Genomic DNA, 56,364 nt, shown 5'->3' on the forward strand with positions numbered 1-56,364 from the left:
GGACGAGCTGCTGGAGCTGTGGGAGGGCACCGGCGCCTCCGTCGTCTTCGTCACCCACGATTTGGAGGAGTCCATCGCGCTGGCCGACAGGGTCGTCGTGATGACCGCCGGACCCGCCACCGTGAAGCAGGTCTTCGACATCGACCTGCCCCGTCCGCGGAAGGTCGAGTCGGTGCGTCTGGAGCCGCGGTTCATCGAGATCTACCGCGAGATCTGGGACTCCCTCGGCGAAGAGGTCCGCATCACCCGTGAGAGGGGTGCCGCCCATGTCGCCTGAGGTGCTCAGCACTCCGGTGGTCGACACCGTCAAGACACCCGGTCGCGCGCAGACCCGAGCCCAGGCCGCCCGCCGGCGCAAGGTCCTCGTCGGTGTCGCGCGCGTGGTGCTGCTCGTGGTCGTTCTCGGGTTGTGGGAGACGCTGTCGCGCGCCAAGGTCATCGATCCGTTCAACTTCTCGATGCCCTCGAAGATCTGGGACCAGATCTACACCTGGGTGGCCCACGGTACGGCGCTCGGCTCCCTGGGCGAGCAGATCTGGTACACGCTCCACGAGGCACTTCTCGGCTGGGTCATCGGTGTGGTCGCCGGCGTGCTCCTCGGTATCGCGCTCGGGCGGATCAGATTGCTCGCCGAGATTCTTGGTCCGTACATCAAGGTGCTCAACTCGATTCCCAGGATCGTGCTGGCGCCCATCTTCCTGATCTGGTTCGGCCTCGGCCCGTCCTCCAAGGTGGCCTCCGCCGTCGTCCTCGTCTTCTTCCCGGTGTTCTTCAACGCCTTCCAGGGCGCCCGAGAGGTGGACCGCAACCTCGTGGCCAACGCCCGGATCCTGGGCGCGAGCGACCGCAGGGTGACCCTCCAGGTGGTCATCCCGTCGGCCACCTCCTGGATCTTCACCAGCCTCCACGTCAGCTTCGGCTTCGCGCTCATCGGCGCCATCGTCGGCGAGTACATCGGCGCGACCAAGGGCATCGGCCTGCTCGTCGCGCAGTCGCAGAACACCTTCAACGCGGCCGGTGTGTACGCCGCGATGGTCATCCTCGCCGTCGTCGCCCTCGTCGCCGAAGGGCTGCTCACCTTCGCCGAGCGCCGCATCTTCCGCTGGAAGTCCAGCGGTTCCGACAGCTGACCGGCCCCCTCGCCACCCCCCGCCGCTTCCTCCCGCACCGCCCTCTCACAAGGACGTGAACCGCATGCGCAAGACCGCCGGATACGCCTCCCTCGCCGCCGCCGGACTGCTCGCCCTCTCCTCCCTCACCGCCTGCGCCAACGACGCGGCAAGCTCCACGGCCGACACCGGCAGCGGTGGTGGCGGCAAGGGCGAGAACGTCAAGATCATGGTCGGCGGCCTGGACAAGGTCATCTATCTGCCCGCGATGCTGACCCAGCGCCTCGGCTACTTCCAGGCCGAGGGCCTGAACGTCCAGCTCCTGAGCGAGCCCGCCGGGGTCCAGGCCGAGACCGCGCTCGTCTCCGGCCAGGTGCAGGGCGCGGTCGGCTTCTACGACCACACCCTCGACCTTCAGGTGAAGGGCAAGGCGGTGGAGTCGGTCGTGCAGTTCTCGCACGCTCCCGGCGAGGTCGAGGTGGTGTCCCGCAAGGCCGCCGGCGACCTCACCTCGCCCAAGGACTTCAAGGGCCGGAAACTGGGCGTGACCGGCCTCGGCTCCTCGACCGACTTCCTCACCAAGTACCTGGCGGTCAAGAACGGAGTGAAGATCAGCGAGTTCACGCCGGTCGCGGTGGGGGCGGGGCCGACGTTCATCGCGGCGCTCCAGAACGGCGCGATCGACGGCGGCATGACCACCGACCCGACCGTCGCGACGCTCCTGGACAAGAAGGCCGGGAAGATCCTCCTCGACATGCGCACCCCCGAGGGTTCGCAGGAGGCGCTCGGCGGCCCTTACCCCTCGTCGAGTCTGTACATGCAGACGGACTGGGTCAACGGACACAAGGACACCGTCCAGAAGTTGGCCAATGCATTCGTCAAGACGCTCAAGTGGATGTCCACGCACAGCGCCGACGAGATCGCCGCCAAGATGCCCGCGGACTACTCCCAGGGCGACAAGGGGCTGTACGCGCAGGCCATCAAGAGCACCCTGCCGATGTTCACCGACGACGGCGTGATGCCCCAGGGCGGTCCCGAGACCGTCGAGAAGGTGCTCAAGGCGTTCAACCCCAACATCAAGAACGCGAAGGTCGACTTGAGCAAGACGTACACGACGGAGTTCGTCAAGGCGGTCAAGTGACCGCTGCCTGAAGCGCGCTCAGGCGCGGGTCGCCCACACGTAACGGTGCTCCGGGCGGCCCGCGTCGCCGTACTTGAGGGTCAGCCGGGCCCGGCCGGTGCGCTCCAGCAGCTTCAGATACCGCTGGGCGGTCTGCCGGCTCACCCCCGTCCGCTCGGCGATCTCCTGGGCGGACAGCGGACGTTCCGCGCTCAGCAGCGCCTGGCGCACCAGCTCGGCCGTCGTGGGGGAGTGCCCCTTGGGCAGCCCGGGTTCCGAAGGGGCGGACAGGGCGCCGAAGATCCGGTCCACCTCCGCCTGCTCGGCCTCGCCGCCGCCGTCCAGGGTGCGCCGCAGCTCGGCGTACGCCTCCAGCTTCGCCCGCAGACCGGCGAACGCGAACGGCTTCACCAGGTACTGCAGCGCCCCCTGCCGCATGGCCGCCTGCACGGTCGACACGTCCCGCGCCGCCGTCACCATGATCACGTCGGTCTGGTGGCCGCGCCGGCGCATCTCCTGGACGACCGCGAGCCCCGTGTCGTCGGGCAGGTAGTGGTCCATCAGGACGAGGTCCAGCCGTGGCAGGGTCTCCACCTGGTGCAGCGCCTCGGCCGCGTTGTGCGCCTCGCCGGCCACGTGGAAACCGGGCACCTTCTCCACGTAGGCGGCGTTGACGCGGGCGACGCGGGTGTCGTCGTCCACGACCAGGACCTCGATCATTGCGCCTCCTCCTCGGCGACGGCGGCGGCCCCGACGGACTCCTGGGGCACCGTGGGTTCCGGTTCCGGTTCGGTCAGCGCCTCGGGCAGGATCACGGTGAACTCCGCGCCACCACCGGCCGCCGTACCCACGGTCGCGCTCCCGCCCTGCCGTTCGGCGAGCCGGCGCACCAGGGACAGCCCGATGCCCCGCTTGCCGTGCGCGGGCGGCTGCTTGGTGGACCACCCCTCCGTGAAGATCAACTCGCGTTGCTGCTCGGGGATTCCGGGGCCCGTGTCGTGCACCGTCAGGACGACCGTACGGCCCTCCGTGCGCAACTCGACCTCCACGCGCGCGTGGAGGGTGCCCGCGACCGCGTCGAGAGCGTTGTCCACGAGGTTGCCCACGACCGTGACCAGACCCCGGGGATCGATCAGCCGGTCCGGGAGCCGGGTGCGCTCCGACACCCACAGGGCGACTCCGCGCTCGGCCGCCACGGTCGCCTTGCCGACCAGCAGCGCGGCCAGCAGCGGGTCCTGGATCTTCTCCGTGACCTGCTCGGCGGTGGCCCGGTGGTCCCCGACCACCTCGCCGACGAACTCCACGGCGTCGTCGTACATCTCCAGCTCCAGCAGTCCCAGCAGGGTGTGCATGCGGTTGGCGTGCTCGTGGTCCTGCGCGCGCAGGGCGTCGATCAGACCGCGGGTGGAGTCGAGTTCGCGCCCCAGCTGCTCCAGTTCGGTGCGGTCGCGCAGGGTGGCCACGGCGCCCCCGTCGCCGGTGGGCATGCGGTTGGCGACCAGGACGCGCTGGCCGCGCACGGTGAGCAGGTCGGTGCCGGTCACCCGGCCGGCCAGCACGTCCGTCGTGCGGCCCGCGCCGAGCGCCTCGTCCGGGGTCCGCCCGACGGCCTCGTCACCGATGCCCAGCAGCCGCCGCGCCTCGTCGTTGAGCAGGCGGACCCGGCCGCCCCGGTCGAGCGCCACGACGCCCTCCCGGATGCCGTGCAGCATCGCCTCGCGCTCCGCGAGCAGCGCCGAGATGTCGGAGAAGGCCAGGTCCCGGGTCTGCCGCTGGACCCGGCGGGAGATCAGCCAGGCGGCCAGCGCGCCCACCGCGAGCGCGCCGCCGGCGTACGCGAACAGTCCTGGGATGGCGCTGATGAGCCGCGCCCGCACACTGTCGTAGGCGATGCCGACCGAGACCGCGCCGACGATGCGGTGGCGGGCGTCGTACAGCGGCACCTTGCCGCGCGCCGAGCGTCCGAGCGTGCCCTTGTCGATCTCCATGACCTCCTCGCCCCGCAGGGCGTCGGAGGGGTCGGTGGAGACGAGCCGGCCGATCTCCGAGGGCGTGGGGTGCGACCAGCGCACCCAGTTCCGGTCCAGCACCACGATGTACTCGGCGTGCGTGGCCCGGCGGATCCGCTCGGCCTCCCGCTGCACCGGACCGTTCCTGGTGGGCGGGGCGGTGAGGACCCCCTCGGCGATCTGCGGGTCCTGGGCGGTGGTCTCGGCGATGGCCAGCGCGCGCCGCATCGCCTCCTGGTCCAGCTGCTTGCTGAGCGGAGCCAGGAACAGCCCGGTCGCGAGCACCGCGACTCCCGCGGCGATCGCCACCTGCATCAGCAGCACCTGGGAGAACATCCGCCGGGGCAGTCCGAGGCGCAGACGGCGGACGGGGAGAGTGGGGCTCATGCCCACGACGGTACGTGGGACCGCCGGAAGCGCCCCAGGGGGTGTGGGGCGGATCGCTCGATCCACCCGTTGATCAATGGTTGACGGCATGGGTGACGGCATCCACGCGGCTAGCCGGCGAGCGCCGTCGGCCTCAGCTCGCGCACCTCGACCACGTCCATCCGCGCGGGCGTGCCGAGCACCGCCGCGCCACAGCTCTCCTGGCGGGGCGGCAGTGACGCCCCCTGCGCCACGGTGACCCGCCACCGGCGGCCGTCGGTGTGCGCGACGGTGACCTCCCAGCGCGGAGCCGCACCGGCCGTCCGTACGACGCTCAGCACACCCGCCCGGTACTCGTCCGCGGCCGACCGGACGGCCAGCTCCGCCGCCTGGCCGGGCCGTTCCCACGCGGAGCACCCCCGGCACCCCTCGACGACCACGCGCCCCTCCCGGACGCCGTGCAGGGCCTCCTTCACGGTGTGCGCCTCGGCGCGGCCGTAGGCGTAGCCGTACGGCAGGACGAGCACCGTGGGCGCGAACCGGTGTCCACCCAGATGGGTGACCTCCCAGACGCCCCGGACCCCGGAGGCGACCAGCTCCGTGGCGAGCGGACGGCCCAGGAGGGCGCAGCAGCGGTCGCGCTTGCCGTTGGTGCACACGAGCGCCAGCGGGTCACCGCGGTGCGGCTGCCCGGCGAGCACCGCGCCGAAGGAGCGGTGGTCACCGGCCCCGAGGCCGGCGAAGTCCAGGTCGAGCAGCCGCCGCGGATCGCGGGTGGTGGCACTGTGCAGCCATACGTTTCCCGGAACGGTGTGTGCGGAGTACACCCGCCGGATCGCGGGCGCACCGGTGTCGGCATGGCGTCCGGGGCGCCGGATCAGCGCGATGCGCACGCCGGTTCCGTCGGCGGCGGCCTCCAGCTCCCGGCCCAGCACGGGGTCCAGGTGACTGGAGGTGAGCGCCTTGACGCCCCACGGACCGGGCTGTTCCAGCAGCAGCCACGTCGTCGCCGTGGCAGCCGTACCGGAAACCGGCTCGTCGAGGCTCCGGGAGACGGTCGCACACCTAGTCACAGAGGTGAGCCTAACCTGACTCCCGCCGCGGGCCCTTCCGGCGGTGCCGTGCCCTACTCCGGGAGGGGCTGCGGCGGGCGCGGACCGACGTAGTGGCCGCTGGGGCGCATGCGCAGCGGGCGCTCGCCGTACTCCTCCAGGGCGTGGGCGATCCAGCCCGCCGTGCGGGCGACGGCGAAGATCGTCTCGCCGGCCGTGGCCGGCATGCCGCAGGACGCGGTGAACACCGCCAGGGCCAGGTCCACGTTGGCGTGCAGCGGGGTGTGCCGGGCGGTCGTCGCCACGATGTCGCGGGCCGCGAGCAGCGCGGACTCCGCGCGCGGGACCTGTTCGAGGAGGCCGAAGAGCACCCGCGCGCGGGGGTCCTCGCCCGCGTACAGCCGGTGGCCGAGGCCGGGGACGCGGCGGCCCTCGCGCAGTTCGGCGGCGATCACGGGGACCGCCGTGCCCTGGTCCAGCACGTCCAGCAGCATCCGGTGGGCCAGGCCGCTGGCGGCGCCGTGCAGCGGACCCTCCAGCACGCCGAGCCCGGCCGAGACGGCCGCGTACGCGTGCGCGCGGGCCGAGGCGGCGACCCGTACCGCGAGCGTCGACGCGGCCAGGTCGTGGTCGGCGAGCAGCGCCAGCGCGGTGTCCAGGACGCGCAGGGAGGCCTCGTCGGCCGGGCGGCCGGTCAGCCGGGTCCACAGGCGCTGGGCCAGCGGACCGTCGTCCTTGCGCTCGTACGCGGCCGGCGGCAGGGCGGCGACCAGGGTCGGGATGAGGATCCGCGCCGTACTCAGCACGGCCTCCTCGGACAGGTCGAAGCGCAGCGGGTCCTCGGCCGCGGCGGCGACCGCCGCCACCCGCAGCCGGTCGACGGGCGAGGCGTGCTCGGACAGGGCGTCCACCGCGCGGCGGGCGACCTCCACGGTGGTGTCGGGTGCGGAGAAGGCCGCCCCGGGGCTCATCCGGCCCGTCCAGAGCCACTCCGCGACCTCCTCGTAGGGGTGGCGGGCGGCCAGCTCGACGGCGTCCACGCCCCGGTAGAAGTACCGGTCCTGCTCGATCAGCGTGATCCGGGTGCGGACGGACAGGTCACCGCCCGAGCCCGGGGTTCCGGCCGCCTCGCGCCGGTTGCGGCGGGCGAGGGCCTCCACCTCCTTGGCCTCGAAGGTGCTGGCCCGGCCGCCGGGCTCGCGTCTGCTGCTGAGCAGGCCGCGGCTCACGTACGCGTAGACCGTCTCCGGCTTCACGCCGAGGAGTTCGGCCGTCTCCTTGGTGGTCAGCCGGTGCCCGGGGCGGTGGGGAACGGTGTCGTGATCGCGCATGGACGCCACCGTAGCCGTCTCTGCACAGGTTGATGGCTACATGTTGATTACATCAACGTTGACAGGATCTTCGTCAAGAGTAGACAGTCGGATCAAGTCGAGGGAGGAAAGAACCATGGCCGTCAACAGGACCAGCACCCCGCTCATCGACGCCCCGCGCGGCCTCGCGGGCGTCGTCGTCGCCGAGACCGAGATCGGTGACGTCCGGGGCCGGGAGGGCTTCTACCACTACCGCCAGTACTCCGCCGTCGACCTCGCCCGCACCCGCAGCTTCGAGGACGTGTGGCATCTCCTGGTCCACGGCGCGCTCCCGGACGCGCGGCGCGGCGCCGCCTTCGCCGCCGAGACCGCCGCCCTGCGGCGCCTGCCCGACGGCGTACGCACGGCCCTGCCCGCGATCGCCGGGGCCGGCCGGCTCTCCGGTCCGCTGGCCGGACTGCGCACGGCACTGTCCCTGCTGGGCGCCGCCCAGGGCTTCCGGCCGGTCTACGACACCGACCCGGACCAGCGGCGCGCCGACACCGTGGCCGTCTGCGCGGCCGTACCCACCCTGCTGACCGCGCTGTACCGGCTAGGCCGGGGCCTCGACCCCGTAGAGCCCCGCGAGGACCTCTCGTACGCGGCCAACTACCTGTACATGCTGACCGGTTGGGAACCGGATCCGCGTCGGGTCCGTGCGGTCGAGCAATACCTGATCTCAACCATTGATCACGGATTCAACGCGTCAACCTTCACCGCACGCGTCATCGCGTCCACCGGCGCCGACGTCACGGCCTGCCTGACCGGTGCCGTCGGCGCTCTTTCCGGCCCGCTGCACGGAGGCGCGCCCAGCCGGGCCCTGGACACGCTGGACGCCATCGGCACGCCCGACCGGATCGACGCCTGGATCCGCGCCCGGGTGCTCGCCGGCGACCGGATCATGGGCTTCGGCCACGCCGTCTACCGTACGGAGGACCCCCGTTCCCGGATGCTGCGCGAGATCGCCCTCGGCTTCGGCGGCCCCCGGGTCGACTTCGCGGTGGAGGTCGAGCGCCGGGTGGAGGCGATCCTCGCCGAGCTGAAGCCCGGCCGCGAACTCCACACGAACGTCGAGTTCTACGCCGGTGTGGTCATGGAACTGTGCGGCCTGCCCCGGGAGATGTTCACCCCCACCTTCGCGGCGGCACGCGTCGTCGGCTGGAGCGCCAACATCCTGGAACAGGCCACCGACCCGAAGATCATCCGCCCGGTGGCACGGTACGTGGGCCCGGAGCCCAGGGTGGCGGTGGCCTCCGGCCGCTGACGCGGACCGGCGACCCGCCGGTGACGCGGCGCCTCAAGCCGGCGGGCACAAGCACCGTTCCCCACCGCTCGTATCCTGGACGACCAGTCCACGCCCGTCCGTGCGCCGGGCCCGCGAGCCGGTGCGCGCTGGTACGTCAGAGAGGTCGCCCGTTGGGGAACAGCCCGGTAGACAGCGGAAGCCCGCAGCAGATCCCGGTCGTCGTGCTCGCCGGGTTCCTGGGCTCCGGGAAGACCACGCTCCTCAACCATCTGCTGCACCGCAGCGGAGGCAGCAGGATCGGGGCCATCGTCAACGACTTCGGGGCCATCGAGATCGACGCCATGGCCGTCGCCGGCGCCCTCGGCGACTCGACCGTCTCCCTCGGCAACGGCTGTCTGTGCTGTGCCGTCGACGCCGGCGAACTCGACCTCTACCTGGACCGGCTCGCCGCGCCCGCCACCGGCATCGACGTGATCGTCATCGAGGCCAGCGGGCTGGCGGAGCCGCAGGAACTGGTGCGGATGGTGCTCGCCAGCGAGCATCCCGGCATCGTCTACGGCGGTCTGGTCGAGGTGGTCGACGCCGCCGAGTTCGACGCCACGCGGGCCGGGCACCCCGAGATCGACCGGCACCTCGCCCTCGCCGACCTGGTCGTCGTCAACAAACTCGACCGCGCCGGCGACGCCGACCGGATCCTGGGGCTCGTGCGCTCGCTCACCGACCGGGCCGCCGTCGTCCCCGCCACCTACGGCCGTATCGATCCCGAGTTCCTCTTCGACTGCCGGCCCACCGAGGAGCGCGTCGGGCAGCTGTCCTTCGACGACCTGGACGACCACGGCGACGACAACCACACCGGCCACCTGCACACCGGCTACGACAGCCTCTCCTTCACCTCCGACGTGCCGCTGGAGCCCCGCCGGCTCATGCGGTTCCTGGACGGCCGGCCCGAGGGGCTGTACCGGATCAAGGGGTACGTCGACTTCGGGCCGTACGACCCGGTCAACCGGTACGCCGTGCACGCCGTCGGCCGGTTCCTGCGCTTCTACCCGGAGCCCTGGGCACCGGGGGAGGCCCGTCTCACCCAGCTCGTGCTGATCGGCTCCGGCATCGACGCGGACACCCTCGGCAAGGAACTCCAGGGGTGCAGGAACGACGCCCCGCACGCCGATGAGCACGGCATGTGGGGCGTCCTGCGCTACGTACAGGGCCCGGACGGACCGGACGGCGGGACGGAAGCGGACCTGGAGGATCCGCCCGCCTAGCTTCGCCCGCCTCGACCCGGGCCGCCCGCGTGGACCCGGGCCGCCCGGCTCAGAGCACCGGCCCCGCCACCACGGCCACCGTCTTCGGCAGCGAGGTGCCTGAGCCGTCCCGGCGCGGGTCCACCTCGGGCAGCTCCACCGGGGTGCCGTTCTTCTGCGCCGCGCGCGCGGGCAGCGGGCCCGCCCAGGCCAGCGACAGACAGTCCTCGCCCTTCAGGAAGCGCTGGCAGCGCACACCGCCCGTGGCCCGGCCCTTGCGCGGGTACTGGTCGAACGGGGTCAGCTTGGCCGTCGTCTGCACCGAGTCGTCCAGCGTGCCGCGCGAGCCCGCCACCGTGAACACCACCGCGTCGGCGGCCGGGTCGACCGCCGTGAAAAAGATGACCTTCGCGCCCTCGGTGAGCTTGATGCCCGCCATGCCGCCCGCCGGGCGGCCCTGCGGCCGGACGATCGAGGCCTGGAACCGCAGCAGCTGCGCGTCGTCCGTGACGAACACCAGGTCCTCCTCGCCGGTGCGCAGCTCCACCGCGCCGACGATCCGGTCGCCCTCCTTGAGCGTGATGACCTCCAACTCGTCCTTGTTGGACGGATAGTCGGGCACCACCCGCTTGACGACACCCTGCTCCGTGCCGAGCGCGAGACCCGGCGACGACTCGTCCAGCGTGGTCAGGCAGACCACCGTCTCGTCGTCCCCCAGGGAGACGAACTCCGCCAGCGGGGCCCCGCCGGAGAGGTGCGGCGCGGGCAGCGGCTCCGGCAGCTGCGGCAGGTCGACCACGTTGATCCGCAGCAGCCGGCCCGCCGAGGTCACCGCACCGATCACCCCGCGCGCGGTCGCCGGCACCGCCGAGACGATCACGTCGTGCTTGACGCGCTTGGCGCCCGCCGCCTGCGGGAACGGCTCCGCGGTCGCCGTACGGGCCAGCAGCCCCGTCGAGGACAGCAGCACCCGGCACGGGTCGTCGGCCACCTGCAGCGGCACCGTGGCCGCCGTGGCGCCCGCGGACTCCAGCAGGACCGTGCGCCGGTCAGTGCCGAACTTCTTGGCCACGGCGGCCAGCTCGGCCGAGACCAGCTTGCGCAGCTCCGCGTCCGACTCCAGGATCCGGGTCAGCTCCTCGATCTCCGCGGTGAGCTTGTCCTTCTCCGCCTCCAGCTCGATCCGGTCGTACTTGGTGAGCCGGCGCAGCGGCGTGTCGAGGATGTACTGCGTCTGCACCTCGCTCAGCGAGAAGCGCTCCATCAGGCGCTCCTTGGCCTGCGCGGAGTTCTCGCTGGACCGGATGATCCGGATGACCTCGTCGATGTCGGCCAGCGCGGTCAGCAGGCCCTCGACCAGGTGCAGCCGGTCGCGCTTCTTGCCGCGGCGGAACTCGCTGCGGCGCCGGACCACGTCGAAGCGGTGGTCCAGGTAGACCTCCAGCAGCTCCTTCAGGCCCAGGGTGAGCGGCTGGCCGTCGACCAGGGCGACGTTGTTGATGCCGAAGGACTCCTCCATCGGCGTCAGCTTGTACAGCTGCTCCAGGACGGCCTCCGGCACGAAGCCGTTCTTGATCTCGATGACCAGGCGCAGGCCGTGCTCGCGGTCGGTGAGGTCCTTGACGTCGGCGATGCCCTGGATCTTCTTCGCGTTGACCAGGTCCTTGATCTTCGCGATGACCTTCTCGGGGCCGACCGTGAACGGCAGTTCGGTGACCACCAGGCCCTTGCGGCGGGCGGTGACGGTCTCGACCGACACGCTGGCGCGCATCTTGAAGGTGCCACGACCGGTCGCGTACGCGTCCCGGATGCCGTCGAGGCCGACGACCCGGCCGCCGGTGGGCAGGTCGGGGCCCGGGACGTGCTTCATCAGCGTGTCCAGGTCGGCGTTCGGGTTCCGGATCAGGTGGCGCGCGGCGGCGATGACCTCGCGCAGGTTGTGCGGCGGCATGTTCGTCGCCATGCCGACAGCGATGCCCGAGGACCCGTTGACCAGCAGGTTCGGGAAGGCGGCGGGCAGTGCCACCGGCTCCTGCTCCTGGCCGTCGTAGTTCGGCGCGAAGTCGACGGTGTCCTCGTCGATCGACTCGGTCATCAGGCTCGTCGCCTCGGCCATCCGGCACTCGGTGTACCGCATGGCGGCCGGCGGGTCGTCGTTGCCCAGCGAACCGAAGTTGCCGTGGCCGTCGACCAGCGGGACGCGCATGGAGAAGGGCTGCGCCATGCGCACCAGGGCGTCGTAGATCGACGCGTCCCCGTGCGGGTGCAGCTTGCCCATGACCTCGCCGACGACACGCGCGCACTTCACGTAGCCGCGCTCGGGACGCAGGCCCATCTCGTTCATCTGATAGACGATCCGGCGGTGCACCGGCTTGAGACCGTCACGGGCGTCCGGCAGGGCGCGCGAGTAGATGACCGAGTACGCGTACTCGAGGTAGGAGCCACGCATCTCGTCCACGACGTCGATGTCGAGGATTCTCTCCTCGAACGAATCGTCGGGCGGCGGGGTCTTCGTGCTGCGGCGGGCCATCGCTGCCTGGCTCCTTCTGATCTGGTCGCTCGCCTACGGGGCGCTCGTGCTGCTGAAGCGTTTGACGGATCTGACGCGGACCATTGTGGACCTAGGCACTGACAACCCGTGCCACCACCCGGTCGGGCGGGCTCGCCGGACCGGCGGAGCGGAGTCCGACGCAGGCTACGCGATCCGCTGTGGGCGTACGTCCCGCGGGAACTTCGCCGAGGCCCCGCACGCTTTGCATACAGTGGCAGGAACGGCAGGAAAACCGCGGTTTCCATCAACCGCCTCCGCTCGCGAAGGGACGTACATGCCCATGGGTCACATGACCACAGCCGAGGCAGGCTCCGGGGGCCTGACAGCGACCGAGCACCGCCTGGCCAACGGTCTGCGCGTGGTGCTCTCCGAGGACCACCTGACCCCGGTGGCGGCGGTCTGCCTCTGGTACGACGTCGGCTCCCGGCACGAAGTCAAGGGCCGTACCGGCCTGGCTCACCTTTTCGAGCACCTCATGTTCCAGGGCTCCGCGCAGGTGAAGGGCAACGGCCACTTCGAACTGGTGCAGGGCGCCGGCGGCTCGCTCAACGGCACCACCAGCTTCGAGCGCACCAACTACTTCGAGACCATGCCCGCCCACCAGCTGGAGCTGGCGCTCTGGCTGGAGGCCGACCGCATGGGCTCCCTGCTGGCCGCCCTGGACGACGAGTCCATGGAGAACCAGCGGGACGTCGTCAAGAACGAGCGCCGCCAGCGCTACGACAACGTGCCGTACGGCACCGCCTTCGAGAAGCTGACCGCGCTCTCCTACCCGGAGGGCCACCCCTACCACCACACGCCGATCGGCTCCATGGCGGACCTGGACGCGGCCACCCTGGAGGACGCCCGCCAGTTCTTCCGCACGTACTACGCGCCGAACAACGCGGTGCTGTCCGTGGTCGGCGACATCGACCCGCAGCAGACCCTCGCCTGGGTCGAGAGGTACTTCGGCTCCATCCCGTCCCACGACGGCAAGCCCGCGCCCCGCGACGGTTCCCTGCCGGACGTGATCGGCGAGCAGAAGCGCGAGGTCGTCGTGGAGGAGGTCCCGGCGCGCGCCCTGATGGCCGCCTACCGGCTCCCGCACGACGGCACGCGCGCGTGCGACGCGGCCGACCTCGCGCTGACCGTCCTCGGCGGCGGCGAGTCCTCCCGCCTGTACAACCGGCTGGTGCGCCGCGACCGTACGGCCGTCGCGGCCGGCTTCGGCCTGCTCCGCCTGGCCGGCGCGCCCTCCATGGGCTGGCTGGACGTGAAGACCTCCGGTGACGTCGAGGTGCCGGTCATCGAGGCCGCCATCGACGAGGAGCTCGCCCGGTTCGCCGCGGAGGGCCCCACGCCCGAGGAGATGGAACGCGCCCAGGCCCAGCTGGAGCGCGAGTGGCTGGACCGGCTCGGCACGGTCGCCGGCCGCGCCGACGAACTGTGCCGGTTCGCGGTCCTGTTCGGCGACCCGCAGCTCGCCCTGACCGCCGTCCAGCGCGTCCTGGAGGTGACCCCGGAGGAGGTCCAGGAGGTCGCCAAGGCCCGTCTGCGGCCCGACAACCGCGCGGTCCTCGTCTACGAGCCGAAGTCCCCGCAGGCCGCCCCGGACGCCGACGTCCCCGAGGACCCGGAGCAGGAAGCAACCGTAGAGGCCGGCAACGAGAACGAGGAGACGGCCAAGTGACCGAGCTCGCCACCATGGACTTCCACCCCCGGCCGCAGCCCGGCGAGGCCAGGCCCTGGGCGTTCCCGGCCCCCGAACGCGGCACGCTGGACAACGGCCTGACCGTGCTGCGCTGCCACCGCCCCGGCCAGCAGGTCGTCGCCGTCGAGGTGCTGCTGGACGCGCCGCTGGAAGCCGAGCCGGCCGGCCTGGACGGCGTCGCCACGATCATGGCGCGGGCCTTCTCGGAGGGCACCGACAAGCACTCCGCCGAGGAGTTCGCCGCCGAGCTGGAGCGCGCGGGCGCCACCCTGGACGCGCACGCCGACCACCCCGGCGTCCGGCTCAGCCTGGAGGTCCCGGCCTCCCGCCTGGCCAAGGGCCTCGGCCTGCTCTCCGACGCCCTGCGCGCGCCCGCCTTCGCCGAGAGCGAGGTCGAGCGGCTGGTCCGCAACCGCCTGGACGAGATCCCGCACGAGCTGGCCAATCCCTCCCGCCGGGCCGCCAAGGAGCTCTCCAAGGAGCTGTTCCCGGCGACCTCGCGCATGTCCCGGCCGCGCCAGGGCACCGAGGAGACGGTCGAGAAGATCGACGCCGGTGCCGTGCGCGCCTTCTACGACCGCCATGTGCGGCCCGGCACGGCCACCGTGGTCGTCGTCGGCGACCTGACCGGCACCGACCTGGACGGGCTGCTCGGCGACACCCTGGGCGCCTGGACCGGCACCCCGGGCGAGCCCCGCCCGGTGCCGCCGGTGACCGCCGACGACACCGGGCGCGTGGTCATCGTGGACCGTCCCGGCGCCGTCCAGACGCAGCTGCTCATCGGCCGGATCGGCCCCGACCGGCACGACCGGGTGTGGCCCGCCCAGGTGCTCGGCACGTACTGCCTGGGCGGCACCCTCACCTCCCGTCTGGACCGTGTCCTGCGGGAGGAGAAGGGCTACACCTACGGCGTGCGCTCCTTCGGGCAGGTCCTCAGGTCCGCGCCGGACGGCACGGGCGCGGCGATGCTCGCCATCAGCGGCTCCGTGGACACGCCGAACACCGGTCCGGCCCTGGACGACCTGTGGAAGGTGCTGCGGACCGTCGCGGCGGAGGGCCTGACCGACGCCGAGCGGGACGTCGCCGTGCAGAACCTCGTCGGCGTGGCGCCGCTGAAGTACGAGACCGCGGCGGCCGTCGCGAGCACGCTGGCCGACCAGGTCGAGCAGCACCTGCCCGACGACTTCCAGGCGACGCTGTACCGGCAGCTGGCCGCCACGGGCACGGTGGAGGCCACCGCGGCCGTCGTGAACGCCTTCCCGGTGGACCGTCTGGTGACCGTCCTCGTCGGTGACGCGGCCCGGATCAAGGCGCCGGTGGAGGCGCTCGGCATCGGTGAAGTGACCGTGGTGGCGGCCGAGTAACGGCACGCGCGCGAGGGCCCTGGCGACCTACGGGTCGTCAGGGCCCTGCTGTTCCACTCGCCCCCTCAGATGCCCGTTTTGGGGCGGAGGTTGCCTGTCTGCCCTGTGGGATGCGCTACAAAAACCCGGCTGCGTTTGAGGATTGAAAGCGCGCCACCGTAGCTTCGTCCAGGCTGTTCGTCAGGCAGTGCGCCGCACCCGCGGCACCGGACAGTCATCGCCGAGTCCCCGTACGGCGCGAGCCAGGGGAGCCGGGGACCCATCGTCCCTGGGGTGAATCGGGCGCCCGCGCGGCTGCGAGGGGGCCCGTAGGAGACCTTCCTGCTCCGAACCCGTCAGCTAACCCGGTAGGCGAGAGGGAAGGAAAGGACCAGCCACTTCATGGCGTTCATGTGCGCCACCGGGAAGCACCGCAAGCCCGGCCGGGTCAAGCGGACCACCGCCCAGGCGGCCGGCGTCGCCGCCCTCACCACCACCGGCGTGATCGGCACCCTCGCCGCCTCCCCGGCGCTCGCCGCCGAGAACCCCACGGAGCAGACCGGTCTCGTCCCCGTCCTCACCGTGACCGAGGACGTGCCCGAGCAGATCGACGCGCAGGCCACCGCCCAGCAGCAGGCCGCCGAGCTGAAGGCGGCCCGGGAGGCCGCGACGAAGGCCGCCGCCAAGCGGGCCGAGGAGGTGCGCGTGGCCAAGGCCCGTGCCGCCCGTGAGGCCGAGCGCAAGCTGCTGAACACCTTCGTCGCCCCCATCGCGCACTCGTACGTCTCCACGGGCTACCAGGCCAGCAGCTCGCTGTGGTCCTCCGGTTCGCACACCGGCATCGACTTCCACGCGGCCAGCGGCACGGCCGTCCACGCGGTGGGCTCCGGCACGGTCGTGTCCACCGGGTGGGGCGGCGCGTACGGCAACCAGATCGTCCTCCGCATGGCGGACGGCATGTACACGCAATACGGCCACCTGTCGTCCATCGGGGTCACGGTGGGCCAGAAGGTCGTCCCGGGCCAGCAGATCGGCCTGTCCGGCGCCACCGGCAACGTCACCGGCCCGCATCTGCACTTCGAGGCGCGGACCACCCCCGAGTACGGCTCGGACATCGACCCGATCGCCTACCTCCGCAAGCACGGCGTGCACGTCTGACGGCCCGCGCACGACCCTCCGAGGCCCCGGCTCCCCGAGCCGGGGCTTTCGCCGTTTATCGGGGTGTCCGCCGGATCCGCCGACCAAAAAGATATCCATCGACGAGGGCCTGCCATCGGAAATTCCGGTCCCTTGGAATAGAGTCACGGAACACGCGTCCATCGTCGGCGTAATACGGGGATCAAGGCGGAGGTCGGTCATGCGTATTCCGGCGCACTCGGTGTGCACCGCAGTCCGGGACGACATCGTCGCGGGCGTCTACGAGCGCGGCAGCCGCCTTACCGAGGAAGTCCTGGCACGCCGGTACGGCGTCTCCCGCGTCCCGGTGCGTGAGGCCCTGCGCACCCTGGAGGCCGAGGGCTTCGTGGTGACGCGCCGGCACGCGGGCGCGTGCGTGGCCGAGCCGACCGAGCAGGAGGCCGCCGACCTGCTGGAGATGCGGATGCTGCTGGAGCCGCTGGGTGCCGCCAGGGCCGCCCAGCGGCGCACCGAGGCCCATCTGAAGGTGCTGCGCGGCCTGGTCCGGCTGGGCCAGGAGCGGGCCAGGCGGGGCGGCAGCGAGGACCTGCGCTCGCTGGGGGGCTGGTTCCACGAGACCCTCGCCCAGGCCTCCGGTAGCCCCTCGCTGACCTCGATGCTGACCCAGCTGCGGCACAAGATTGCCTGGATGTACACGGTGGAGGCGCCGGCCGGCCCGCTGGAGTCCTGGACGGAGCACGGCGCCATCGTGGACGCGGTGGCGCGCGGGGACGCCGAGCGCGCGCGGGCGCTCACCACGCTGCACGCGGAGCGCGCGACGGGCTCGCACCGGCTGCGCTTTTCCGGTGCCGCGGAGCGTGTGAGGACTTCGCAACGAGCCGTAAACATGTCGGGCCAGCGGCATTAACACGGGGGCCGTATACAAAGGAGAGTTATTACGGGGCGGGGGTTCGCGGGATGTTCTCCGCTGCCCGAATTCATCGGTGCGGTAATTCGTGCGGTTTTCCGGGAACCGGGGACCGGGAATCGGGTGAATCAACGGCACGGATGACGCATCACGGATGACGCGGATACGGCGAAGCCGCGCCCGCCCCGAAAGGCGAACGCGGCTCCGGCGCTCTGCGCGGTACTCGCTCAGACGGTCTCGGGCAGCTCCTCCAGGCCCTCGGAGACCAGCTTGGCCAGCCGGTCGAGCGCGGCGTCCGCACCCTCGGCGTCGGAGGCGAGGACGATCTCCTCGCCGCCCTGGGCGCCCAGGCCCAGAACGGCGAGCATGGAGGCCGCGTTGACGGGGTTGCCCCCGGCCTTGGCGATCGTCACCGGGACGCCTGTGGCCGTGGCGGCTCGGACGAAGATGGAGGCGGGGCGGGCGTGGAGGCCCTCGGCCCAGCCGACGTTGACGCGGCGCTCAGCCATGTGTTGCTGCCCTTCGGTGTTCAGGGTTGTCTAGACCAGTTTCCCACATCGTGAAGCGTGCCCGGAGGGGACGTCCGTCCCCTTCCGTCGTGGCACCGGACCGCGGCCTCGGTCCGGCTTCCCGTCCTCCACAGACTGCCTCGCGCCGCTGTCGTACGCGAGCCGTACTCTGGGGCCCATGCAGAGCTCGGCGGACCGGCATGACCGGCACCAGTACCCCGCCCACTGGGAGGCGGACGTGGTGCTGCGCGACGGTGGCACCGCGCGCATCAGGCCCATCACCGTTGACGACGCCGACCGCCTGGTCAGTTTCTACGAGCAGGTCTCGGACGAGTCGAAGTACTACCGCTTCTTCGCGCCGTACCCACGGCTCTCCGCCAAGGACGTCCACCGCTTCACGCACCACGACTTTGTGGACCGGGTGGGACTCGCGGCCACCATCGGCGGCGAGTTCATCGCCACCGTACGCTATGACCGCATCGGCACCGACGGCATGCCCGCCTCCGCGCCCGCCGACGAGGCCGAGGTCGCCTTCCTGGTGCAGGACGCCCACCAGGGCCGCGGGGTCGCCTCCGCCCTGCTGGAGCACATCGGGGCCGTCGCGCGCGAGCGGGGCATCCGCCGCTTCGCCGCCGAGGTGCTGCCCGCCAACACCAAGATGATCAAGGTGTTCACGGACGCCGGCTACACCCAGAAACGCAGCTTCGAGGACGGCGTCGTCCGCCTGGAGTTCGACCTCGAACCCACCGACCGCTCCCTCGCCGTGCAGCGCGCGCGGGAGCAGCGCGCCGAGGCCCGCTCGGTACGGCGGCTGCTCGCACCCGGCTCGGTCGCGGTCGTCGGTGTCGGACGCGCCCCCGGCGGCGTGGGCCGCGGCGTCCTCGGCAACATCCGCGACGCGGGCTACACCGGCGGTCTGCACGCGGTGAACAAGCTCTTCCCCGAGGACCTCAAGGAGGTCGACGGGGTGCCCGCGCACCGCTCGGTGCGGGACATCGCCGGGCCTGTGGACCTCGCCGTCGTCGCCGTACCGGCCGAGCAGGTGCCCGCCGTGGTCGCCGAGTGCGGCGAACACGGCGTCCAGGGGCTGGTCGTGCTCTCCGCCGGGTACGCCGAGAGCGGCCCCGAGGGGCGCGAACGGCAGCGGGCCCTGGTCCGCGCCGCGCGCGCGTACGGCATGCGGATCATCGGCCCGAACGCCTTCGGGCTCGTCAACACCGCCCCGGACGTCCGGCTGAACGCCTCGCTCGCCCCCGAGATGCCCCGCCCCGGCCGCATCGGCATGTTCGCCCAGTCCGGCGCCATCGGCATCGCCCTGCTGTCCCGGCTGCACCGGCGCGGCGGCGGCGTCACGGGGGTCACCGGCGTGTCCACCTTCGTCTCCGCCGGCAACCGCGCCGACGTCTCCGGCAACGACGTCCTGCAGTACTGGTACGACGACCCCGAGACCGACGTCGTCCTCATGTACCTGGAGTCCATCGGCAACCCCCGCAAGTTCACCCGCCTCGCCCGGCGGACGGCGGCGGCCAAGCCCCTCGTGGTGGTCCAGGGGACCGGCACGGCACCGCAGGGCCACGCGGTGCGGGCCACCCGGCTGCCGTACGCGACCGTCTCCGCGCTGCTCAGGCAGGCCGGCGTGATCCGGGTCGACACGATCACCGAACTGGTCGACGCGGGGCTGCTGCTCGCGCGCCAGCCGCTGCCCACGGGCCCGCGCGTGGCCATCCTCGGCAACTCCGAGTCGCTGGGCGTGCTGACGTACGACCGGTGCCTGGCCGAGGGGCTGCGGCCGGCCCGGCCCGTGGACCTGACGACGGGGGCGACCGCGGAGGACTTCCACCGGGCGCTCGCCGCCGCGCTGGCCGACGGCACGAACGACGCCGTCGTCGTCACGGCGATCCCCGCGATCGGGGAGGGCTCCCCGGGCGACGCCGAGCTGGCGGAGGCGCTGCGGTCGGCCGCGGCCGCCGTGCCGGGCAAACCGGTGCTGGTGGTGCACGTGGAGCTCGGCGGACTGGCCGAGGCCCTGTCGGCCGCGGCGAGCACCGCCCCCGGAGCCGGCGACCGCGCGCCCGGCCCCGCTGGAGCGGCCGTCCCCGCCCCCCTGACCACCCCACCCGAAGGCACCCACCTCATCCCCGCCTACCCCGCCGCCGAACGCGCCGTTCGGGCCCTCGCCGAAGCCGTCAGGTACGCCGGGTGGCGGCGGGACGCGGCCGAGCCCGGGAAGGTGCCGGAGTACGACGACATCGACGAGAAGGGGGCCGCGCGGCTGATCGGCGAGCTGCTCACGCGCGGGCAGGGGCTCACCATCTCCGACGCCGAGACCTGCGAGCTGCTCGGCAAGTACGGCATCTCCGTGCGCCGCGCCCTGCCCGCGCCCACGCCCCGGGCCGCCGTCGAGGCCTCCCGCGCGCTCGGCTACCCGGTCGCCCTCAAGGCCACCGCCCCCCACCTGCGGCACCGCGCCGACCTGGGCGGGGTCCGCCTGGACCTCGCCGATGAGGAGCAACTGCTGCGGGCGTACGCCGAGTTGACCGAGCTGTTCGGACCGCCGGAGGAGCTGCGGCCGGTGGTGCAGGGCATGGCACCGCGCGGCGTCGACACGGTCGTCCGCGCGGTGATCGACCCGGCGGCCGGCGCCGTGCTGTCCTTCGGCCTGGCCGGCGCCGCCTCCCAGCTGCTCGGTGACATGGCCCACCGGCTGGTCCCGGTCACCGACCGGGAGGCGGCCTCGCTGGTGCGGTCCATCCGGACGGCCCCTCTGCTGTTCGGCTGGCGCGGCTCCACGCCGGTGGACACCCCGGCCCTGGAGGAGCTGCTGCTGCGGGTGTCCCGGCTGGTCGACGACCACCCCGAGGTGGTCGCGGTCACCCTGGAGCCGGTCGTCGTCGCCCCGCACGGCGTGAGCGTCCTCGGCGCCACCGTCCGGCTCGCACCCCCGCCGGCCCGCGACGACCTGGGCCCGCGGACCCTGCCGGCCTACTGAGCGGGCGGGGGACCGCATGGAGACCGCCGCACGGGAGCCGCCCGAGGGCGGCCGGCCGGACCGGCGCCTGCGCGGCGGGGCGGCTGCGCCCGGCCGCCGGCCACGGCCTCACCCGCCGCCACGGCCCGGAGAGGGTCTCCACCGACCCTCCCCTTCCGTCCCCTCCTCTCCGGCCCGCCGGGCTTCCAGGACCCCGTCTTCCGTCCGCCCACCCCCGGGGAGGCGCCGCATCCGGGGCGGACACCGGGGGCCGGGGGCCGGGGGCCGTCCGCCGCCCGGTGGCCGCCGGAGAACCGCAGACCCGGCCGGGGCCCGTGCCGGGACCGCCGGGCGCGGGCGCGTGGACCGCCCCCGGTCCGCGCGACTGGCCCGGACCGCCCTTGCCCACGGATTAGGATGGACGCCATGGCCAAGACCAGTACGACGACCCAGGGGCTGCGCGCGGCGATCGAGCGCAGCGGCTACTACCCGGCCCTCGTGGCCGAGGCGGTGGAGGCCGCGGTGGGTGGCGAGCCCGTCCGGTCGTACCTGGTCCACCAGGAGACGACGTTCGACCAGAACGAGGTGCGCCGGCACGTCACCGTGCTGGTCCTCACCGGCAACCGCTTCATCGTCAGCCACACCGACGAGCAGGCCGCCGACAGCACGTCCCCGACGCCGTACGCCACCACCTCCACCGAGTCGGTGAAGCTCGACCGGATCTCCTCCGTCGTGGTCAGCCGGGTCGTCGCGAACCCGGAGCAGTACACGCCGGGCACGCTGCCCCGCGAGGTGGTGCTGACCATCGGCTGGGGCGCGGTCAGCCGCATCGACCTGGAGCCCGCCGCCTGCGGCGACCCCAACTGCGACGCCGACCACGGCTACACGGGCAGCTCCACGGCGGACGACCTCAGCCTGCGCGTCAGCGAGGCCGGCGACGGCCCGGAGACGGTGCGCCAGGCGCTCGCCTTCGCGCAGGCCATCTCGGAGGCGACCGCGGACCTCACGCGCTGATGTCCCAGCTCTCCGCCTGGGACCACCCGGAACCCCTCGCCCTGGACACCGCGCCGCTGCCCGAGTACGGCACCGGCTCCCTGGCCGACCTGCTGCCCACCCTGGCCGCCGGTATGGGCGTGCCCGGCCTGACCGCCACGATCGGGGAACTGACCGCCACCGACCGGGTCTGTGTCTTCCTGATCGACGGGCTCGGCTGGGAACAGCTCCGGGCCCACCCGGACGAGGCCCCCTTCCTCACCTCCCTGCTCGGCAGCTCGCGCGGCGGCACCGGCCGCCCGCTCACCGCCGGCTACCCGGCGACCACGGCGACCTCCCTCGCCTCCGTCGGCACCGGCCTGCCGCCCGGCCTGCACGGCCTGCCCGGGTACGCCGTGCGCAACCCGGGCACCGGCGAGCTGATGAACCAGCTCCGCTGGCAGCCGTACACGGAACCGCGCCGCTGGCAGCCGTACCCCACCGTCTTCCAGCTGGCCCACGAGGCCGGCGTGCACGCCGCCCAGGTGTCCTCGCCCACCTTCGAGCACACCCCGCTCACCAAGGTGGCGCTCAGCGGCGGCCGCTTCCACGGCCGGCTCACCGGCGAGGACCGCATGGACCTGGCCGCCGCGCAACTGGCCGCCGGGGACCGCTCGCTGGTCTACACGTACTACTCCGAGCTGGACGGCGCCGGGCACCGCTACGGCGTCGCCTCCGACACCTGGCGCGGCCAGCTCATGAACGTCGACCGGCTCGTCCAGCGCCTCGCGGAGCAGCTGCCCCCGCGCAGCGCCCTCTACGTCACCGCCGACCACGGCATGGTCGACGTGCCGTTCGACGAGCAGCACCGCATCGACTTCGACGAGGACTGGGAGCTGCGCGCCGGCGTGGCCCTGCTGGGCGGCGAGGGCCGGGCCCGGCACGTGTACGCGGTCCCGGGCGCCGAGAACGACGTCCTGACCGTCTGGCGCGAGGTGCTCGGCGAGCAGTTCTGGGTGGCCTCGCGGGACGAGGCGATCGCGGCCGGCTGGTTCGGGCCGCGGGTGGACGAGCGCGTGTACCCGCGGATCGGGGACGTGCTCGCCGCCGCGCACGACGACGTCCTGATCATCGCCTCCGAGCGGGAGCCCAAGGAGTCGGCGCTGGTCGGCAACCACGGCTCGATGACCCCTGCCGAGCAGCTGGTCCCGCTGCTCGAAGTACGCTCCTGACACCTCGCCCCCGCCCGACGACTCACCGAAAGGTGCTCAACCCCTCATGCCCGAGCTGGTGTTCTTCTCCGGAACGATGGACTGCGGGAAGTCGACGCTGGCTCTGCAGATCGAGCACAACCGCTCCGCGCGCGGACTGGCCGGCATGATCTTCACCCGGGACGACCGGGCGGGCGAGGGCAAGCTGTCCTCCCGGCTGGGCCTGGTCACCGACGCGGTGGAGGTCGAGGACGGCCAGGACCTGTACGCCTACCTCGTGGACCATCTCTCGCAGGGCGGCCGGGCCGACTATGTGATCGCGGACGAGGCGCAGTTCCTCGCGCCCGAGCAGATCGACCAGCTCGCGCGCGTGGTGGACGATCTCGGCCTGGACGTGTTCGCCTTCGGCATCACCACCGACTTCCGCTCCAAGCTGTTCCCGGGCTCGCAGCGGCTGGTGGAGCTGGCCGACCGGATCGAGGTGCTCCAGGTGGAGGCGCTGTGCTGGTGCGGCGCCCGGGCCACGCACAACGCCCGCACGGTAGGCGGCGAGATGGTGGTCGAGGGCGCCCAGGTGGTCGTCGGCGACGTCAACCAGTCCGCGGGCGAGGTCGGCTACGAGGTGCTGTGCCGCCGCCACCACCGGCGCCGGATGACCGCCGCGTCCGCCCGCGCGGCGGCCCTGTCCCCGGACGTCCTGCCCGTCCCGGCCCCCTGAGGCGCACGGGCTCAGCGCGGGTCCTGGACCACCGAGAACTCGGCGCCCTCCGGGTCCGCCACCATCGCCACCCGCCCGTGCGGGCTGTCGTGGGCCTGCCGGAGGATCCGTCCGCCAAGCCCGGTGACCTGCCGCAGCGTCGCACCGAGGTCGGCCACCTCGAAGTACGTCTGCCAGAACGGCCCCCGGTCCCGGGGCAGGGCGTGGCCCACACCGTGCAGCCCGGCCACCGGCCGGCCGTCCAGGAGCAGGGTCAGGTAGTCGAAACCGGCGGAGACCACCGGCTCCTCCTCGTAGCCGAACACGCTCTTGTAGAACTTCGCGACGCTCTCCGTCTCGAAGGTGACCAGTTCGTTCCAGACGGGCGTGCCGGGCACGCCGCTGATCGCCGTGCCGAAGAGCGCGCTGCCCTGCCAGATCCCGAACACCGCCCCGGAGGGGTCGGCGGCGATCGCCATCCGCCCGGCCTCGGCGGCGTCCAGCGGGCCGACTGCCACCGTGCCGCCGCACAGCCGTACGGTGTCGGCGGTCTGGTCGACGTCGTCCGAGGCGAAGTACGGCGTCCAGGCGACCGGCAGCCGGCGGTCCGGCGGCAGCTGGCCCATGCCCGCCACCTCCCGCCCGTCCAGCAGCGCCCGCACGTACGGGCCGAGCTGCTGCGGGCCCGGCCGGAACTCCCAGCCGAACAGCTCACCGTAGAACTCCTCGGTGCCGTCCAGCCCGTGCGCCATCAGGCTCACCCAGCTGGGCGTGCCGGGCACGCGCCGCGCGTGCGGACCGTCCGACTCCGGTGCCTCGGTCATCGATCACTCTCTCCCCGGCCCCTCGCGGTGGCCGTGTCGCTTCCGCTCCCCGGCAGGGGTGTCCACGCCGCTGGCGCGTACGCCCGTGCCGGTGCCCGCATCCTCCGGCGGTGCCGCGGGGCCGTACCGCGCCGCTCGGCCGTCACTCCGGGAGGATGCCCGATCTGCCGTCTTCGCCGCTTCCTGACGATGCCGACGGGAGCCCGTCGGCTGTACAGCACGTGCTCGATCCGGTACGCCCGGTGATCGAGCCTGTCCGGCCGAGCAGAGTAGCCGCACCTGGACGCCGCGGCCACCCCTGGCGTATGGATGGACGCCATGACAGCCATCATCACCGCAACCGATCTCGCCCACGAGCTGACCGGGGACGCCCCGCCCACGCTGCTGGACGTGCGCTGGCAGCTCAGCACGGCGAAGGCGGCGGGCGCGCCGGCCTTCGACGGCCGGGCCGCGTACGCGGCCGGGCACATCCCCGGCGCGGTCTTCGTCGACCTGGACCGCGAGCTGGCCGCCGCGCCCGGAGCGCAGGGCCGGCATCCGCTGCCCGACCTGGCGGAGTTCGGTGCCGCGATGCGTCGCGCGGGCGTGTCGGCGGGGCGGCCGGTCGTCGTGTACGACGGCGGGCAGGGCTGGGCCGCCGCGCGCGCGTGGTGGCTGCTGCGCTGGACGGGTCACCCGGACGTGCGGGTGCTCGACGGCGGGTTGCCGTCCTGGCGGGGCGAGCTGTCCACCGGCGAGCCGGAGGCCCCGGCCGAGGGCGACTTCGTCCCGGAGCCGGCCGCCGCCGGGCTGCTGGACGCGGACGGGGCCGCGGCCCTGGCCCGAACGGGTGTGCTGCTGGACGCGCGCGCGGGGGAGCGGTACCGCGGGGAGGTGGAGCCCATCGACCGGGTCGGCGGGCACATCCCGGGCGCGGTGTCGGCGCCGACGACGGAGAACGTGGGCCCCGACGGCCGCTTCCTGCCCGCGGCGGAGCTGAAGGACCGCTTCAAGGCGCTGGGGGTGTCCGAGGACACCGAGGTGGGCGTGTACTGCGGTTCGGGCGTCTCCGGCGCCCACGAGGTCCTCGCACTCGCCGTGGCGGGCGTCCCGGCGGCCCTGTACGTGGGTTCGTGGTCCGAGTGGTCCTCGGACCCGGCGCGGCCGGTGGCGGTGGGAGCGGATCCGCAGTAGCGGGCGGCCCGAAGAGGGGGCACGCGCGCGTGCCCCCTCCCGCATCCGTACGGGCGGCCTACTCCTGCTTCTTGCGGCGGGTGCCGAACACGATCTCGTCCCAGCTCGGCACGGCGGCACGGCGGCCGGGGCGGACGCCGTCGGCCTCGGCCTGCCGGTCGGTCGCGCCGACCAGCCGGTCGCGGTGGCTGCTGACCGAGCGCGGCATGAGGACGTCCGCGTAGGCGGAGCCGGCGGACGCGGCGGGCGCCGGCGGCTCCTCGGCGACCGGCTCGTCGTCGGGCTCCTCCGAGGGCTCCGCCGGCCGCTCCGGGACCACCAGGTCGCCCCGGAAGCTCGGTACGGCCTCCAGCAGGCTGGTCAGCGAGTCGCGCTCATCCGCGTCGTCCTCGTCCGGTTCCGACGGCTGCGCGGGCAGGCCGGGCCGCTCGCGGTCGATCCGTTCGAGCGCGCGGTCCATCGAGCGCTCGCGCGGCAGCCGGGCGATGCGCGGGACGAACGGGAAGCTCGGCTCCGGCACGGCGAGGTCGTCGGACTCGCCGATCAGCGAGCGCGCCTCCTCGTCCACGGCCTGTACGAGCCGCCGGGGCGGGTCGTACGTCCAGCTCGCCGAGTGCGGTTCGCCCGCGACCCGGTAGACGAGGAGCACCTCCCAGGTGCCGTCGTCGCGGCGCCAGGAGTCCCACTGCACGGTGTCCTTCTCGGCGCCGCGCAGCAGCAGCCGCTCCTGCACGGTTTCGCCGAGCAGCGGGCCGGAGTTCTCGCCGGGGCGGCGGACCGGGGTCTTGCGGGCCCGCTCGGCCATGAAGGCGCGCTCGGCGAGCACGGGACCCTCGAACCGCCGTACCCGGTCGACCGGGATGCCGGCGAGCTGGGCGACCTCTTCCGCGGTGGCACCGGCCCGTATCCGCGCCTGGATGTCACGCGGGCGGAGATGGCTCTCGACCTCGATCTCGATCTGGCCGAGACGGGGACGGTCGCCGCGCACGGCGGCGCGCAGGCGTTCGTCGATCGGAAGGGTGTACTCCGTAGAGTCGGCAGCCTTCAGCACCAGCCGTGTGCCGTCATTCGAGACGGCCACGACACGCAGTTCGGGCATGGGGACCTCCCGGGTGGTGCCTGCCGACGTCACGTGCGTCGCTGCTTCCGCTAGTCGAGTGTGGCCTGCCCGGGTGCAGCCTGCCACAACCTTGCCGAGTTGCCCGGCGTGTCGGGCACGGGCCCGAGATCGCCGTTATGGCACGGTTACCTGTTCGCAACGCTAAGTGACCAACTCCGTCACCCTGTGCAACTAGCCCCCTCCCGGCGGTCCTGCAAGGCCGCGGGCACCCTGGTGGGAGGCCGGACCCAGGGCTCGCAACAGTACTCCATTCGGACCACCTGCGTGGATCGGCGCGCCGCCCAACTTCTGGCAAGGGCGGGGACTTGGCCCGGCGCAACCGGTTTTACCGATCATGAAAGTGGCCGACTTCACGCGATCGCCGGAAACGGAACGAAAGGGTCCGTCCGGCTGCGCCCCCAGCCCTCCGCAGGCTCAACGCCCCAGCCTCCGCGGGTTCTACGCCCCCAGCACCCTCCGCAGGTAGTCGTTCTGGAACAGCCGGTCCGGGTCCAGGCGGTCCCGCAGTGCGGTGAACTCGCCGAAGCGCGGGTACACGCGGGCGAAGTACTCGGCGTCGCGCGTGTGCACCTTGCCCCAGTGCGGGCGCCCCTCGTGCGCGGTGAAGATGCGCTCGGCGGCGGTGAAGTACGCCTGATAGGGCGTGCCCCGGAACATGTGCACGGCGATGTAGGCGCTGTCGCGGCCCGAAGCGGTGGACAGCGCGATGTCGTCGGCCGGCGCGGTGCGCACCTCGACCGGGAAGCCGATCCGCAGCCCGGAGCGGTCGACCATGGCCTTCAGTTCGCGCAGCGTCGCGACGAGCGCCGCGCGCGGGACGGCGTACTCCATCTCCACGAAGCGCACCCGGCGCGGCGAGGTGAAGACCTTGTACGGGATGTCCGTGTACGTGCGCGCGGACAGGGCCCTGCTGGAGATCCGCGCGATCGCCGGAACGGTCGCGGGGGCCGCGCGGCCGATCCACTGGGCCACCTGGAAGACGCCGTTGGAGAGGAACTCGTCCTCGAACCAGCCGGCGACCTGCCCCACCGGCTGTGCGGGGCCGGCGCTGCGGTTGTTGCGCTTGGTGTTGGTGCTGCCGGTGTGCGGGAACCAGTAGAACTCGAAGTGCTCGTTCTCGGCCCACAGTTGATCGAACTCGGCGAGGACCCGCTCGAAGGGCATGGGTTCCTCGCGCGCGGTGAGCAGGAACAGCGGCTCCACGGCGAAGGTGATCGCGGTGACGATCCCCAGGGCGCCGAGCCCGATGCGGGCCGCGGCGAACACCTGCGGGTTCTCCTTCTCGGAGCAGGTGAGCAGCGAGCCGTCGGCCGTGACGAGCTCCAGCCCCTTGATCTGCGCGGCGATCGAGGCGGACGTGCGTCCCGTGCCGTGCGTGCCGGTGCTGGTGGCTCCCGAGACGGTCTGCTCCATGATGTCGCCCATGTTGGTGAGCGACAGGCCCTCGCGCGCGAGGGCGGCATTGAGTCTCTTGAGCGGGGTACCCGCCTCCACGGTGACCGTCATGGACGCCCGGTCGATGGTGCGTATACCGGTCAACAGTTGAGGGCGTATCAATACACCGTCGGTGGCGGCGATCGAGGTGAAGGAGTGCCCGGTCCCGACCGCCTTCACCTTCAGGCCGTCCTCGCGCGCCCGGCGCACCGCCGCGGCCAGCTCCTCCACCGAGGCCGGCGCGACCTGCCGGGCGGGCCGGGCGGAGACGTTCCCGCCCCAGTTACGCCAGGTGCCGTTCATCCCGCTCGCTGTGCTGCCCAACGGTGCCTCCCCGACCCGAGGCCGGCCTGCGCAGCCGGCGGTACCCGAGGAAACCGACCGCGACCGCGACGGCTCCGGACACGGCCGGAACCCCGTACCCGGCCCGTGCCCCGGCCGCGTCGATCACCCAGCCGGCCACGGAGGAGCCGACCGCGATGCCGACGGCGAGGCCGGTGCTCACCCAGGTCATGCCTTCGGTGAGCTGCGCGCGCGGTACGTGCTCTTCGATGAGGGACATCGTCGTGATCATCGTCGGTGCGATGGACAGCCCCGCAACGAACAGCGCCACGGCCAGAAGCGGCAGGTTTCCGACCAGTAGGAGGGGGATCATACTCACGGCCATCCCCGCCACGCCCAGCAGCCAGCGGCGTTCCGGCGCCCCGCTGAAGCGCAGCAGTCCGAAGACCACGCCCGCGACGCAGGAACCGGCCGCGTACAGCGCCAGCACCACGCTCGCGGCGCCCTTGTGGCCGCGCTCGTCGGCGAAGGCGACGGTGACCACGTCCACGGCGCCGAAGATCGCGCCGGTCGCCACGAAGGTGGCCACCAGCACCTGGAGCCCCCGCGCGCGCAGGGCGCTGCCGCCGCCGTCCCGCTCGCGCGGGTGCGGCTCGGGCTCGGTGGCGCGCTGGGCGGTCAGCCACAGGACGCCGGCCGCGAGGAAGCAGGCGGCCAGCAGGGGACCCGCCTCCGGGAACCAGGCCGTGGACAGACCGATGGAGATGATCGGACCGAAGATAAAGCAGACCTCGTCCACGACCGACTCGAACGAGTAGGCGGTGTGCAGCTTCGGGGTGCCCCGGTACAGCGCCGCCCAGCGGGCCCGGATCATCGCGCCCAGGCTCGGCACCGTGCCGATCCCGGCCGCGCAGATGAACAGCAGCCAGTCCGGCCCCCGCAGGTGGGCGGTGAGCAGCAGTCCGGCCGCCGCGGCCAGGGCGACCAGGGTCGCGGGGCGCAGCACCCGCCGCTGCCCGTGCCGGTCCACCAGCCGGGAGATCTGCGGCCCCACCGCGGCGGCGGACAGCGCCATGGCCGCCGACAGGGCACCCGCGAGGCCGTACCGCCCGGTGAGCTGGGAGACCATCGTGACCACGCCGATGCCCATCATCGACAGCGGCATCCGGCCGATGAGTCCCGCGGCGGAGAAGGCCTTGGTGCCGGGCTCGGCGAACAAGGCTCTGTAGGGGCTGGGCACGTGGTCTCCGGAACGGCTCGGTAAGGCGCGAATGCGGCTCATACAGCTTACGAGTTAGGGCAACCTAATCGCACCCGGTGCGAGGCCCGAGAAAAACGTCCCGAACCGGCGCGAACCGACCCCTCACCCCGCTGTTTCCCCGCTGTCGGTGCCGGGTGGCAGGATCGACTCATGCCAGACGCGCTCGATGCCACCCCGTACGACGCCCTGCTCCTGCTCTCCTTCGGCGGCCCCGAAGGCCCGGACGACGTGGTCCCGTTCCTGGAGAACGTCACGCGCGGGCGCGGCATCCCCAAGGAACGCCTCAAGGAAGTCGGGCAGCACTACTTCCTGTTCGGCGGGGTCAGCCCCATCAACGACCAGAACCGCGCCCTGCTGGACGCCCTGCGCAAGGACTTCGCCGAACACGGCCTGAACCTGCCGGTCTACTGGGGCAACCGCAACTGGGCGCCGTACCTGACCGACACCCTGCGCGAGATGGTCGCCGACGGCCGCCGCCGCATCCTCGTCCTGGCCACCAGCGCCTACGCGTCCTACTCGGGCTGCCGCCAGTACCGGGAGAACCTCGCCGACGCGCTGGCCGCCCTGGAGGCCGAGGGCCTGGAGCTGCCGAGGGTGGACAAGCTGCGGCACTACTTCAACCACCCCGGCTTCGTCGAGCCCATGACCGACGGCGTGCTGCGGGCCCTGGAGGACCTCCCCGAGGACGTCCGCGCGGGCGCCCACATCGCCTTCACCACCCACTCCATCCCGACCTCGGCCGCCGACACCTCCGGCCCCGCCGAGGCCCACGGCGAGGGCGGTGCCTACGTCGAGCAGCACCTGGACGTGGCCCGGCTGATCGCCGACGCCGTCCGCGAGCGCACCGGCGCCGACCACCCCTGGCGGCTCGTCTACCAGTCCCGCTCCGGCGCCCCGCACATCCCGTGGCTGGAGCCCGACATCTGCGACCACCTGGAGGAGCGGCACGCGTCCGGCGCGCCCGCCGTGGTCATGGCCCCCATCGGTTTCGTCTCCGACCACATGGAGGTCCTCTACGACCTCGACACCGAGGCCAAGGCCAAGGCCGAGGAGCTGGGCCTGCCGGTGCGCCGCTCGGCCACCGTGGGCGCCGACCCGCGGTTCGCCGCGGCCGTCCGCGAGCTGGTCACGGAGCGCGCGGCCGTGGAACGCGGCCAGGAGGTCACCCCGTGCGCCCTGGGCACGCTGGGCGCGAGCCACAACGTCTGCCCGGTCGGCTGCTGCCCCGCCCGTGCGCCCCGCCCGGCCGCCGCCGGCGCCGACAGCCCCTACGCGTGAGGAGACCCGTGACCGACGCCCTGCACCGGGACCTGCTTGCCCTCGCCCGGGAGGCCGCCCGCCGGGCCGGCGAGCTGCTGCGCGACGGCCGCCCCGCCGACCTCGCCGTGGCCAGGACGAAGTCCAGCCCCATCGACGTCGTCACCGAGATGGACATCGCGGCGGAGAAGCTGATCACCGACCTGATCTCCGGGCGGCGGCCGGACGACGGCTTCCTCGGCGAGGAGGGCGCCTCCGTCGAGGGCACGAGCGGCATCCGCTGGGTGATCGACCCGCTCGACGGCACCGTCAACTACCTGTACGGCCTGCCGACCTGGGCGGTGTCCGTCGCGGCGGAACAGGACGGCGAGACCGTCGTCGGCGTCGTCGCCGCCCCCATGCGCGGCGAGACGTACCACGCCGTGCGCGGCGGCGGCGCGTGGGCGACCGGTGCATGGGAGGGCGAGCGGGCGCTCGCCTGCCGCCCCGCGCCCCCGCTGGACCAGGCCCTGGTCTCCACCGGGTTCAACTACGTCACCGAGGTCCGCACCCACCAGGCGGAGGTGGCCGCCCGGCTCGTCCCGCTGCTGCGGGACATCCGGCGCGGCGGTTCGGCGGCGGTCGACCTGTGCGACGTGGCCTGCGGCCGGCTCGACGGGTACTACGAGCGGGGTCTGCACGCGTGGGACGTCGCGGCCGGTGACCTGATCGCCCGGGAGGCGGGCGCGCTGACCGGTGGGCGGCCCGGAGAGCGCCCCTCGGGGGACCTGACCGTCGCGGGGACGCCCGGGGTGTTCGAGCCCCTCCAGCGGCTCCTGGAGGACTTCGGCGCCTGGCACGACTGACCGGCACCGCGGCAGCCGCACGCGAAGGGACCCCGGCGCTGGATTCGCCGGGGTCCCTTCTTGCGCTTCCGAGCCGATCAGACGCGTGACGCGCCGACCTCCACACCGTGTTCGGCGGCGAGGCGTCGCAGGTCGTCGAGCTCTGACTGCTCCACCTCGGCGAGGAAGTCGTCGCCCTCGTCACGAGCCCGCGACAGGTCGGTCTCGGTCGCCCTTATGCGCTGCAGAAGTCCTGCGGTGAAAGCGTCCATGCTGCGCCCCCTCGTCCAGGGTCGTGGGTCGGTGGCACGGGGGTGTGCCGTAGGGAAGAAGCGATCACGTCTCTCGCAGGTGCCCAGCGCTGCCCGGCCGGGCGGCGACGGTGCCGGACACCCGCGCCCGCTCTGCGAAACGGATGGCGGGGTACCGCACGGTGCTGCGGCACATGCAGAGCGTGATCGCGGGGTGTAAAGCCGTCCTCCCCCAGCTCCCTTCCGCGGAAACCTCAACCGGCGCAGAAATTCTCGTATTCCCGCCCCAGGAAGCCCTTCCTGCCGCCCGGACCCCGCCTTACAGCCGACTTATGGCCGAAAAGGGCAGGATGGGGGTCAACCCACGGACAGCCCTGCCCGCAGGCGCTCACGGCGCGCTGCGCGGGTGGACATGAGGAAGGACAAGCGACGTGCGCGTACTCGTCGTCGAGGACGAGCAACTGCTCGCCGATGCGGTGGCCACCGGACTGCGCCGGGAGGCCATGGCCGTCGACGTCGTGTACGACGGTGCGGCCGCCCTGGAGCGCATCGGCGTCAACGACTACGACGTGGTCGTCCTCGACCGCGACCTCCCGCTCGTGCACGGCGACGACGTGTGCCGCAGGATCGTCGAGCTGGGCATGCCCACGCGCGTGCTGATGCTCACCGCGTCCGGCGACGTCAGCGACCGCGTCGAGGGCCTGGAGATCGGCGCCGACGACTACCTGCCCAAGCCGTTCGCCTTCAGTGAGCTGATCGCCCGGGTGCGCGCCCTCGGCCGCCGCACCAGCGTGCCCCTGCCGCCGGTCCTGGAGCGCGCCGGCATCAAGCTCGACCCCAACCGCCGCGAGGTCTTCCGGGACGGCAAGGAGGTCCAGCTCGCGCCCAAGGAGTTCGCGGTGCTGGAGGTGCTCATGCGCAGCGAGGGGGCCGTGGTGTCGGCGGAGCAGCTGCTGGAGAAGGCCTGGGACGAGAACACCGACCCCTTCACCAACGTGGTGCGGGTGACGGTGATGACCCTGCGCCGCAAGCTCGGCGAGCCGCCCGTCATCGTCACCGTCCCCGGCTCCGGCTACCGGATCTGATCCCCGTGGCCACGACCCCCGCCCCGCCCCAGGCCCCGCCGAAGCCCACCTGGGACCCCAGGAGACCGCAGCCGCCCTTCCCCTGGCTGCGCCCGACCATCCGCATACGGCTGACGCTGCTGTACGGCGGCATGTTCCTGATCGCCGGCATCCTGCTGCTGTCGATCATCTACCTGCTCGCCGCCCAGGCGATCAGCACCGGCAACCAGCCGCTGTTCAAGATCGTCAGTGGTTCGGCGATCAAGGTCACCAGTGACAACTGCCCCGCGGTCACCGCGATCAACTCCGGTCCGGTGCCGCTGTCGGACTTCAACGACGCGATCGCCCACTGTGTGGACCAGCAGCGCCAGGGGGCCCTGGACAACCTGCTCAGCCGCTCCCTGCTGGCCCTGCTGGGCCTCGCCGTGATCGCCTTCGCGTTCGGCTACGCGATGGCCGGCCGCGTGCTGTCCCCGCTCGGCCGCATCACCCGCACCGCCCGGCAGGTGGCCGGCTCGGACCTGTCCCGCCGTATCGAGCTGGACGGCCCGGACGACGAGCTGAAGGAGCTGGCGGACACCTTCGACGACATGCTGGAGCGGCTCCAGCGGGCCTTCACCGCCCAGCAGCGCTTCGTCGGCAACGCCTCGCACGAGCTGCGCACCCCGCTCGCGATCAACAGGACGCTCCTCGAAGTGCACCTGTCGGATCCGCACGCGCCGGTGGAACTCCAGCAGCTCGGCAAGACGCTGCTCGCCACCAACGAGCGCAGCGAACAGCTGGTCGAGGGGTTGCTGCTGCTCGCCCGCAGTGACAACCAGATCGTCGAGCGCAAGCCGGTCGACCTGGCCGAGGTCGCCACCCAGGCCGTCGACCAGGTGCACGCCGAGGCGGAGGCCAAGGGCGTCGCGATCCGCGGTGAGCGCAAGCCGGCCGTGGTACAGGGCAACGGCGTGCTGCTGGAGCGGATCGCGCTGAACCTCGTCCAGAACGCCGTGCGGTACAACGTTCCTGAGAAGGGCTGGGTCGAGGTGGCCACCGAGGTCCGGCACGGACAGGCGGTGCTGACGGTCACGAACACGGGACCGGTGGTGCCGGCGTACGAGATCGACAACCTCTTCGAGCCGTTCCGGCGGCTGCGCACCGAGCGCACCGGCAGCGACAAGGGGGTGGGTCTCGGCCTGTCGATCGTCCGGTCCGTGGCCCGGGCGCACGGCGGCCACATCCAGGCCCAGCCCCGAGAAGGCGGTGGTCTGGTGATGCGCGTCACCTTCCCGATGTGACCGAAAACGACACACGCGGAGGATGTTCGCTTCACGCGGAATTTTCCGACCGTCGGACGGAGTTCTTCCTGTGTGATCGATCACATGGGCGGAATTCCGGCCATGTACGCACAGTGATCATGACAGAAGGTGGAAAGCCGGGAAAGTCCTGGTTTTCAGGGCTCTTGATCACGGGAAGTACACGGTGAGGCGCCTTTGAGGTGCGGCATTCGAACCGTGTACGGTCCTCACCGCCATCCAAGCCGATCAGTCTTCAGAGGTCGGGTTGGGTGTCGATTGAGTAACAGACCTTGATGTGAGGCAAAATCTCCGCCTCAGGTCGGGCACAAGTCCGGCCTCTCACGCGTTACGTGCGCTGGAGACACCGCAGACACCCAGAGGGGGAGAGCGATATGGCAACCGATTACGACACTCCACGCAAGACCGACGACGACGTCGACTCGGACAGCCTTGAAGAGCTGAAGGCCAGGCGGAACGACAAGTCCACCTCGTCGGTGGACGTCGACGAGTTCGAGGCCGCCGAGGGCCTCGAACTGCCCGGAGCCGACCTCTCGAACGAGGAGCTGGCCGTCCGGGTGCTGCCCAAGCAGCAGGACGAGTTCACCTGCATGAGCTGCTTCCTGGTGCACCACCGCAGCCAGCTGGCCCGAGAGAAGAACGGTCAGCCGATCTGCCGCGACTGCGACTGAGGACGGGTCGGCCATGTCTGGCTCGACCCCTCCTCGGAAGCGCCGTTTCCCCCTGTGGAAAGCGGACAAAGGGCCGGCGGACGGCCCGCACGGCACGCGTGACGACGGGCGGGGCTCATCCGGAGCGGGAGCCTCGCTCGGGCCGGCGCCCGACCGGGACGGCCTGCCGGCGCCGGCAGGGCATCCCGCGCCCGTCGCCCGGCGCCGGGCGGCGGCCATCGGTGAGAAGGCCCGGGAACTGACCCGGGAAGGCGCCCGCAGGGGCGGCAGCCACGCTCGCGCGGGGCTGGCGTACCTCGCGGACCGCATCATCGAGATGGCCCCGCGCATCCCCGTACGCGACCTCGCGACCCTGCGCAGGCAGTTCCCCGGGCTCGGCCCCGAGGAACTCGCCGACAAACTGGTGGCGGGCGCGGCGGGTGGCACCTCCGCGGTCGGAGCCGGGATCGGAGCGGCGGCGATGCTGCCCGTGCCGCCGGCCATGCCGACCGAGCTGGCCGCCGAGATCACCGGGGTCGCCGCGATCGAGCTGAAGCTGATCGCCGAACTGCACGAGGTCTACGGGGTCCGCCCGCCGGGCGCCCTCAGGGACCGCACCACCGCGTATCTGTCCTCCTGGTCGGAGGAGCGCGGGGTCGACGTGATGAAGCCGTCGACGTACGACACGGCCCTGGGCGGCCGGATGAAGCGCCGACTGCGCCAGCAGATCATGAAACGGATGGTCCGCGACCTGCCCAACCTGATGCCGTTCATGGTCGGAGCCGCGGTCGGGGCGGTCATGAACCGCCGCGACACCAGAAGAGTCGCGGCCCGTGTCCGGGCCGACCTGCGCAAGATCCAGGTGCCCTGGGACGCGCTCCCCGAGCTGCCGCCCCTGGAGAAGCCGGCCGAACCCCTGGAGCTGCGCGAGCCGCCCGGCGGTCTCTAGCGCCTCAGGCCTGCGCCGTCCGTGCCGCCTCGATGGCCGCGGCCAGCCGCTCCGGCTCCCGCGTCGACAGGTACAGGTACGGCGTCGGGTCCTGCGGGTCCGTGACCTCCACCCGCAGCGCCCCCGGGATGTAGGCGCGCAGCAGCAGGAAGGCGCGGGTGTCGGCCTTGTACGTCCGCCAGGCGCGGGCCTCCTCCGCGTCCAGCACCTCCATCGCACCCAGCGCCGCCACCGGGATCTTCGCCTCGCCCGCGATCAGGGAGTCGCCCACGACCCGGATGCGCGGGGAGCCGTACGCGCTGGCCACCACGGCCGCGGCCGCCGTACCGCCGACCAGGCCGCCGAGCAGCGGCAGGGTGCCGAAGGGCAGCAGGATCAGGGCGAACGAGACGCCCACCAGGAAGCTGATCAGCCACCACGAGCGGGGGGCGGTGAGGCGTTCTTCGTAGGGGGTGGCGGAGAGCTGCATGGAGCCAAGCTTGGCACGGGATCCGCACACCGCCGGAGTCGGGGCGTTCAGCGCGCAGCGCTGCCGTACAGGGCGGTGGTGGGTGACGGGCGGGCGGGTAAGGTCTGCGGCTGTGAGTGGTAGTTCCGCAGCTCTTCAGCCTCCCGCCGACGCGGGGAAACCGGTACGGCACCCCGACGCGCCTGCGCCCGGGGAGCTTCTCGGCGCCCATTACGAACACTGTTTCGGGTGCGGCCCCGGACAGCCGCACGGACTGCACCTGGAGGCCCGCGCCGGTGAGGGCGTCTCGCTGACCGCCGAGTTCACCGTGCAGCCCGCCCACCAGGGCGCCCCCGGCCTCGCGCACGGGGGAGTGCTCGCCACGGCCCTGGACGAGACCCTCGGCTCGCTGAACTGGCTGCTGCGGACCATCGCCGTCACCGGACGGCTGGAGACGGACTTCGTGCGGCCCGTGCCAGTAGGTACCACGCTGTACCTGGAGGCCGAGGTCACGGCCGTTGCCGGGCGGAAGATCTACTGCACGGCCGCCGGGCGCCTCGACGGCCCCGGCGGACCGCTCGCCGTACGCGCCGACGCCCTCTTCGTCGAGGTCAAGGTCGACCACTTCATCGACCACGGCCGCGAGGAGGAGATCCAGGCCGCCATGAGCGACCCCGACCAGATCCGGCGCGCCCGCGCCTTCGAGGTGAACCCGTGAGCCGCGACCCGCTGAACGTGCTGATCAGGCGCGTCGATCCGGACGTACCGCTTCCGGCGTACGAGCATCCCGGGGACGCCGGAGCCGATCTGCGCACCACCGAGGCGTGCGAGCTGGAGCCCGGTGAGCGGGCCGTTCTGCCCACGGGGGTGTCGATCGCCCTGCCCGACGGGTACGCGGCCTTCGTGCATCCGCGTTCCGGCCTCGCCGCCCGCTGCGGTGTCGCCCTCGTGAATGCCCCGGGGACGGTCGATGCCGGGTACCGTGGGGAGATCAAGGTGATCGTGGTGAATCTCGACCCGCGCGAGAGCGTGCGGTTCGAGCGCTTCGACCGGATTGCCCAACTGGTCGTCCAGCAGGTCGAGAAGGTCCGCTTCCAGGAGGTCGCGGAGCTTCCCGGCTCGGCGCGGGCCGAGGGGGGCTTCGGGTCCACCGGCGGCCACGCCGCGGTGGGCGGCGGGAGCGGCACAAGCGGTCAGGCCGCCGAGGGCGGTCCGACGGGTGGGAATCGATACGCTTCGGTCGTATCCGACCGGGAAGGACAGTGACGTGTTCGGACGTCGCAAGAAGAAGGGTGCCGCCGAGGACGCGGCCGGCGAGGCCGAGCAGGTCGTCGACAGCGTCGACACCGAGGCGGACGAGGAGGAGGCCGGGCGCGAGCGCGTCCGGCTGGAGCCCGGGCCCCGGCCCGACGGTCCGTGGGACAGCAGCGAGGTGCGCGACCCGGCCGAGGGCCGCGTGGACCTCGGCGGTCTGTTCGTGCCGGGCGTCGACGGCATGGAGCTGCGGGTCGAGGTCGCCGGTGACGCCATCGTCGCCGCGACCGTCGTGCTGCGCGACAGCGCCATCCAGCTCCAGGCGTTCGCCGCGCCCAAGCGCGAGGGCATCTGGGGCGAGGTCCGCGAGGAGATCGCGTCCGGTATCACCCAGCAGGGTGGCATCGTCGACGAGGTCGAGGGCCCGCTCGGGTGGGAGCTGCGGGCCCAGGTGCCGGTGCAGCTGCCCGACGGCACCGGCGGCTTCCAGGTCGTACGGTTCGTCGGCGTGGACGGTCCGCGCTGGTTCCTGCGCGGTGTGATCTCCGGCCAGGGCGCGGTGCAGCCGCAGGCGGCCGGGCTGCTGGAGCAGATCTTCCGGGACACCGTCGTGGTCCGCGGCGAGGGCCCGATGGCCCCGCGCGACCCGATCGTCCTGAAGCTGCCCAACGACGCGCAGATGGTCCCCGAGGGGGTCCAGCAGGAGGAGGGCTCGCGCTTCTCCGGCGGGATGGGGCAGTTGCAGCGGGGTCCCGAGATCACCGAGGTCCGCTGACGGCGTCAGCAGCGATACACGGGCCGTGCCTCCCAGGGGGTGCGGTCCGTTCTCTTGCGGCGGCGCGCCGTTGGGACGCCCGGCCGTCGCCGGAGACGGGGACCGCCGTCGTGCGCGCGCTGCGCGGAGTTCCCCACGAGGTGTCCCGCGGGGAACTCGTGGCTCTGGAAGGCTCGTGGCCCTGGAAGGGCGGTCGGGGTCCGGCGGTACCACCCTGCTGAACATCGTCGGCGGGCTGGACATCCCGGACCAGGGCCGGGTGGAGGCCGAGGGCCGGGATCTCGCCCGGCTCGCCCGGCTCGGCCAGAGCGGGCTGCTGCGGCCGCGCAGGGACCGGAGCGGCTTCGTCGTCCGGTCCTTCGGTCCCGGACCCCTCCCGACCACCGCCGAGAACGTGGGCGTACCCCTGCGGTCGCGCACGCGGCCCAGCGGCCCGGGGAGCTGCCCGGCGGCCGGCAGCGGCGGGTCGCCATCGCACGGGCCCCCGCCAACCGGCCGGCGCTGCTCGTCGCCGACGAGCCGACCGGCCGGCTCCACGGCGAGACCGGGCACGCCGTCATGGAGCCGCTGCGGCCGTCGTCCGCAGCGAGCGGTCCGCCGCGCTCGGCTCCGCTCACGCGGGGGAACCTCCTCCATCCGTCCTGTCCGCTCACGCGCGGGGCCCCACCCGTCCTGGTCGCCACGCATGACACGGCCCTGCTGGACCCGGCCGGCCGGGTGCCGGGAGCTGCGCGACGGGGAGATCACCGGGCACCGGGCCCCGGCCCGCCGCGCTGCCCGTCAGGGTCGCGTCAAAGTTGCCCGCCGCTCGCCCGTCCGTCCCGGTCGCCGTGATCTCCGGCCGTAAGGTCGGCCCTGCGCAGGGAACAGGCACGGGAAGACAATGGGGCCATGGCACGCGGCAAGCTTCGGATCTACCTCGGCGCGGCGCCGGGCGTGGGCAAGACCTACGCCATGCTTGCCGAGGCGCACCGCCGGGTGGAGCGGGGCACCGACTGCGTCGTCGCGTTCGTGGAGCACTACGACCGGCCGCGCACCGAGGTGCTGCTGCACGGCCTGGAGCAGGTGCCGCGCCGGCAACTGGAGTACCGGGGGACCGTCCACGGCGAGATGGACGTCGACGCCGTGCTGCGCCGGGCGCCCGCCGTGGCCCTGGTGGACGAGCTGGCCCACACCAACGTCCCCGGCTCCCGCAACGCCAAGCGCTGGCAGGACGTCGAGGAACTGCTCGCCGCCGGCATCGACGTGGTCTCCACGGTCAACATCCAGCACCTGGAGTCACTCGGCGACGTCGTGGAGTCGATCACCGGGGTGCGCCGCCGCGAGACCGTCCCCGACGAGGTCGTCCGCCGCGCCGACCAGATCGAGCTGGTCGACATGTCCCCGCAGGCCCTGCGGCGCCGCATGGCGCACGGCAACATCTACCAGCCCGACAAGGTCGACGCGGCCCTGTCCAACTACTTCCGCCCCGGCAACCTCACCGCCCTGCGCGAGCTGGCGCTGCTGTGGGTGGCCGACCGGGTCGACGAGTACCTGAACGCGTACCGCAGCGAGCACCGGGTCTCGAAGATATGGGGCTCCCGGGAGCGGATCGTGGTCGGCCTGACCGGCGGCCCCGAGGGACGCACCCTGATCCGGCGTGCCGCGCGGCTCGCCGAGAAGGGCGCCGGCGGCGAGGTCCTCGCCGTCTACATCGCCCGCAGCGACGGGCTGACCTCGGCCTCCCCGAAGGAACTGGCCGTCCAGCGCACCCTGGTCGAGGACCTCGGCGGCACCTTCCACCACGTGGTCGGCGACGACGTCCCGGCCGACCTGCTGGACTTCGCCCGCGGGGTGAACGCCACCCAGATCGTGCTCGGCTCCTCGCGCCGCAAGGCCTGGCAGTACGTCTTCGGGCCCGGTGTCGGCGCCACGGTGGCCCGGGACTCCGGCCCCGACCTGGACGTGCACATCGTCACCCATGAGGAGGTCGCCAAGGGCCGGGGGCTGCCCGTGGCCCGCGGCGGCCGGCTCGGGAGGGCCCGGATCGTCTGGGGCTGGGCGGTCGGCCTGACCGGACCCGCGGTCCTCGCGGTGCTGCTGACCGGCGCCGGCCTGGGCCTCGCCAACGACATGCTGCTGTTCCTGGCCGTCACGGTCGCCGCGGCCCTGCTCGGCGGTCTGCTGCCCGCGCTGGCCTCGGCGGCCTTCGGCTCGCTGCTGCTGAACTACTTCTACACCCCGCCGCTGCACCGGCTGACCGTCGCCGACCCCCGGAACATCGTCGCCATCGCGATCTTCTTCGGGGTCGGCATGGCGGTCGCCTCGGTGGTCGACCTCGCCGCCCGGCGCACCCACCAGGCCGCCCGGCTGCGCGCCGAGTCCGAGATCCTGTCCTTCCTCGCCGGGAACGTGCTGCGCGGCGAGACCAGCCTGGAGGAACTGCTGGAACGGGTCCGCGAGACCTTCGCCATGGAGTCGGCCGCCCTGCTGGAACGCGAGAGCGACGTGGCGCCCTGGACCTGCGCGGGCCGCGCCGGCGTGGGACCGCCGCTGGAGCGGCCCGAGGACGCCGACGTCGACATGCCGGTGGGCGAGCACATGGCGCTCGCGCTCACCGGCCGGGTGCTGCCCGCCGAGGACCGCCGGGTGCTGGCCGCGTTCGCCGCCCAGGCCGCTGTCGTACTCGACCGCAGGAGGCTCCTGGAGGAGGCCGACCGGGCCCGCGCGCTCGCCGAGGGCAACCGCATCCGCACCGCCCTGCTGGCCGCCGTCAGCCACGACCTGCGCACCCCGCTGGCCGGCATCAAGGCCGCCGTGTCGTCCCTGCGCTCCGAGGACGTGGCCTGGTCCGAGGAGGACCGGGCGGAGCTGCTGGAGGGCATCGAGGAGGGCGCCGACCGGCTCGACCACCTCGTCGGCAACCTGCTCGACATGTCCCGCCTCCAGACCGGTACGGTCACGCCGCTGATCCGCGAGATCGACGTGGACGAGGTCGTACCGATGGCCCTGGGCGGCGTACCCGAGGACAGCGTCGGGCTGGACGTGCCCGAGACGCTGCCGATGGTCGCCGTCGACCCGGGGCTGCTGGAGCGGTCGGTGGCCAACCTGGTGGAGAACGCCGTCAAGTACAGCCCGCGCGGGGGGCGCGTCCTGGTGGCCGCGAGTGCCCTCGCCGACCGCGTCGAGGTGCGCGTGGTGGACCGCGGGCCGGGCGTGCCGGACGAAGCGAAGGATCGTATCTTCGAGCCGTTCCAGCGGTACGGTGACGCTCCGCGCGGTGCCGGCGTCGGGCTCGGCCTCGCCGTCGCCCGGGGCTTCGCCGAGGCCATGGGCGGCACCCTGACCGCGGAGGACACGCCGGGGGGCGGGCTCACCATGGTGCTCACCCTCCGCGCGGCCGGAGCACGTCCCGAGCCCCTACCCGCCGGGGCTTCCGGCGCCGAACCAGAGAGGCGGACCCTATGCTGACCCCGGACGGGGGGACCCCCCGCAGCCCCACGAGGGTGCTCGTGGTCGACGACGAGCCGCAGATCGTGCGCGCCCTCGTGATCAACCTCAAGGCGCGCAAGTACGAGGTCGACGCGGCGCCCGACGGCACGACCGCGCTCGAACTCGCCGCCTCCCGTCACCCCGACGTCGTCGTCCTCGACCTGGGCCTGCCCGACATGGACGGCGTGGAGGTGATCAAGGGCCTGCGCGGCTGGACCCGGGTGCCGATCCTGGTGCTGTCCGCCCGCCACTCCTCCGACGAGAAGGTCCAGGCGCTGGACGCGGGCGCCGACGACTACGTCACCAAGCCCTTCGGCATGGACGAGCTGCTGGCCCGGCTGCGGGCCGCGGTCCGCAGGGCCGAGCCGGCCGGGCCGGGCGAGGACGACCTGGTCACCGTCGAGACCGCGGGCTTCACCGTCGACCTCGCCGCCAAGAAGGTCAACCGCGGCGGCAGGGACGTACGGCTCACCCCGACCGAGTGGCACCTGCTGGAGGTGCTGGTCCGCAACACCGGCCGGCTGGTCGGCCAGAGACAGCTGCTGCAGGAGGTGTGGGGGCCGTCGTACGGGACCGAGACCAACTACCTGCGGGTGTACATGGCCCAGCTGCGGCGCAAGCTGGAGGCGGACCCCTCGCACCCGCGGCACTTCATCACCGAACCGGGGATGGGCTACCGGTTCGAGAAGTAGGCCGCCGGGCCGGTACCAGCGGGCTTACGGTCCTGTCGGTGGTCCCCGGTACGCTTCAGATATGACAGCTGTTCCTCGTTCCGAAAAGCCGGCCGGCCGGTTCCGGCGCATGCTCGACCGGCTCTCCTCGTCGCAGGAGGACCTGGAGTCCGAGGAGCTGCGCGAAGACGCCGAGACGGCCGGCTGTACGAAGATCGGCGACTGTCGGGACCGGCAGATCGTCACCGTTACTGGTACCTTGCGCACGGTCACCCTGCGGCCGCGCGCCGGAGTCCCGGCCCTGGAGGCCGAGCTGTTCGACGGCTCCGCCGCGCTGGACGTGGTCTGGCTCGGCAGGCGTTCCATCGTGGGCATAGAACCGGGGCGCAAGCTGATCGCATCGGGCCGGATCTCGATGAGCCGGGGCCGCCGGGTGCTGTTCAACCCGAAATACGAACTGCGACCCCTCGGACGGGAGTAGCCGGTGACGTCCCTCGACAAGCCGACCGAAGACACCGACCAGACTCAGCCCGACGACGCCCGCGCGGTGACCGAGGCGGCGCTGTTCGAGGCCTTCGGCGGAGTCCGCGGCATGGTCGAGACGGTCCTGCCGGGCCTGCTCTTCGTCACGATCTTCACGATCGACAAGGACCTGCACCTCTCCGCGATCGCCGCGCTGGCGGTCTCCCTGGTGCTGGTCGTGGTCCGGCTCGCCATGAAGGACACCGTCAAGCACGCCTTCAGCGGTGTCTTCGGCGTGGTGTTCGGCGTGGTGTTCGCGATGTTCACCGGCAACGCCAAGGACTTCTACCTGCCCGGCATGCTCTACACGCTGGGCATGGCGCTGGCCTACATCATCACCACCCTGGCGGGCGTCCCCCTGATCGGCCTCATCCTCGGCCCGATCTTCAAGGAGAACCTCTCCTGGCGCACCCGCAACCCCGGCCGCAAGAAGGCCTACGCCAAGGCCAGCTGGGCCTGGGGCCTGATCCTGCTCGCCAAGTGCGCGATCCTCTTCCCGCTGTACTGGTGGGCCGACACCGCGCAGCTCGGCTGGGTCCTGGTCACCCTGAAGATCCCGCCGTTCCTGCTGGCGGTCTGGCTGACCTGGGTCTTCCTCGCGAAGGCGCCCGCGCCGATCGACGTGTTCGCGGAGCTGGAGGCCGAGGAGAAGGCCGAGCAGGAGCGCCAGGCCGCGCAGGCCGCGCAGAGCGGCGAGACGACCGGGGGACGGCACCGCCGGGACGCGTGAGCGGTCCGTCGCACGACGCGGAAAGGGCGCCCCTGCCGCCAGGGGCGCCCTTTTCTCCGTGCCGCCGGGTCAGTCCTCGCGCCGCACCGACAGCAGGTCCTCCAGCTGCTCCTCCCGGGCCTGCGCGGCCACGAACAGCAGCTCGTCGCCCGGCTCCAGGGAGTCCTCCTTGGAGGGCGTCAGCACACGGGTGCCGCGGATGATCGTGACCAGCGAGGTGTCCTGAGGCCACTCGACGTCGCCGACCTGGGTGCCGGCCAGGGCCGACTCCTCCGGCAGGGTCAGCTCGACGAGGTTGGCGTCGCCGTGGCTGAAGCGGAGCAGCCGGACCAGGTCACCGACGCTCACCGCCTCCTCGACCAGGGCGGACATCAGGCGCGGGGTGGAGACGGCCACGTCCACGCCCCAGGCCTCGTTGAACAGCCACTCGTTCTTGGGGTTGTTGACGCGGGCGACGACGCGCGGGACGCCGTACTCCGTCTTCGCGAGCAGGGAGACGACCAGGTTCACCTTGTCGTCGCCGGTCGCGGCGATCACGACGTTGCAGCGCTGCAGCGCCGCCTCGTCCAGGGAGGTGATCTCGCAGGCGTCGGCCAGCAGCCACTCCGCCTGCGGGACGCGCTCGACCGAGATGGCGGTCGGCGCCTTGTCGATCAGCAGGACCTCGTGGCCGTTCTCCAGCAGCTCGCCCGCGATCGAGCGGCCGACCGCGCCGGCCCCGGCAATGGCGACCCTCATCAGTGACCGCCCTCCTCTTCCGGGCCACCGGCGAACGCCGCCTCGACCTTGTCCACGTCGTCCGTACGCATCATCACGTGCACGAGGTCGCCCTCCTGCAGCACCGTCTGCGAGGTGGGCAGGACCGCCTCGCCGAGGCGGGTCAGGAACGCCACCCGGACACCCGTCTCGTCCTGCAGCTTGCTGATCTTGTGACCCACCCACTTCGGGGAGGCGTGCACCTCGGCCAGCTGCACCCCGCCGGTGGGATCGCGCCACAGCGGCTCGGCCCCGGAGGGCAGCAGCCGGCGCAGCATCTGGTCGGCGGTCCAGCGGACCGTGGCCACCGTAGGGATGCCCAGACGCTGGTAGACCTCGGCACGGCGGGGATCGTAGATGCGGGCGGCCACGTTCTCCACACCGAACATCTCGCGCGCCACGCGGGCCGAGATGATGTTGGAGTTGTCCCCGCTGGAGACCGCGGCGAAGGCACCGGCCTCCTCGATGCCCGCCTCGCGCAGGGTGTCCTGGTCGAAGCCGACGCCGGTGACCCGGCGGCCCCCGAATCCCGGGCCCAGCCGGCGGAAGGCGGTGGGGTCCTGGTCGATCACGGCGACCGTGTGTCCCTGTTGCTCCAGGGTCTGGGCGAGAGCGGAACCCACTCTCCCGCAGCCCATGATGACGATGTGCACGACCGTCCTTCCGGTGTCCAAAAGTTACTGCTCAGCATCAGGGTCTCAGACCGACGCCCAAAGCTACACACGGGCGCCACGCGGCGGGCAGCCCCGTGCCGGGGCCGGTCGCAGCCGCCGGCGAGTGATGCTGCGCACGCTGCACAGGGTCAGGATTCCGAGGCCGCCGAGGGCGAGCAGCGCCCCGATCAGCTCCGCGGTCGCGGGCATGGAACCTCCGAAGTGCGATGACAGGCGGGGTTTGCCATCTAGGCACGGGGGGCACATGGACCACGGATTCCGCAGTTCCGTGCGCCCTCGTTTTCACTCGTGAGGCATATCCAGCACGCCGGGTGGGCGGGTGCCTGTTCGAAGGCTTACGATCCTCTCTCGTGTCCAAACTGACCGACGTGCCCAAACGGATCCTGATCGGGCGCGCACTGCGCAGTGACCGGCTGGGCGAAACGCTCCTGCCGAAGCGCATCGCACTTCCCGTCTTCGCCTCCGACCCGCTGTCCTCCGTCGCCTACGCGCCGGGGGAGGTCCTGCTGGTCCTGTCTATCGCGGGCGTGTCGGCGTACCACTTCAGCCCCTGGATCGCGGTCGCGGTCGTGGTGCTGATGTTCACCGTGGTCGCCTCCTACCGGCAGAACGTGCACGCCTACCCGAGCGGTGGCGGCGACTACGAGGTCGCGACCACCAACCTCGGCCCCAAGGCCGGCCTCACCGTGGCCAGCGCGCTGCTCGTCGACTACGTCCTGACCGTCGCCGTCTCCATCGCCTCCGGTATCGAGAACCTCGGCTCCGCGATCCCCTTCGTGGTCCAGCACAAGGTGCTCTGCGCGGCCGCCGTCATCGTGCTGCTCACGCTCATGAACCTGCGCGGCGTGAAGGAGTCGGGCAAGCTCTTCGCGATCCCGACGTTCGTCTTCGTCGGCGGCGTCTTCATCATGATCGCGTGGGGCGCCTTCCGCGGACTGGTCCTCGGCGACACCATGCGCGCCCCGACGGCCGGCTACCACATCAAGGCCGAGCACCAGGGGCTCGCCGGCTTCGCGCTGGTCTTCCTGCTGCTGCGCGCCTTCTCCTCCGGCTGTGCGGCCCTCACCGGCGTCGAGGCGATCTCCAACGGCGTCCCGGCCTTCCGCAAGCCCAAGTCCAAGAACGCGGCGACCACCCTGGCGATGATGGGCCTGCTGGCCGTCACCATGTTCTGCGGCATCATCGCGCTCGCCATGGTCACCAAGGTCCGCATGGCCGAGCACCCGGCCAGCGACCTGCTGCGGAACGGCGTCCCGCTCGGCTCCGGCTACGTCCAGAACCCGGTGATCTCCCAGGTCGCCGAGGCGGTCTTCGGCAAGGGCAGCTTCCTGTTCATCCTGCTCGCCGCCGCCACCGCGCTGGTGCTGTTCCTGGCCGCCAACACGGCGTACAACGGCTTCCCGCTGCTCGGCTCGATCCTCGCCCAGGACCGCTACCTGCCGCGCCAGCTGCACACCCGCGGCGACCGGCTCGCCTTCTCCAACGGCATCGTGCTGCTCGCGGGCGCCGCGATGCTGCTGGTGTTCATCTACGGCGCGGACTCCACCCGCCTGATCCAGCTGTACATCGTCGGCGTGTTCGTGTCCTTCACGCTCAGCCAGACCGGCATGGTCCGGCACTGGAACCGCCACCTCGCCGCCGAGAAGGACCCGGCCAAGCGCAGCCACATGATCCGCTCCCGCGCGATCAACGCGTTCGGCGCCTTCTTCACCGGCCTGGTGCTCGTCGTCGTCCTGGTCACCAAGTTCACGCACGGCGCCTGGGTCGCCCTGCTCGGCATGTGCATCTTCTACGCGACGATGACCGCGATCCGGAAGCACTACGACCGGGTCGCCGACGAGATCGCCGCGCCCGAGGGCCCGAGCGACGACATGGTCCGCCCCTCCCGGGTGCACTCGGTCGTCCTGATCTCCAAGATCCACCGCCCCACGCTGCGCGCCCTGGCCTACGCCAAGCTGATGCGCTCGGACACCCTGGAGGCGCTGACCGTCAACGTCGACCCGGCCGAGACGAAGGCGCTGCGCGAGGAGTGGGAGCGGCGCGGGATCGACGTACCGCTGAAGGTCCTGGACTCGCCGTACCGCGAGATCACCCGGCCGATCATCGAGTACGTCAAGGGCCTGCGCAAGGAGTCCCCGCGCGACGCGGTCTCCGTGATCATCCCCGAGTACGTGGTCGGCCACTGGTACGAGCACCTGCTGCACAACCAGAGCGCCCTGCGCCTGAAGGGCCGCCTGCTCTTCACCCCCGGCGTGATGGTGACCTCGGTGCCGTACCAGCTGCAGTCCTCCGAGGCGGCCAAGCTGCGGGCCCGCAGGCGGCAGGACTGGAACGCGCCCGGCGCGGTCCGCCGCGGCCCGGCGGTGGAACGGCCGAAGGAGCCGTCCACCAAGGAGTGAGGCGGGGCGGGGAGGCCGTAGACTGGTGGGCTGTTGTCGGGCCCGCCGGTGCGGGCCGCCCCCGCTCTCGATCTGGAGTCACCCCACCATGCCCGCAGAACCGAAGAAGTCGCTGGTGGGGGAGGAGTACGAGGTCGAGATCGGCCCCGTCGCCCACGGCGGCCACTGCATCGCCCGTACGACCGAGGGCCAGGTGCTGTTCGTCCGGCACGCGCTGCCCGGCGAGCGGGTGGTGGCCCGGGTGACCGAGGGGGAGGAAGGCGCCCGCTTCCTGCGCGCGGACGCCGTACGGATCCTGGAGGCGTCCAAGGACCGCATCGAGGCCCCCTGCCCCTTCGCCGGCCCCGGCCGCTGCGGCGGCTGCGACTGGCAGCACGCCAAGCCGGGCGCCCAGCGCCGGCTGAAGGCCGACGTGATCGCCGAGCAGCTCCTGCGGCTCGCCGGCCTCACCCCCGAGGAGGCCGGCTGGGACGGCACGGTGGTTCCGGCCGAGGGCGACAAGCTGCCCGCCGGCCAGGTCCCGCAGTGGCGCACCCGCGTCCAGTACGCCGTCGACGCCGAGGGCCACGCCGGTCTGCGCCGGCACCGCTCGCACGAGGTCGAGCGCATCGACCACTGCATGATCGCGGCGGCGGGCGTGAGCGAGCTGGGCATCGAGAAGCGGGACTGGACCGGCATGGCCTCCGTCGACGCGATCGCCGCGACCGGGTCCCAGGACCGCATGGTCATCCTGGAGCCGCGCCCCGGCGCCCGACTGCCCCTCGTCGAGCTCGACAGGCCCGTCTCCGTCATGCGCGTCGACGAGCGGGACGGCGGGGTCCACCGCGTCCACGGCCGCGCGTTCGTACGCGAGCGCGCCGACGACCACACCTACCGGGTCGGCAGCGGCGGCTTCTGGCAGGTCCACCCGAAGGCGGCCGACACGCTCGTCACGGCGGTGATGCAGGGCCTCCTGCCCCGCAAGGGCGAGACGGCCCTCGACCTCTACTGCGGTGTCGGCCTCTTCGCCGGCGCCCTCGCCGACCGCCTCGGCGAGCAGGGCGCGGTGCTCGGCATCGAGTCCGGCAAGCGGGCCGTGGAGGACGCCCGGCACAACCTGGCCGGCTTCCCGCGGGTCCGTATCGAGCAGGGCAAGGTCGAGTCGGTCCTGCCGCGCACCGGCATCACCGAGGCCGACCTCATCGTCCTCGACCCGCCCCGCGCGGGCGCCGGCCGCAAGACGGTCGCCCACCTCGCGTCCCTGGGCGCCCGCCGCATCGCCTACGTCGCCTGCGATCCCGCCGCGCTGGCCCGGGACCTGGGGTACTTCCGCGAGGGCGGGTACCGGGTGCGGACGCTCCGGGCGTTCGATCTGTTCCCGATGACCGCGCATGTGGAGTGCGTCGCGATCCTGGAACCCGTTGGAAAGGGCTCTTGACCTGCGGTTTCCGATTTCTTTCGCGGGCTCGACCTGTTTCGCGGGGTGGGAACAGATGAAGGCGGACGACGACGCGTGACCTGCGCATTCGCCTGAGGGGGAGGGCGCGTGGCGGTGGCGGAGCCCGTTTGTTCTTGCGGCGTGACGCACGAATGAAGGGCGTAGAGCAGGTGCGGAGACGAGTCGGCTGGCTGCGCCGCACGACGTGATCAGGCCTTCACCAACCTCCTCGGGGGCAGCCCGACGCCCCGCCGACTTCCACGGCACGGCCGAGGCCCAGTCGGTCTGCCGTGGCGCCCGGCAGTTGGTCCTTCGACTCGGCGGTGGTGGTCCGGGGGTGCGGAGGTCCCGCTCATACCCCGCTCAGGTCGAGCAGGACCTTGGAGGCCATGGCCCGGTCATGGGCGATGTCGAAAGCGGCTCGGCTCTCTGAGAGCGGGAACGTGTGGGTCTCGATCGCGTCGACGGGCAGACCCCGGGCGAGCAGAGTGATCGCCTCGTCGAACTCGGTGTCGAAGCGGAACGCGCCGCGCAACTCCAGTTCGCGGGTCACGGCGACGTTGCCGAGCAAGGGGACCTCACGGGGCGGCAGCAGACCGAGGAAAGGGCTCCGCCCAGGCCCCGTCGTCGGGTGCGTCGGCCCGGACCGTGGCGGTGGCCCCGAGGCCACGGCGATGCCCAGCGGGGTGTCGAGGAGGTCGCTCACGATCACCTCGGCGGCGCCCCGGTGGCTCAGGACGGCGGTCACCAGGCAGCCGATCGGCCCGGCCCCGGTGACCAGCACCCGCCTGCCGGCCACGTCACCGGCCCGGTGCACGGCGTGCAGGGCCACCGACAGTGGTTCGGCCAACACTGCGCGGTTCAAGGCGAGTTCGGGCGGCAACACGCGAATCTGTGCGGTGGGCGCGGTGATGAGCCGGGCGAAGCCGCCCTGGACGCGCGGGGTCCGGGCGGCACTGCCGAGGTAGCGGGTGTTCGCGCAGATGTTGCGGCGGCCCGCGGCGCATTCGGCGCACCGGCTGCACCGGGTGGCCGGGTGGCCGGGTGGACGGCCACCGGGGTGCCTACGGCGGGTCCCGCGGTTCTGGGCCCGAGGGCGGCGACGTGGCCGACGATCTCGTGGCCGAGCACCATCGGCTCGAGGACGGTGCAGTCACCGACCCGGCCGTGGCGGTAGTAGTGCAAGTCGGATCCGCAGATGCCGCCGAGGGCGACGGCGACCGCGATCTCACCGGGGTCGGGACCGTCGTACGGCCGCTCCTCGATCCGTAGATCGCCGGCTCCGTGGACGACACATGCGTGCATGGGGCTCCTAGAGGTCGCAGGAAGGGTCGCAGAACGGGGTCGAAGGACGGAGAGCATGCCGCCGTCGACGTACAGCACCTGCCCGCCCACGAAGTCGGATGCGGGGGAGGCGAGGAAGATCAGCGCGCCGACGAGGCCGCCGACGTCGCCCCAGCGGCCGGCCTGGGTCCGCTTGCGGACCCAGGCGCTGAACTCGTCGTCGGCGACGAGCGCGGAGGTCAGTTCGGTGTCGAAGTAGCCGGGGCCGATTCCGTTGGCCTGGATGCCGAGCGGGCCGAGATCGGCGCACATGCCCTTGGTGAGCGTCTTCAGGCCGCCCCTGGTGGTGGAGTAGGGGGCGATGCCCGGCCGGACCGCCTCGCTCTGGAGCGAGCAGATGTAGACGATCTTGCCGTGACCCCGGGGAGCCACGCGCCGCGCGACCTCGCGGCCGACGCGAGCACTCCCGGCGTGTGGGTGACCACGATGCCGCGCTCGGCCGCGGCGGCCCCGAAGCCCATGCTCGCCAGCGCGACGACCTCCAGCGAGGGCCCGGCAGCTTCCATCAGCGCCGCGTCGACGGGGTCGTTGCCCAGAGCCGGGATCGCACCGACGCCCAGCGCCGACTCGGCGAGCTGCGCGGCCGCGGGCTTGCCGCTCCCCGGCCAGGCGATCACGTCCGCCGCCTCCGACAGCCGGGTCGGTTGGGGCCTCCGTCTGGGGGTTTCCCGGAGCAGATGAGCGGCCCGCTCCGCATCGGGTCGGCGCGGAGTAGGCCCGCCGGCGAACTCGACCTGCGCCGCAAGCCGGTACCGCATCTGGCCTTCGGCCACGGCAGGCACCAGTGCATCGGCCGGCAACTCGCCCGCATCGAGCTCGGTCTCGCGCAGTCCGCCCTGTTCCGCCGCCTCCCGAACCTGCGGCTCGCGGTCCCCCTTCGACGACATCGAGCACCACACCGACTCGCTGGTGTTCCGGGTCAGGAGCCTTCCCGTCACGTGGTGACGCGCTTCCACGGCGCACCACGTTACGGGACGGCGCCGGCGCCGTCCCGGCCGCCGGCCGACGGTTCAGCCCGGGAGGACCGCCGGCGGTGCGCTGGTGTGGCGAACGCGCAGTTCCATGCGGATAACCCTGGGTTCGGTGTCGGCGTGGGAGGCCATCAGCGCCTCCAGGGTCTGGGCTCCTTGCCGGCCCAGTTCGTGCCGGGCCAGTGAGGCCGTGGTGAGTCTGCGGGTACCGGGCAGGTCGTCGAGGGAGATGTCGTCGCAGCCGATGACGGACATGTCTTCGGGGACCCGTAGGCCCGACTCCTCCAGCGCGGTCATCGCGCCGAGCGCCACCAGGTCGTTGTACGCGACGACGGCGGTGACCCCGGAATCGCGCACGGCGTCGGCGGCGTCGTACCCGTGCCGTGCCGTGTGGCCGCAGGGGATGACCGTGACGTCGACCCCGAAGGCCGCAGCGGCGTCGAAGGCCCGGATGCGTTCGGCGTTGGCCCAGGACGCCTCGGGGCCGCTCAGATACGCCAGCCGGCGATGCCCGAGCTGGGTGAGGTGACCGCAGACCAGGGTCATCCCGCCGTAGAAGTCGACGGAGACTGAGGGGATGCTCAGCCCGGGGACGATCCGGTTGACCAGCACCAGTGGGTGGCCGCGCAGTGACAGGTCGACGAGCGCGGCGCGGTCCATGCGCGGGGAGCACAGCAGCACACCGTCGCAACAGCGCATCAGGTCCTCGGCGAGTTCGTGCTCACTCGCCGCGTCCTCGTCCGACTCCATCACCATCACGCGCCGCCCGTGCGAGCGGGCGACGGCGGAGACGGACTTGAGGACGTCGGGGAAGTAGGGGTTGGACAGGTCGGGGACGAGCACTCCGATCGCGCCGGCCTCACCGCGGGCCAAGCCCTGGGCGGCGGCGTTGGGCCGGTAGCCCAGATCCGCGACCGCGCTCTGCACCCGGCGCACCAGTTCGGGGTCGACCCGGGCCGTGCCGTTGAGGACCCGGGAGACGGTGGACGTGGAGACCCCGGCCGCCGTGCCGACGTCGGTGATCGTCACCCGCCGCTGGCGGGCCGCCTTCCCGGTGACGGTCCCACTCACGGCGCTTGGTGACTCGGGCATTCCGTCGTGCGGGAGGTCCGGCTCCGTGGATGTGCTCGGATCGTCCGCCATCTCCGGTACGTTCGACGTTGCCAAAATCCCGCTCCCAGTCGCCGTCGGTCCGCCGCCAGCGTAGTTCGTCGCTCAGCGTGCGGACGATGTGATTCTCGGTTCGGACCGCAGTCCACGCAGGTAACCCAGGTCCCGGCGGACCGCCGCGAACGGGTCGTCGGTCGGGTAGTGGACGTGCAGGGAGAACGGGCCGGTGTACCCGAGGTCCGTGAGGCCGGGCAGGATCGTGGGCCAGGGGACGACGCCCCCGTCAGCGAGCGGCTGCCAGTCGCAGTTCCAGGATCCCCGCGCCTCGCCCGGTCTCCACACCGCGTTCTTCACGCCCACGCAGCCCACCCGCTCCGGCCCGCCCAGCACGTCGAGGGTGAGCCGCCAGTCCTCGCTCCCCTCCTTGGCTTGGTTGCCCGGGTCGGGGTGGACCAGGACATCCGCGCCCGCCAGCAGCCGGACCGCGTGTGCGGCCGAGGGGTGCAGCGTGCCGTGGTGCAGTGCGAGGACGAGCCGTACGCCGTGGCGGGCGGCGAGCTCGGCGAGGCCCGCGAAGTCGCGGCGGGCCCGGTTCAGTTCGGAGGCGTGGTCGAGTCCGGCGTCGTAGCGGTAGAACCCGGCGCGCATCAGCGGCACGCCCGCCTCGGCACAGTGCCCGATGACGCGTTCGGCTTCACCGTCCGCCGAGGTCAGGTCCGTGCTGACGAGGCCGGGGTCAAGCCCGTTGGCACGCAGGGCTCGTACCGTCTTCGCCAGCCGCCGTGACGTGCTCGGCGTGACCGTCTGGCCGTCCCTGACCAGCAGATCGGCGCCGTCCGCGCCGGCCTCCGCCAACCGGGCGGCCAGTTCCCCGGGCGGCAGGGCGCCGAACGGTTTGGTGAGGACGAGGACATGCAAAGCGTGCTCCTCCCGATGGGTTCATTTGTGAAAGCGCTCCCTGAGTCTAACCTCATGCCGTGCCGGAGATCGGTCGCTCACATAAACTGCCAGCTCAGAGCCCCTATATCTCAAGGCCTGCCGAGTGAGTCAAAAATTGAGCTTGTGAAAACGCTTGCTCAGATGCCAGGGAATCCCTAACGTCATCCGCGCCTCGGTCCCGAGAGCCGCTCGGGGCGCCACGTCCAAACAGCGGGAGCTGACGATGGGGACAGGACGCAGAGTTGGAGCAGCCCGGATCGGCAGGCTGGCGCTCGCGCCACTGCTGGTGGGGCCCTTGCTCGCGGGATGCGGTGGGAGCTCCGGCTCCTCCGGCACCACCCTGAAGATCTGGGACTACTCGGCGGAGCAGACGGACTTCCACAAGAAGGTCGCTGAGGAGTTCCATCGGCAGCACCCGGACATCACCGTGGAGTGGCAGTCGATCGCCCAGGACGAGTACAAGCGGACACTTCCGCTGGCCTTCCAGAGCCGTCAGGGCCCGGACATCTTCTACTGGAGCGACAACGGTCCGCTGGCCATGTCGCAGTTGCTCGCACAGAAGTGGATCCAGCCGCTGAACGGGGGCTCCGCGCTGCCCGCGAACTTCACCAAGCGATGGCCCGAAGGGTCGTTCGTCGACGGGGTCAACCAACTCGACGGGAAGACGTACGGGTTCCCCCTGTCCGAGAGCACCTACTGGGGCCCCGGCTACATGTTCCTCAACAAGAAGGTCTTCGAGGACGCCGGGCTCGACGCCGCCAAGCCGCCGACGACCTGGTCCGAGCTGAAGAGCACCTGCGCGCGCATCAAGGCCGAGACCAAGGCGTACTGCATCGCGGCACCTAGCAAGGACACCGACCTCCAGCGCACCTTCTACGCCCTCGCCGCCGGCGAGTACACGATCAACGACTGGTTCTTCGACTACAGGAAGGGGACGTTCTCGCTGGCCGAACCGCAGGCGCAGAAGGTGTTCGGGTTCATCCAGGAGCTCAAGAAGGACGGCTATCTGGCGCCCGGCACCAACGACAAGAACTTCTCCCGGCAGCAGTTCGCCGCGGGGCAGGCCGGAATCACGATGGACGGCACCTGGCTGCCCTCGGTGCTCAAGACCCTCGGCATGGACTCCTCCCAGTACTCCGTCGCCGCGCACCCCGTCCCCGACTCGGGGGCCAAGGGCGCCCTGTGGAGTCAGCCCGACGGCAACAAGTACTGGGTGAGCGCGCAGACCAAGCAGTCAAAGGCCGCCTGGACCTTCCTCGACTGGATGACCCAGCCCGACGGCTACTTCGCCAAGCAGTACCTGCAGAGCGGCTTCGGGACGCTGGCGTTCGCTGACAACGCCCGCTACATCAAGGACCCGGCGATGCAGCAGATCATGCAGATCGCCGACCGGCCCGGCTACCGGGTCGATCTGCCGCTCCCGGTCACCAAGTGCCCAGACCTGGTGAAGTCCACCGCCTACGTCAAGGCCATCGGAGAGCGGCCCACCTGGGAGTACGAGGCGATGTCCGGGGCCCTGAGCGGCGGCAAGTCGCTGAAGCCGGAGGCCGAACGGCTGGTCGCGCAACGTCAGAAGACCCTCAAGACCCAGCTCGAGAAGGAAGCGGCCCAGGGCCTGAAGGTCTCCCTCGACTGCTTCACCTTCCCCGACTGGTCGTACACCTCCGACTACCGCCCGGCCGACTAGCCCTCCCGCCCTGAACGACGGACATCGGCCAGGACCGCAAAAAAAGGACCTCACATGGCGATTGCCCCCACCAGCCCGCGTCCGCCAGATGCAGCCCCGACCACCGCGCCCCGCCCGAGCAGGACGCCGCGCCGACCCGGGCGGTCGAGCCCGCCCGAAGAGAACCGAGAGCGTGCCAAGGGACTCGACCGGCTGTGGGTGGCGGCCTTCCTGTTGCCCTTTCTCGTCCTCTATCTCGGCTTCACCCTCTGGCCGCTGGCCGCGACGGTCTACTACTCGTTCTTCGACTGGTCGGGCATCGGACCGCTCGAGAACTACGTCGGCGGCGACAACTACAGCCGCATCCTCGGCGATCCGCTCTTCTGGCAGGCCGTCGTCAACACCTTGCTGTTCGCCCTCGGTACGACCCTGATCAAGCTGCCACTGTCGCTGCTTGCCGCGCTGGTGATGACGAGGAAGTGGCTGCGGGGGAAGAAGGCGCTGCGGACGGTGTTCTTCGCGCCGCTGATCATCCCCGTCGCCATGGCCGGTCTGATCTTCACCTATCTGCTCAATCCCTCCAACGGCGCGCTCAATTCGGCGCTGCACGGACTCGGTCTGACCGACGGCACGCCCGACGTCTTCGCCGACCGCTGGACCGCGATGCTGGCGCTGATCCTCATCTCCGTCTGGCAGGTCTTCGGGCAGTACATGATCTACTGGATGGCTGCTCTGCAGAACGTGCCCGAAGAGCTCTACGAAGCCGCGGAACTCGACGGCGCCAATGAATGGCAGAAGCTCACCCGGATCACGCTTCCGATGATCCGTCCCGTCGCCGTGGTCATCGTGATGCTCGCTCTGGTCAACGCGATGCACGTCTTCGGACTCGTCGTCACGCTCACCGGCGGCGGTCCGGGCACGAGCACCTACGTGGTCTCGTACTTCATCTACAAGCAGGCATTCGGTTCGATGCCTTTCGCGTACGGATACGCGTCGGCGGCCGCGCTGCTGTTCTCCGTCATGGCGTTCCTCCTCGTGACCAGTCAGGGCCTCTTCGTGCGCCGGGCGCAGAAGCTGCGGAAGGAGTACGGAGTCTGATGGCGCGTCTGTCACGGCCCGCGCGAGCCAACCTCATCGCGCTGCCCCTGCTGATCGTGGTGGGTCTGATCTGGGTCTATCCGTTCCTGTGGGTCGTCGCGGGGGCGTTCAAGACGCAGACGGGACTCTTCACCGGGGGCGCCGGCCTCATGCCCGACCAGTGGAACTTCGACAACTTCCGCCGGGCGTGGGTGGACGCCGGATTCTCCAAGTTCTTCTTCAACACGGTGCTGTACGCGGTCGCATCCACCG

General features: G+C 72.1%; 49 protein-coding genes, 5 pseudogenes and 1 riboswitch (2 of these 55 only partly in view). Of the genes and pseudogenes, 34 read left to right on the top strand and 20 right to left on the bottom strand.

Annotated elements, in window-relative coordinates; all coding sequences use genetic code 11:
- From IG05_RS0115385 to IG05_RS0115395, 3 genes are all read left to right on the top strand, one after another.
- On the top strand, window positions 1-277 hold the 3' portion of the coding sequence (locus IG05_RS0115385; protein ID WP_030342936.1) for an ABC transporter ATP-binding protein. 539 nt of this gene lie to the left of the window's left edge; the window shows 277 of its 816 coding nt (coding positions 540-816); its start codon lies off the left edge, out of view; the stop codon is at window positions 275-277.
- A complete protein-coding gene (locus tag IG05_RS0115390; protein ID WP_030342937.1) occupies window positions 267-1,130 on the top strand; it encodes an ABC transporter permease in 864 nt (287 codons plus the stop codon). Before IG05_RS0115385 ends, IG05_RS0115390 begins: the two co-directional genes overlap by 11 nt.
- A 64-nt stretch (window positions 1,131-1,194) precedes the next feature.
- Complete coding sequence (locus tag IG05_RS0115395) at window positions 1,195-2,250, top strand: ABC transporter substrate-binding protein (protein WP_030342939.1); 1,056 nt, start codon at window positions 1,195-1,197, stop codon at window positions 2,248-2,250.
- 18 nt (window positions 2,251-2,268) lie between these two features.
- Here the strand turns inward: IG05_RS0115395 and IG05_RS0115400 are convergent, their stop codons facing one another.
- The 4 genes from IG05_RS0115400 to IG05_RS0115415 all read right to left on the bottom strand — a co-directional run bounded on the left by IG05_RS0115400 (window position 2,269) and on the right by IG05_RS0115415 (window position 6,987).
- Window positions 2,269-2,949 (bottom strand): DUF7342 family protein, encoded by a 681-nt coding sequence (locus IG05_RS0115400; RefSeq protein WP_030342940.1) that lies wholly within the window; start codon window positions 2,947-2,949, stop codon window positions 2,269-2,271.
- Window positions 2,946-4,625 (bottom strand): ATP-binding protein, encoded by a 1,680-nt coding sequence (locus IG05_RS0115405; RefSeq protein WP_107051358.1) that lies wholly within the window; start codon window positions 4,623-4,625, stop codon window positions 2,946-2,948. Before IG05_RS0115405 ends, IG05_RS0115400 begins: the two co-directional genes overlap by 4 nt.
- A 110-nt stretch (window positions 4,626-4,735) precedes the next feature.
- Window positions 4,736-5,677, bottom strand: a complete 942-nt coding sequence (locus IG05_RS0115410; RefSeq protein WP_030342943.1) for a sucrase ferredoxin — start codon at window positions 5,675-5,677, stop codon at window positions 4,736-4,738.
- 53 nt (window positions 5,678-5,730) lie between these two features.
- Entirely contained in the window at window positions 5,731-6,987 is a 1,257-nt protein-coding gene (locus tag IG05_RS0115415) for a citrate synthase (RefSeq protein WP_030342945.1), read from the bottom strand.
- A 115-nt stretch (window positions 6,988-7,102) separates the two neighbouring features.
- On the opposite strand from IG05_RS0115415, the gene IG05_RS0115420 reads away from it, so the two are divergent.
- Both IG05_RS0115420 and IG05_RS0115425 read left to right on the top strand, forming a co-directional pair.
- Window positions 7,103-8,269, top strand: coding sequence for a citrate synthase/methylcitrate synthase (locus IG05_RS0115420; protein WP_030342946.1), 1,167 nt, complete (start codon window positions 7,103-7,105; stop codon window positions 8,267-8,269).
- 152 nt (window positions 8,270-8,421) lie between these two features.
- Entirely contained in the window at window positions 8,422-9,513 is a 1,092-nt protein-coding gene (locus tag IG05_RS0115425; protein ID WP_030342948.1) for a CobW family GTP-binding protein, read from the top strand.
- A gap of 49 nt (window positions 9,514-9,562) precedes the next feature.
- On the opposite strand, the gene IG05_RS0115430 is transcribed toward IG05_RS0115425, so the two are convergent.
- A complete protein-coding gene (locus IG05_RS0115430) occupies window positions 9,563-12,022 on the bottom strand; it encodes a DNA gyrase/topoisomerase IV subunit A (protein ID WP_030342950.1) in 2,460 nt (819 codons plus the stop codon).
- A gap of 295 nt (window positions 12,023-12,317) precedes the next feature.
- Between IG05_RS0115430 and IG05_RS0115435 the strand changes: the two genes are divergently transcribed.
- The 4 genes from IG05_RS0115435 to IG05_RS0115450 all read left to right on the top strand — a co-directional run bounded on the left by IG05_RS0115435 (window position 12,318) and on the right by IG05_RS0115450 (window position 17,120).
- Window positions 12,318-13,712: a M16 family metallopeptidase gene (locus IG05_RS0115435; RefSeq protein ID WP_030342952.1), complete on the top strand. Its 1,395-nt coding sequence runs from the start codon at window positions 12,318-12,320 to the stop codon at window positions 13,710-13,712.
- Window positions 13,709-15,097, top strand: coding sequence for a M16 family metallopeptidase (locus IG05_RS0115440; protein ID WP_030342953.1), 1,389 nt, complete (start codon window positions 13,709-13,711; stop codon window positions 15,095-15,097). Before IG05_RS0115435 ends, IG05_RS0115440 begins: the two co-directional genes overlap by 4 nt.
- Window positions 15,098-15,305: 208 nt before the next feature.
- A riboswitch (cyclic di-AMP (ydaO/yuaA leader) is annotated at window positions 15,306-15,466 on the top strand.
- 12 nt (window positions 15,467-15,478) lie between these two features.
- A complete protein-coding gene (locus tag IG05_RS0115445; protein WP_030342955.1) occupies window positions 15,479-16,234 on the top strand; it encodes a M23 family metallopeptidase in 756 nt (251 codons plus the stop codon).
- Window positions 16,235-16,433: 199 nt separating this feature from the next.
- Window positions 16,434-17,120: a GntR family transcriptional regulator gene (locus tag IG05_RS0115450; RefSeq protein WP_030342956.1), complete on the top strand. Its 687-nt coding sequence runs from the start codon at window positions 16,434-16,436 to the stop codon at window positions 17,118-17,120.
- A 227-nt stretch (window positions 17,121-17,347) separates the two neighbouring features.
- On the opposite strand, the gene IG05_RS0115455 is transcribed toward IG05_RS0115450, so the two are convergent.
- On the bottom strand, window positions 17,348-17,629 hold the full coding sequence (locus IG05_RS0115455; protein ID WP_030342958.1) for an HPr family phosphocarrier protein: 282 nt from the start codon (window positions 17,627-17,629) through the stop codon (window positions 17,348-17,350).
- A gap of 178 nt (window positions 17,630-17,807) precedes the next feature.
- Here IG05_RS0115455 and IG05_RS0115460 point away from each other — a divergent pair, with 178 nt between their 5' ends.
- The 4 genes from IG05_RS0115460 (at window position 17,808) to IG05_RS0115475 (ending at window position 23,498) form a co-directional block, all read left to right on the top strand.
- Entirely contained in the window at window positions 17,808-20,618 is a 2,811-nt protein-coding gene (locus IG05_RS0115460) for a bifunctional GNAT family N-acetyltransferase/acetate--CoA ligase family protein (protein ID WP_030342959.1), read from the top strand.
- A gap of 405 nt (window positions 20,619-21,023) precedes the next feature.
- Complete coding sequence (locus IG05_RS0115465; protein ID WP_234335867.1) at window positions 21,024-21,611, top strand: DUF5998 family protein; 588 nt, start codon at window positions 21,024-21,026, stop codon at window positions 21,609-21,611.
- The gene (locus tag IG05_RS0115470; protein ID WP_030342963.1) at window positions 21,611-22,801 is read left to right on the top strand and encodes an alkaline phosphatase family protein; all 1,191 of its coding nucleotides are present in this window, start codon (window positions 21,611-21,613) and stop codon (window positions 22,799-22,801) included. Before IG05_RS0115465 ends, IG05_RS0115470 begins: the two co-directional genes overlap by 1 nt.
- Before the next feature lie 46 nt (window positions 22,802-22,847).
- A complete protein-coding gene (locus IG05_RS0115475) occupies window positions 22,848-23,498 on the top strand; it encodes a thymidine kinase (RefSeq protein ID WP_030342964.1) in 651 nt (216 codons plus the stop codon).
- A gap of 11 nt (window positions 23,499-23,509) precedes the next feature.
- Here IG05_RS0115475 and IG05_RS0115480 read toward each other — a convergent pair whose 3' ends face one another.
- Entirely contained in the window at window positions 23,510-24,301 is a 792-nt protein-coding gene (locus IG05_RS0115480; protein ID WP_030342966.1) for a VOC family protein, read from the bottom strand.
- Window positions 24,302-24,619: 318 nt separating this feature from the next.
- Between IG05_RS0115480 and IG05_RS0115485 the strand changes: the two genes are divergently transcribed.
- Complete coding sequence (locus tag IG05_RS0115485) at window positions 24,620-25,474, top strand: sulfurtransferase (protein ID WP_030342968.1); 855 nt, start codon at window positions 24,620-24,622, stop codon at window positions 25,472-25,474.
- Between the two features lie 58 nt (window positions 25,475-25,532).
- Here IG05_RS0115485 and sepH read toward each other — a convergent pair whose 3' ends face one another.
- The 3 genes from sepH to IG05_RS0115500 all read right to left on the bottom strand — a co-directional run bounded on the left by sepH (window position 25,533) and on the right by IG05_RS0115500 (window position 29,550).
- Window positions 25,533-26,573, bottom strand: a complete 1,041-nt coding sequence (gene sepH, locus IG05_RS0115490) for a septation protein SepH (RefSeq protein WP_030342969.1) — start codon at window positions 26,571-26,573, stop codon at window positions 25,533-25,535.
- Between the two features lie 459 nt (window positions 26,574-27,032).
- Entirely contained in the window at window positions 27,033-28,352 is a 1,320-nt protein-coding gene (locus IG05_RS0115495; RefSeq protein WP_030342971.1) for a D-arabinono-1,4-lactone oxidase, read from the bottom strand.
- A complete protein-coding gene (locus tag IG05_RS0115500) occupies window positions 28,312-29,550 on the bottom strand; it encodes an MFS transporter (RefSeq protein ID WP_030342972.1) in 1,239 nt (412 codons plus the stop codon). The genes IG05_RS0115495 and IG05_RS0115500 overlap by 41 nt, the downstream gene beginning before the upstream one ends.
- A 171-nt stretch (window positions 29,551-29,721) precedes the next feature.
- On the opposite strand from IG05_RS0115500, the gene IG05_RS0115505 reads away from it, so the two are divergent.
- Together IG05_RS0115505 and IG05_RS0115510 are read left to right on the top strand one after the other, a co-directional pair.
- Entirely contained in the window at window positions 29,722-30,849 is a 1,128-nt protein-coding gene (locus IG05_RS0115505) for a ferrochelatase (protein WP_030342974.1), read from the top strand.
- 8 nt (window positions 30,850-30,857) lie between these two features.
- Window positions 30,858-31,673, top strand: coding sequence for an inositol monophosphatase family protein (locus IG05_RS0115510; RefSeq protein ID WP_030342976.1), 816 nt, complete (start codon window positions 30,858-30,860; stop codon window positions 31,671-31,673).
- A 77-nt stretch (window positions 31,674-31,750) separates the two neighbouring features.
- Here the strand turns inward: IG05_RS0115510 and IG05_RS48355 are convergent, their stop codons facing one another.
- On the bottom strand, window positions 31,751-31,924 hold the full coding sequence (locus IG05_RS48355) for a hypothetical protein (RefSeq protein WP_199808318.1): 174 nt from the start codon (window positions 31,922-31,924) through the stop codon (window positions 31,751-31,753).
- Between the two features lie 410 nt (window positions 31,925-32,334).
- Between IG05_RS48355 and IG05_RS0115520 the strand changes: the two genes are divergently transcribed.
- The 4 genes from IG05_RS0115520 (at window position 32,335) to IG05_RS0115535 (ending at window position 35,867) form a co-directional block, all read left to right on the top strand.
- Window positions 32,335-32,988: a response regulator transcription factor gene (locus tag IG05_RS0115520; RefSeq protein WP_007387794.1), complete on the top strand. Its 654-nt coding sequence runs from the start codon at window positions 32,335-32,337 to the stop codon at window positions 32,986-32,988.
- A gap of 5 nt (window positions 32,989-32,993) precedes the next feature.
- Window positions 32,994-34,250 carry a sensor histidine kinase gene (locus IG05_RS0115525; RefSeq protein ID WP_030342978.1) on the top strand — a complete coding sequence of 419 codons (1,257 nt, stop codon included), beginning with the start codon at window positions 32,994-32,996 and terminating at the stop codon, window positions 34,248-34,250.
- Between the two features lie 392 nt (window positions 34,251-34,642).
- Window positions 34,643-34,939: a DUF4193 domain-containing protein gene (locus IG05_RS0115530; protein ID WP_003997302.1), complete on the top strand. Its 297-nt coding sequence runs from the start codon at window positions 34,643-34,645 to the stop codon at window positions 34,937-34,939.
- 13 nt (window positions 34,940-34,952) lie between these two features.
- On the top strand, window positions 34,953-35,867 hold the full coding sequence (locus tag IG05_RS0115535; RefSeq protein WP_030342981.1) for a hypothetical protein: 915 nt from the start codon (window positions 34,953-34,955) through the stop codon (window positions 35,865-35,867).
- A 4-nt stretch (window positions 35,868-35,871) separates the two neighbouring features.
- Here IG05_RS0115535 and IG05_RS0115540 read toward each other — a convergent pair whose 3' ends face one another.
- Window positions 35,872-36,336, bottom strand: coding sequence for a DUF3093 domain-containing protein (locus IG05_RS0115540; RefSeq protein WP_030342982.1), 465 nt, complete (start codon window positions 36,334-36,336; stop codon window positions 35,872-35,874).
- A gap of 112 nt (window positions 36,337-36,448) precedes the next feature.
- Between IG05_RS0115540 and IG05_RS0115545 the strand changes: the two genes are divergently transcribed.
- The 8 genes and pseudogenes from IG05_RS0115545 (at window position 36,449) to IG05_RS0115575 (ending at window position 43,738) form a co-directional block, all read left to right on the top strand.
- Complete coding sequence (locus IG05_RS0115545) at window positions 36,449-37,033, top strand: PaaI family thioesterase (protein ID WP_030342984.1); 585 nt, start codon at window positions 36,449-36,451, stop codon at window positions 37,031-37,033.
- Window positions 37,030-37,581: a dUTP diphosphatase gene (dut, locus tag IG05_RS0115550; protein ID WP_030342985.1), complete on the top strand. Its 552-nt coding sequence runs from the start codon at window positions 37,030-37,032 to the stop codon at window positions 37,579-37,581. Before IG05_RS0115545 ends, dut begins: the two co-directional genes overlap by 4 nt.
- A gap of 1 nt (window position 37,582) precedes the next feature.
- Window positions 37,583-38,344, top strand: a complete 762-nt coding sequence (locus IG05_RS0115555; protein WP_030342987.1) for a DUF3710 domain-containing protein — start codon at window positions 37,583-37,585, stop codon at window positions 38,342-38,344.
- A 110-nt stretch (window positions 38,345-38,454) separates the two neighbouring features.
- Window positions 38,455-39,098 (top strand): annotated as a pseudogene (locus IG05_RS45090) (ATP-binding cassette domain-containing protein); the annotation flags it as partial.
- 137 nt (window positions 39,099-39,235) lie between these two features.
- Complete coding sequence (locus IG05_RS0115560; protein ID WP_030342989.1) at window positions 39,236-41,794, top strand: sensor histidine kinase; 2,559 nt, start codon at window positions 39,236-39,238, stop codon at window positions 41,792-41,794.
- Window positions 41,788-42,507, top strand: coding sequence for a response regulator (locus IG05_RS0115565; protein ID WP_051789855.1), 720 nt, complete (start codon window positions 41,788-41,790; stop codon window positions 42,505-42,507). Before IG05_RS0115560 ends, IG05_RS0115565 begins: the two co-directional genes overlap by 7 nt.
- 61 nt (window positions 42,508-42,568) lie before the next feature.
- On the top strand, window positions 42,569-42,967 hold the full coding sequence (locus tag IG05_RS0115570; RefSeq protein WP_078894191.1) for an OB-fold nucleic acid binding domain-containing protein: 399 nt from the start codon (window positions 42,569-42,571) through the stop codon (window positions 42,965-42,967).
- Window positions 42,968-42,970: 3 nt separating this feature from the next.
- Window positions 42,971-43,738, top strand: a complete 768-nt coding sequence (locus tag IG05_RS0115575) for a DUF3159 domain-containing protein (RefSeq protein ID WP_030342994.1) — start codon at window positions 42,971-42,973, stop codon at window positions 43,736-43,738.
- A 69-nt stretch (window positions 43,739-43,807) separates the two neighbouring features.
- Here the strand turns inward: IG05_RS0115575 and IG05_RS0115580 are convergent, their stop codons facing one another.
- The 3 genes from IG05_RS0115580 to IG05_RS48360 all read right to left on the bottom strand — a co-directional run bounded on the left by IG05_RS0115580 (window position 43,808) and on the right by IG05_RS48360 (window position 45,357).
- Window positions 43,808-44,476 carry a potassium channel family protein gene (locus IG05_RS0115580; RefSeq protein ID WP_030342996.1) on the bottom strand — a complete coding sequence of 223 codons (669 nt, stop codon included), beginning with the start codon at window positions 44,474-44,476 and terminating at the stop codon, window positions 43,808-43,810.
- The gene (locus IG05_RS0115585) at window positions 44,476-45,147 is read right to left on the bottom strand and encodes a potassium channel family protein (protein WP_030342998.1); all 672 of its coding nucleotides are present in this window, start codon (window positions 45,145-45,147) and stop codon (window positions 44,476-44,478) included. Before IG05_RS0115585 ends, IG05_RS0115580 begins: the two co-directional genes overlap by 1 nt.
- A gap of 63 nt (window positions 45,148-45,210) precedes the next feature.
- On the bottom strand, window positions 45,211-45,357 hold the full coding sequence (locus tag IG05_RS48360) for a hypothetical protein (RefSeq protein WP_199808319.1): 147 nt from the start codon (window positions 45,355-45,357) through the stop codon (window positions 45,211-45,213).
- A gap of 161 nt (window positions 45,358-45,518) precedes the next feature.
- Here IG05_RS48360 and IG05_RS0115595 point away from each other — a divergent pair, with 161 nt between their 5' ends.
- Both IG05_RS0115595 and IG05_RS0115600 read left to right on the top strand, forming a co-directional pair.
- On the top strand, window positions 45,519-47,567 hold the full coding sequence (locus IG05_RS0115595) for an APC family permease (protein ID WP_030342999.1): 2,049 nt from the start codon (window positions 45,519-45,521) through the stop codon (window positions 47,565-47,567).
- A gap of 88 nt (window positions 47,568-47,655) precedes the next feature.
- Window positions 47,656-48,984 (top strand): class I SAM-dependent RNA methyltransferase, encoded by a 1,329-nt coding sequence (locus IG05_RS0115600; protein WP_030343001.1) that lies wholly within the window; start codon window positions 47,656-47,658, stop codon window positions 48,982-48,984.
- Between the two features lie 352 nt (window positions 48,985-49,336).
- Here IG05_RS0115600 and IG05_RS43675 read toward each other — a convergent pair.
- From IG05_RS43675 to IG05_RS50250, 3 pseudogenes are all read right to left on the bottom strand, one after another.
- A pseudogene (locus IG05_RS43675) lies at window positions 49,337-50,289 on the bottom strand (L-idonate 5-dehydrogenase).
- Window positions 50,290-50,331: 42 nt separating this feature from the next.
- A pseudogene (locus IG05_RS0115610) lies at window positions 50,332-50,724 on the bottom strand (SDR family oxidoreductase); the annotation flags it as partial.
- A 53-nt stretch (window positions 50,725-50,777) separates the two neighbouring features.
- A pseudogene (locus tag IG05_RS50250) lies at window positions 50,778-50,945 on the bottom strand (D-glycerate dehydrogenase); the annotation flags it as partial.
- Between the two features lie 60 nt (window positions 50,946-51,005).
- On the opposite strand from IG05_RS50250, the pseudogene IG05_RS50255 reads away from it, so the two are divergent.
- A pseudogene (locus IG05_RS50255) lies at window positions 51,006-51,125 on the top strand (hypothetical protein); the annotation flags it as partial.
- Window positions 51,126-51,338: 213 nt separating this feature from the next.
- On the opposite strand, the gene IG05_RS0115615 reads toward IG05_RS50255, so the two are convergent.
- Window positions 51,339-52,370 (bottom strand): LacI family DNA-binding transcriptional regulator, encoded by a 1,032-nt coding sequence (locus IG05_RS0115615; RefSeq protein WP_234335868.1) that lies wholly within the window; start codon window positions 52,368-52,370, stop codon window positions 51,339-51,341.
- A 144-nt stretch (window positions 52,371-52,514) separates the two neighbouring features.
- Window positions 52,515-53,327, bottom strand: coding sequence for a sugar phosphate isomerase/epimerase family protein (locus IG05_RS0115620; RefSeq protein WP_051789859.1), 813 nt, complete (start codon window positions 53,325-53,327; stop codon window positions 52,515-52,517).
- A gap of 244 nt (window positions 53,328-53,571) precedes the next feature.
- Between IG05_RS0115620 and IG05_RS0115625 the strand changes: the two genes are divergently transcribed.
- The 3 genes from IG05_RS0115625 to IG05_RS0115635 all read left to right on the top strand — a co-directional run.
- On the top strand, window positions 53,572-55,035 hold the full coding sequence (locus IG05_RS0115625) for an ABC transporter substrate-binding protein (protein ID WP_078894193.1): 1,464 nt from the start codon (window positions 53,572-53,574) through the stop codon (window positions 55,033-55,035).
- A gap of 213 nt (window positions 55,036-55,248) precedes the next feature.
- Complete coding sequence (locus IG05_RS0115630; protein ID WP_158838879.1) at window positions 55,249-56,112, top strand: carbohydrate ABC transporter permease; 864 nt, start codon at window positions 55,249-55,251, stop codon at window positions 56,110-56,112.
- Window positions 56,112-56,364 carry the 5' portion of a carbohydrate ABC transporter permease gene (locus tag IG05_RS0115635; protein ID WP_030343013.1) on the top strand. The gene runs 584 nt beyond the window's last position, so only the first 253 of its 837 coding nucleotides appear in the window; its start codon is at window positions 56,112-56,114; the stop codon falls past the right edge of the window. Before IG05_RS0115630 ends, IG05_RS0115635 begins: the two co-directional genes overlap by 1 nt.

It is taken from the genome of Streptomyces sp. NRRL S-1022 (assembly GCF_000720135.1).
Taxonomy (GTDB): domain Bacteria; phylum Actinomycetota; class Actinomycetes; order Streptomycetales; family Streptomycetaceae; genus Streptomyces.

Bases quoted from the DNA above. Each gene is read 5' to 3' on its own strand.
- IG05_RS0115390 (WP_030342937.1), top strand. From the start codon at position 267: ATGTCGCCTGAGGTGCTCAGCACTCCGGTGGTCGACACCGTCAAGACA.
- IG05_RS0115395 (WP_030342939.1), top strand. From the start codon at position 1,195: ATGCGCAAGACCGCCGGATACGCCTCCCTCGCCGCCGCCGGACTGCTC.
- IG05_RS0115400 (WP_030342940.1), bottom strand. From the start codon at position 2,949: ATGATCGAGGTCCTGGTCGTGGACGACGACACCCGCGTCGCCCGCGTC.
- IG05_RS0115405 (WP_107051358.1), bottom strand. From the start codon at position 4,625: ATGAGCCCCACTCTCCCCGTCCGCCGTCTGCGCCTCGGACTGCCCCGG.
- IG05_RS0115415 (WP_030342945.1), bottom strand. From the start codon at position 6,987: ATGCGCGATCACGACACCGTTCCCCACCGCCCCGGGCACCGGCTGACC.
- IG05_RS0115420 (WP_030342946.1), top strand. From the start codon at position 7,103: ATGGCCGTCAACAGGACCAGCACCCCGCTCATCGACGCCCCGCGCGGC.
- IG05_RS0115430 (WP_030342950.1), bottom strand. From the start codon at position 12,022: ATGGCCCGCCGCAGCACGAAGACCCCGCCGCCCGACGATTCGTTCGAG.
- IG05_RS0115435 (WP_030342952.1), top strand. From the start codon at position 12,318: ATGCCCATGGGTCACATGACCACAGCCGAGGCAGGCTCCGGGGGCCTG.
- IG05_RS0115445 (WP_030342955.1), top strand. From the start codon at position 15,479: ATGGCGTTCATGTGCGCCACCGGGAAGCACCGCAAGCCCGGCCGGGTC.
- IG05_RS0115450 (WP_030342956.1), top strand. From the start codon at position 16,434: ATGCGTATTCCGGCGCACTCGGTGTGCACCGCAGTCCGGGACGACATC.
- IG05_RS0115455 (WP_030342958.1), bottom strand. From the start codon at position 17,629: ATGGCTGAGCGCCGCGTCAACGTCGGCTGGGCCGAGGGCCTCCACGCC.
- IG05_RS0115460 (WP_030342959.1), top strand. From the start codon at position 17,808: ATGCAGAGCTCGGCGGACCGGCATGACCGGCACCAGTACCCCGCCCAC.
- IG05_RS0115465 (WP_234335867.1), top strand. From the start codon at position 21,024: ATGGCCAAGACCAGTACGACGACCCAGGGGCTGCGCGCGGCGATCGAG.
- IG05_RS0115470 (WP_030342963.1), top strand. From the start codon at position 21,611: ATGTCCCAGCTCTCCGCCTGGGACCACCCGGAACCCCTCGCCCTGGAC.
- IG05_RS0115475 (WP_030342964.1), top strand. From the start codon at position 22,848: ATGCCCGAGCTGGTGTTCTTCTCCGGAACGATGGACTGCGGGAAGTCG.
- IG05_RS0115480 (WP_030342966.1), bottom strand. From the start codon at position 24,301: ATGACCGAGGCACCGGAGTCGGACGGTCCGCACGCGCGGCGCGTGCCC.
- IG05_RS0115485 (WP_030342968.1), top strand. From the start codon at position 24,620: ATGACAGCCATCATCACCGCAACCGATCTCGCCCACGAGCTGACCGGG.
- sepH (WP_030342969.1), bottom strand. From the start codon at position 26,573: ATGCCCGAACTGCGTGTCGTGGCCGTCTCGAATGACGGCACACGGCTG.
- IG05_RS0115505 (WP_030342974.1), top strand. From the start codon at position 29,722: ATGCCAGACGCGCTCGATGCCACCCCGTACGACGCCCTGCTCCTGCTC.
- IG05_RS48355 (WP_199808318.1), bottom strand. From the start codon at position 31,924: ATGGACGCTTTCACCGCAGGACTTCTGCAGCGCATAAGGGCGACCGAG.
- IG05_RS0115530 (WP_003997302.1), top strand. From the start codon at position 34,643: ATGGCAACCGATTACGACACTCCACGCAAGACCGACGACGACGTCGAC.
- IG05_RS0115535 (WP_030342981.1), top strand. From the start codon at position 34,953: ATGTCTGGCTCGACCCCTCCTCGGAAGCGCCGTTTCCCCCTGTGGAAA.
- IG05_RS0115540 (WP_030342982.1), bottom strand. From the start codon at position 36,336: ATGCAGCTCTCCGCCACCCCCTACGAAGAACGCCTCACCGCCCCCCGC.
- IG05_RS0115560 (WP_030342989.1), top strand. From the start codon at position 39,236: ATGGCACGCGGCAAGCTTCGGATCTACCTCGGCGCGGCGCCGGGCGTG.
- IG05_RS0115565 (WP_051789855.1), top strand. From the start codon at position 41,788: ATGCTGACCCCGGACGGGGGGACCCCCCGCAGCCCCACGAGGGTGCTC.
- IG05_RS0115570 (WP_078894191.1), top strand. From the start codon at position 42,569: ATGACAGCTGTTCCTCGTTCCGAAAAGCCGGCCGGCCGGTTCCGGCGC.
- IG05_RS0115580 (WP_030342996.1), bottom strand. From the start codon at position 44,476: ATGAGGGTCGCCATTGCCGGGGCCGGCGCGGTCGGCCGCTCGATCGCG.
- IG05_RS48360 (WP_199808319.1), bottom strand. From the start codon at position 45,357: ATGCCCGCGACCGCGGAGCTGATCGGGGCGCTGCTCGCCCTCGGCGGC.
- IG05_RS0115600 (WP_030343001.1), top strand. From the start codon at position 47,656: ATGCCCGCAGAACCGAAGAAGTCGCTGGTGGGGGAGGAGTACGAGGTC.
- IG05_RS0115625 (WP_078894193.1), top strand. From the start codon at position 53,572: ATGGGGACAGGACGCAGAGTTGGAGCAGCCCGGATCGGCAGGCTGGCG.